The 57,671-nt window shown below is 67.2% G+C and carries 49 protein-coding genes and 1 pseudogene (1 of these 50 running past the window's edge); 30 read left to right on the top strand and 20 right to left on the bottom strand.

Annotated elements, in window-relative coordinates:
• The 4 genes and pseudogenes from CKO31_RS13325 to CKO31_RS13340 all read left to right on the top strand — a co-directional run.
• Positions 1–601: pseudogene (locus tag CKO31_RS13325) on the top strand (hypothetical protein); the annotation flags it as partial.
• Positions 598–1,155 (top strand): putative inorganic carbon transporter subunit DabA, encoded by a 558-nt coding sequence (locus CKO31_RS13330; protein ID WP_322789139.1) that lies wholly within the window; start codon positions 598–600, stop codon positions 1,153–1,155. The pseudogene CKO31_RS13325 and the gene CKO31_RS13330, both read left to right, overlap by 4 nt.
• Positions 1,156–1,190: 35 nt before the next feature.
• Positions 1,191–3,926, top strand: a complete 2,736-nt coding sequence (locus tag CKO31_RS13335; RefSeq protein ID WP_200238242.1) for a DUF2309 domain-containing protein — start codon at positions 1,191–1,193, stop codon at positions 3,924–3,926.
• 38 nt (positions 3,927–3,964) lie between these two features.
• Complete coding sequence (locus tag CKO31_RS13340; RefSeq protein ID WP_200238245.1) at positions 3,965–4,297, top strand: P-II family nitrogen regulator; 333 nt, start codon at positions 3,965–3,967, stop codon at positions 4,295–4,297.
• Positions 4,298–4,376: 79 nt separating this feature from the next.
• On the opposite strand, the gene CKO31_RS13345 is transcribed toward CKO31_RS13340, so the two are convergent.
• The gene (locus CKO31_RS13345) at positions 4,377–4,538 is read right to left on the bottom strand and encodes a hypothetical protein (protein ID WP_200238248.1); all 162 of its coding nucleotides are present in this window, start codon (positions 4,536–4,538) and stop codon (positions 4,377–4,379) included.
• Between the two features lie 130 nt (positions 4,539–4,668).
• On the opposite strand from CKO31_RS13345, the gene CKO31_RS13350 reads away from it, so the two are divergent.
• From CKO31_RS13350 to CKO31_RS27245, 5 genes are all read left to right on the top strand, one after another.
• A complete protein-coding gene (locus CKO31_RS13350; protein ID WP_200238251.1) occupies positions 4,669–5,076 on the top strand; it encodes a helix-turn-helix domain-containing protein in 408 nt (135 codons plus the stop codon).
• A 434-nt stretch (positions 5,077–5,510) separates the two neighbouring features.
• Positions 5,511–7,124, top strand: coding sequence for a hypothetical protein (locus tag CKO31_RS13355; RefSeq protein ID WP_200238254.1), 1,614 nt, complete (start codon positions 5,511–5,513; stop codon positions 7,122–7,124).
• Between the two features lie 311 nt (positions 7,125–7,435).
• Entirely contained in the window at positions 7,436–7,687 is a 252-nt protein-coding gene (locus CKO31_RS13360) for a hypothetical protein (protein WP_200238256.1), read from the top strand.
• Between the two features lie 347 nt (positions 7,688–8,034).
• Entirely contained in the window at positions 8,035–8,241 is a 207-nt protein-coding gene (locus CKO31_RS13365; protein WP_200238259.1) for a type II toxin-antitoxin system HicB family antitoxin, read from the top strand.
• Positions 8,238–8,450, top strand: coding sequence for a type II toxin-antitoxin system HicA family toxin (locus tag CKO31_RS27245; protein ID WP_200238262.1), 213 nt, complete (start codon positions 8,238–8,240; stop codon positions 8,448–8,450). Before CKO31_RS13365 ends, CKO31_RS27245 begins: the two co-directional genes overlap by 4 nt.
• A gap of 183 nt (positions 8,451–8,633) precedes the next feature.
• Here the strand turns inward: CKO31_RS27245 and CKO31_RS13375 are convergent, their stop codons facing one another.
• Positions 8,634–9,323: a DUF4124 domain-containing protein gene (locus CKO31_RS13375; RefSeq protein ID WP_200238265.1), complete on the bottom strand. Its 690-nt coding sequence runs from the start codon at positions 9,321–9,323 to the stop codon at positions 8,634–8,636.
• A 442-nt stretch (positions 9,324–9,765) separates the two neighbouring features.
• On the opposite strand from CKO31_RS13375, the gene CKO31_RS13380 reads away from it, so the two are divergent.
• The 10 genes from CKO31_RS13380 to CKO31_RS13425 all read left to right on the top strand — a co-directional run bounded on the left by CKO31_RS13380 (position 9,766) and on the right by CKO31_RS13425 (position 19,821).
• A complete protein-coding gene (locus CKO31_RS13380) occupies positions 9,766–11,307 on the top strand; it encodes a class I SAM-dependent DNA methyltransferase (RefSeq protein ID WP_274607752.1) in 1,542 nt (513 codons plus the stop codon).
• Positions 11,304–11,591 (top strand): DUF4258 domain-containing protein, encoded by a 288-nt coding sequence (locus CKO31_RS13385; protein WP_322789140.1) that lies wholly within the window; start codon positions 11,304–11,306, stop codon positions 11,589–11,591. Before CKO31_RS13380 ends, CKO31_RS13385 begins: the two co-directional genes overlap by 4 nt.
• Positions 11,588–11,812 (top strand): type II toxin-antitoxin system MqsA family antitoxin, encoded by a 225-nt coding sequence (locus CKO31_RS13390; protein WP_200238271.1) that lies wholly within the window; start codon positions 11,588–11,590, stop codon positions 11,810–11,812. The genes CKO31_RS13385 and CKO31_RS13390 overlap by 4 nt, the downstream gene beginning before the upstream one ends.
• Positions 11,802–12,077, top strand: a complete 276-nt coding sequence (locus CKO31_RS13395) for a hypothetical protein (protein WP_200238273.1) — start codon at positions 11,802–11,804, stop codon at positions 12,075–12,077. The genes CKO31_RS13390 and CKO31_RS13395 overlap by 11 nt, the downstream gene beginning before the upstream one ends.
• The gene (locus CKO31_RS13400) at positions 12,070–13,374 is read left to right on the top strand and encodes a restriction endonuclease subunit S (protein ID WP_200238275.1); all 1,305 of its coding nucleotides are present in this window, start codon (positions 12,070–12,072) and stop codon (positions 13,372–13,374) included. The genes CKO31_RS13395 and CKO31_RS13400 overlap by 8 nt, the downstream gene beginning before the upstream one ends.
• Complete coding sequence (locus tag CKO31_RS13405; RefSeq protein WP_200238278.1) at positions 13,371–14,393, top strand: DUF4268 domain-containing protein; 1,023 nt, start codon at positions 13,371–13,373, stop codon at positions 14,391–14,393. The genes CKO31_RS13400 and CKO31_RS13405 overlap by 4 nt, the downstream gene beginning before the upstream one ends.
• Positions 14,394–14,472: 79 nt before the next feature.
• On the top strand, positions 14,473–15,003 hold the full coding sequence (locus tag CKO31_RS13410) for a DUF4365 domain-containing protein (RefSeq protein ID WP_322789141.1): 531 nt from the start codon (positions 14,473–14,475) through the stop codon (positions 15,001–15,003).
• Positions 15,004–15,009: 6 nt separating this feature from the next.
• Positions 15,010–16,158, top strand: a complete 1,149-nt coding sequence (locus CKO31_RS13415) for a hypothetical protein (RefSeq protein ID WP_200238280.1) — start codon at positions 15,010–15,012, stop codon at positions 16,156–16,158.
• Positions 16,159–16,307: 149 nt separating this feature from the next.
• Positions 16,308–19,448, top strand: coding sequence for a type I restriction endonuclease subunit R (locus CKO31_RS13420; protein WP_200238283.1), 3,141 nt, complete (start codon positions 16,308–16,310; stop codon positions 19,446–19,448).
• A gap of 7 nt (positions 19,449–19,455) precedes the next feature.
• Positions 19,456–19,821: a helicase-related protein gene (locus tag CKO31_RS13425; protein ID WP_242475358.1), complete on the top strand. Its 366-nt coding sequence runs from the start codon at positions 19,456–19,458 to the stop codon at positions 19,819–19,821.
• Here the strand turns inward: CKO31_RS13425 and CKO31_RS13430 are convergent.
• Complete coding sequence (locus CKO31_RS13430) at positions 19,735–19,935, bottom strand: hypothetical protein (protein ID WP_200238382.1); 201 nt, start codon at positions 19,933–19,935, stop codon at positions 19,735–19,737. The two genes, CKO31_RS13425 and CKO31_RS13430, sit on opposite strands and share 87 nt — an antisense overlap.
• 375 nt (positions 19,936–20,310) lie before the next feature.
• On the opposite strand from CKO31_RS13430, the gene CKO31_RS13435 reads away from it, so the two are divergent.
• Positions 20,311–20,556, top strand: coding sequence for a CopG family ribbon-helix-helix protein (locus CKO31_RS13435; protein ID WP_200238289.1), 246 nt, complete (start codon positions 20,311–20,313; stop codon positions 20,554–20,556).
• 180 nt (positions 20,557–20,736) lie between these two features.
• Positions 20,737–20,886: a hypothetical protein gene (locus CKO31_RS13440; RefSeq protein ID WP_200238292.1), complete on the top strand. Its 150-nt coding sequence runs from the start codon at positions 20,737–20,739 to the stop codon at positions 20,884–20,886.
• Between the two features lie 206 nt (positions 20,887–21,092).
• On the opposite strand, the gene CKO31_RS13445 is transcribed toward CKO31_RS13440, so the two are convergent.
• From CKO31_RS13445 to CKO31_RS13455, 3 genes are read right to left on the bottom strand one after another with little or no spacing between them, the layout of a single operon-like run.
• Complete coding sequence (locus CKO31_RS13445) at positions 21,093–23,015, bottom strand: hypothetical protein (RefSeq protein WP_200238295.1); 1,923 nt, start codon at positions 23,013–23,015, stop codon at positions 21,093–21,095.
• Between the two features lie 20 nt (positions 23,016–23,035).
• A complete protein-coding gene (locus CKO31_RS13450; RefSeq protein ID WP_200238370.1) occupies positions 23,036–23,287 on the bottom strand; it encodes an ISAzo13-like element transposase-related protein in 252 nt (83 codons plus the stop codon).
• A 4-nt stretch (positions 23,288–23,291) separates the two neighbouring features.
• Positions 23,292–24,980: a SulP family inorganic anion transporter gene (locus CKO31_RS13455; RefSeq protein ID WP_200238298.1), complete on the bottom strand. Its 1,689-nt coding sequence runs from the start codon at positions 24,978–24,980 to the stop codon at positions 23,292–23,294.
• 521 nt (positions 24,981–25,501) lie between these two features.
• Here CKO31_RS13455 and CKO31_RS13460 point away from each other — a divergent pair.
• On the top strand, positions 25,502–27,172 hold the full coding sequence (locus CKO31_RS13460) for an ABC transporter permease (RefSeq protein WP_438874008.1): 1,671 nt from the start codon (positions 25,502–25,504) through the stop codon (positions 27,170–27,172).
• Positions 27,173–27,414: 242 nt separating this feature from the next.
• On the opposite strand, the gene CKO31_RS13465 is transcribed toward CKO31_RS13460, so the two are convergent.
• From CKO31_RS13465 to CKO31_RS13490, 6 genes are all read right to left on the bottom strand, one after another.
• A complete protein-coding gene (locus CKO31_RS13465; RefSeq protein ID WP_200238303.1) occupies positions 27,415–28,221 on the bottom strand; it encodes a PEP-CTERM sorting domain-containing protein in 807 nt (268 codons plus the stop codon).
• 1,321 nt (positions 28,222–29,542) lie between these two features.
• On the bottom strand, positions 29,543–31,750 hold the full coding sequence (locus CKO31_RS13470) for a xanthine dehydrogenase family protein molybdopterin-binding subunit (protein ID WP_200238305.1): 2,208 nt from the start codon (positions 31,748–31,750) through the stop codon (positions 29,543–29,545).
• Positions 31,747–32,217, bottom strand: coding sequence for a (2Fe-2S)-binding protein (locus CKO31_RS13475; RefSeq protein WP_200238308.1), 471 nt, complete (start codon positions 32,215–32,217; stop codon positions 31,747–31,749). Before CKO31_RS13475 ends, CKO31_RS13470 begins: the two co-directional genes overlap by 4 nt.
• A gap of 214 nt (positions 32,218–32,431) precedes the next feature.
• Entirely contained in the window at positions 32,432–33,454 is a 1,023-nt protein-coding gene (locus CKO31_RS13480; RefSeq protein WP_200238311.1) for a Fe(3+) ABC transporter substrate-binding protein, read from the bottom strand.
• A 250-nt stretch (positions 33,455–33,704) separates the two neighbouring features.
• Positions 33,705–34,784, bottom strand: coding sequence for a CDF family Co(II)/Ni(II) efflux transporter DmeF (gene dmeF / locus CKO31_RS13485; RefSeq protein ID WP_200238314.1), 1,080 nt, complete (start codon positions 34,782–34,784; stop codon positions 33,705–33,707).
• A 63-nt stretch (positions 34,785–34,847) separates the two neighbouring features.
• Positions 34,848–36,086: a PQQ-dependent sugar dehydrogenase gene (locus CKO31_RS13490; protein ID WP_242475360.1), complete on the bottom strand. Its 1,239-nt coding sequence runs from the start codon at positions 36,084–36,086 to the stop codon at positions 34,848–34,850.
• Positions 36,087–36,291: 205 nt separating this feature from the next.
• Between CKO31_RS13490 and CKO31_RS13495 the strand changes: the two genes are divergently transcribed.
• The gene (locus CKO31_RS13495) at positions 36,292–37,923 is read left to right on the top strand and encodes an alpha-amylase (RefSeq protein ID WP_200238317.1); all 1,632 of its coding nucleotides are present in this window, start codon (positions 36,292–36,294) and stop codon (positions 37,921–37,923) included.
• A 105-nt stretch (positions 37,924–38,028) separates the two neighbouring features.
• On the opposite strand, the gene CKO31_RS13500 is transcribed toward CKO31_RS13495, so the two are convergent.
• From CKO31_RS13500 to CKO31_RS13510, 3 genes are read right to left on the bottom strand one after another with little or no spacing between them, the layout of a single operon-like run.
• Positions 38,029–39,282, bottom strand: a complete 1,254-nt coding sequence (locus tag CKO31_RS13500; RefSeq protein WP_200238320.1) for an SAM-dependent methyltransferase — start codon at positions 39,280–39,282, stop codon at positions 38,029–38,031.
• Positions 39,282–40,106: a DUF1365 domain-containing protein gene (locus tag CKO31_RS13505; protein ID WP_200238322.1), complete on the bottom strand. Its 825-nt coding sequence runs from the start codon at positions 40,104–40,106 to the stop codon at positions 39,282–39,284. The genes CKO31_RS13500 and CKO31_RS13505 overlap by 1 nt, the downstream gene beginning before the upstream one ends.
• A 25-nt stretch (positions 40,107–40,131) precedes the next feature.
• Positions 40,132–41,463, bottom strand: coding sequence for an NAD(P)/FAD-dependent oxidoreductase (locus CKO31_RS13510; RefSeq protein ID WP_200238325.1), 1,332 nt, complete (start codon positions 41,461–41,463; stop codon positions 40,132–40,134).
• 141 nt (positions 41,464–41,604) lie between these two features.
• Between CKO31_RS13510 and CKO31_RS13515 the strand changes: the two genes are divergently transcribed.
• From CKO31_RS13515 to CKO31_RS13530, 4 genes are all read left to right on the top strand, one after another.
• Positions 41,605–42,543 (top strand): NAD-dependent protein deacetylase, encoded by a 939-nt coding sequence (locus CKO31_RS13515; RefSeq protein ID WP_200238329.1) that lies wholly within the window; start codon positions 41,605–41,607, stop codon positions 42,541–42,543.
• A gap of 89 nt (positions 42,544–42,632) precedes the next feature.
• Entirely contained in the window at positions 42,633–43,994 is a 1,362-nt protein-coding gene (locus CKO31_RS13520) for a hypothetical protein (RefSeq protein ID WP_200238332.1), read from the top strand.
• Positions 43,995–44,244: 250 nt separating this feature from the next.
• On the top strand, positions 44,245–45,354 hold the full coding sequence (locus tag CKO31_RS13525) for an AAA family ATPase (RefSeq protein WP_242475361.1): 1,110 nt from the start codon (positions 44,245–44,247) through the stop codon (positions 45,352–45,354).
• 154 nt (positions 45,355–45,508) lie between these two features.
• Positions 45,509–46,888, top strand: a complete 1,380-nt coding sequence (locus CKO31_RS13530; RefSeq protein ID WP_200238335.1) for a vWA domain-containing protein — start codon at positions 45,509–45,511, stop codon at positions 46,886–46,888.
• Between the two features lie 369 nt (positions 46,889–47,257).
• Here the strand turns inward: CKO31_RS13530 and CKO31_RS13535 are convergent, their stop codons facing one another.
• The 3 genes from CKO31_RS13535 to glgB all read right to left on the bottom strand — a co-directional run bounded on the left by CKO31_RS13535 (position 47,258) and on the right by glgB (position 53,050).
• Entirely contained in the window at positions 47,258–48,442 is a 1,185-nt protein-coding gene (locus tag CKO31_RS13535) for a penicillin-binding protein activator (protein ID WP_306341739.1), read from the bottom strand.
• Positions 48,443–48,690: 248 nt separating this feature from the next.
• On the bottom strand, positions 48,691–50,451 hold the full coding sequence (locus CKO31_RS13540; protein WP_200238377.1) for a glycogen synthase: 1,761 nt from the start codon (positions 50,449–50,451) through the stop codon (positions 48,691–48,693).
• Positions 50,452–50,809: 358 nt separating this feature from the next.
• Positions 50,810–53,050: a 1,4-alpha-glucan branching protein GlgB gene (glgB, locus tag CKO31_RS13545; RefSeq protein ID WP_200238341.1), complete on the bottom strand. Its 2,241-nt coding sequence runs from the start codon at positions 53,048–53,050 to the stop codon at positions 50,810–50,812.
• Between the two features lie 377 nt (positions 53,051–53,427).
• Between glgB and CKO31_RS13550 the strand changes: the two genes are divergently transcribed.
• From CKO31_RS13550 to CKO31_RS13560, 3 genes are all read left to right on the top strand, one after another.
• Entirely contained in the window at positions 53,428–53,958 is a 531-nt protein-coding gene (locus tag CKO31_RS13550) for a GNAT family N-acetyltransferase (protein ID WP_207148015.1), read from the top strand.
• 400 nt (positions 53,959–54,358) lie between these two features.
• Positions 54,359–54,997 carry an HPF/RaiA family ribosome-associated protein gene (locus tag CKO31_RS13555; protein WP_200238345.1) on the top strand — a complete coding sequence of 213 codons (639 nt, stop codon included), beginning with the start codon at positions 54,359–54,361 and terminating at the stop codon, positions 54,995–54,997.
• Between the two features lie 74 nt (positions 54,998–55,071).
• Positions 55,072–55,320: a hypothetical protein gene (locus CKO31_RS13560; RefSeq protein ID WP_200238348.1), complete on the top strand. Its 249-nt coding sequence runs from the start codon at positions 55,072–55,074 to the stop codon at positions 55,318–55,320.
• Between the two features lie 252 nt (positions 55,321–55,572).
• Here the strand turns inward: CKO31_RS13560 and CKO31_RS13565 are convergent, their stop codons facing one another.
• Entirely contained in the window at positions 55,573–56,097 is a 525-nt protein-coding gene (locus tag CKO31_RS13565) for a type 1 glutamine amidotransferase domain-containing protein (protein WP_200238351.1), read from the bottom strand.
• Between the two features lie 271 nt (positions 56,098–56,368).
• A protein-coding gene (locus CKO31_RS13570) for a UPF0182 family protein (protein WP_200238353.1) crosses the window boundary here: on the bottom strand, positions 56,369–57,671 show its end. It continues 1,358 nt past the right edge of the window; 1,303 of the gene's 2,661 nt are visible here — the last part of the coding sequence; its start codon lies off the right edge, out of view; the stop codon is at positions 56,369–56,371.

Raw genomic sequence — 57,671 nt, forward strand, 5'->3', positions numbered from 1 at the left:
CAGCGGGGGTTGGCTGGTGAGCGCCTTCGCGCTCTGGGGCGGGCTCACCTCGCTGCTCTATGCCTTTCGGCTGCTGAGCGCCCGCGACGGGCAGATCTGGATCGGTCAGCTCTACACCTCCGCCCTGGCGTTGGTGTGGGTAGGCGCCGCCCACGATGTGCCGCCGCTGCTGCCGGCGCTGGGGCTCGGGGCGTCGCTGCTGCCGCTGTGGTTCCTGCTGGATGGGCTGACCCGGCGCTTCGGCATCGCCCGCACCGGGCTCTATCCGGGGCTGGCGCTGCGCATGCCGCGATTCGCGGCGCTGTTCATCGTCGCCGTGCTGGTGGCCGTGGGCGTGCCTTTCTCGCCGGGCTTCTTCGCGATCGCCGATCTCGCATTCGGCGGTATCGGTGCCAACGAGCTGCTCACCCTGCTGCCGGTGAGCCTGGCCTGGCTGTTGTGGACCTGGGCCGGCATCAACCTGCTCGCCGGCATCGTCTTCGGTGAGCCGCGGGCCGACCTGGACTATGTCGACCTGGACAGCCGCGCCGTGCTGCTGCATGGCAGCGGCATGGGGGCTCTGGCGCTGTTCGGTCTGGTGCTGGTGGAGGGGATGCTGTGACGAATGCCGTATTCGATAAGGCCGCGGGCGCTGCTTCGGATGCCCGTGGGCAAGCCGATGCCGACGTGCCCGCGGCGGCTGCGGGGTCGGCGCCGGGGGCGGACGGCAAGCATCGCCCGGCCCTCGGCAAGAAGCTCAAGATCCGCAGCATGGTGAGCGTGGCCGGGGAGGTGCTGCCCTTCTTCTGGCCCATGCGCAACTTCATCCACCACAACCCGCTGCACGGGCTGGAGCATCTGCCCTTCGAGGACGCCGTCGCCGAGGCCACGCGGCTCTTCCATGCCCGCGGCTGGCTGCCGCGCCCGGCGTATCAGCGCATGCTCGCCGACGGCGCCATGCAGCCGGACGATCTCGCCGCGGAGATCGACGCCTTCGTCGCCACCTGGCTCGCCGACCAGGACGACGACGGCGATGCGGCGCATGGCGAGGTCGCGGCGCTGCTGCGCGAGCTCCTGCTCGCCATGATGACCGCCACCAGCCAACCGAGCCCCGGCGACCGCGAGCCCTGCGCCGAGGAAGTCCTCGCCTGCCTGCGCCGCGGCGGGCAGGGCTGAGCCTGCGTCGTGCGCCGTCTGCGGGAGCCCCCACCATGAGCGCCGGTACCGCCCCGCTGGGCACACAGCCACTCGCCGAGCAGCTCGGCCGCGATCTGACCCTGTACGACGCCGCGGACCAGCTCTTCGGCACCCGCATCGGCGAGACGCTGAACGAGCTGCTCATCAAGGGCCTGATGGACTTCTTCGACGAGGGCCAGTCCGTCTGGCGCATGCCCGGGCGCAAACAGGGCCTGTTCCTGGCCTGGGCCAATATCGCCCGGCGTAACCGGCGGCTTCGCATGCGCGGGCTGGACGTCGCCGCCATCCTCGATCAGGCGGACGAGCCGGAGGCCATGATCGATCTGGTCATGAACCGGCTCGGCGTGCCGGAGCACCGCTGGATGAGCTATGTCACCGTGGAGCTCTCCCGGCTGCATGGCTGGGCGGGCTTCGTGCGCTGGCGGGCGCAGGCGGCCCACTACTACTGGCAGCAGCGCAACCCGGCGGACCTGACGGATTACCTGGCCGTGCGCCTGGTGCTGGGGTTGGCGCTGCTGGAAGACGCGGGCCGGCGCCTGCGGCGCGACCTGCGCTGGCCGGCACTGCTGGACTTCGCGGCCGCCCATCCGCGCGAATGCGTGCTGCGCCGAGAGCTCAATGCCGGCACCGTGCTGCCGGACTTCGCGCACCGCATCGAGGTGGCGCTGGACTCGGGCGATCCGGCCCGCATCGACGCCCTGTACCTGGTCTACGAGCGCGAGAAGACCACCCGCGAGGCCTGCACCCGGGCACGGCGGGTGGAGACCATGGCGGCCGCCGCAGGTCTGGACCGGGAGGCCTTGCTCGGGCGCGATGACGACGCGCTGCACCAGATCATCGACGGCATCTACGCGGCCAAGGCCCATGAGGGCATGCTCTGGACCCGCTCGCTGGAGCGCGCGCATCTGCGCTCGCTGCTGGCGCGCATCGATGCGGCGGCGGGGGAGGAGGCCGGCGCGATGCCGACTGCCCCAGCGTCCGGCGAGACGCCGGCGGGGCCGGCCGGCCCGGTGCAGGCACTGTTCTGCATCGACGTGCGCTCCGAGCGCCTGCGCCGCCACCTGGAGGCGGTGGGCGACTACGAGACCTTCGGCATCGCCGGCTTCTTCGGCATCCCCATCGCCTTCGTGGAATTCGGCAAGGGGCACGAGACGGCGCTCTGTCCCGCGGTGGTGACGCCGAAGAATGTCGCCGTGGAGATGCCCCACACCCACGCCAAGCACGCGGACTCGCTGTTCGATCTGGCGCACGAGGTGGTGCACGACCTCAAGAACACCGTGCTCGCGCCCTATGTCACCGTGGAGGCCGTGGGGCTTTTATTCGGCTTCGACATGGTGGGCAAGACCTTCGCGCCGCGGGCCTACAACACCTGGCGCCAGCGCCTGGAGACCCGCAAGCCACCGGCGCGCCTGCTGTTCGACAAGCTCTCCGAGGACGAGGCCCGCGAGCTGGTGGCCAACCTCCAGGACGAGATGGTGGTGCGGGCCGTGGAGCGCCACTTCGCCGTCAAGCGCGAGCACCTCACCAGCCCCATGATCCGGGAGCTGCGGGAGACGGCGCTGGAGCACCGCAAGGGCCAGACCGAGCTCGCCCGGCGCTTCGGGGTGGACCCAGCCGGCGAGGCGGTGTTCATCCGCTCGCTCCAAGTGGAGTATCGGGTCAACCCGGACCAGGCGCGCATCCAGCTGGAGCACCTGGCCAAGATCGGCTTCCGCCCGCAGCGCCAGGCCCAGCTGGTGGGTGCGGCCTTGCGCGGCATCGGACTCACGGCGGGCTTCGGGCGCACCGTGCTGGTGGTGGGCCACGGCAGCACGTCCGAGAACAACCCCTACGAGTCGGCGCTGGACTGCGGCGCCTGCGGCGGCGACCAGGGGCTGGTGAACGCCCGCATCTTCGCGGCCATGGCCAACCGCCGGGAGGTGCGCCAGCTCCTGACCGAGCAGGGCATCGACATTCCCGCCGAGACCCATTTCATCCCGGCGCTGCACGACACCACCACCGACGAGATCCGCCTGGCGGACATCGACGAGCTGCCGCCAACGGCGCTCACCCGCGTCGATCGCATCCGCGAGGACCTCACGGCCGCCGGGCGCCTCACCGCCGCCGAGCGCTGCCGCGAGCTGGGCGAGTCCGGCATCAGCAGTCCCGAGGCCGCCGCCCGCCGAGTCAAGCGCCATGCCCTGGACTGGACCCAGGTCCGCCCGGAATGGGGCCTATCGAAGAACGCGGCCTTCGTCATCGGCCGCCGCGCGCTCACCCGGCGCCTGGACTTGGACGGTCGCAGCTTCCTGCACAGCTACGACTACCGCGTCGACCCCAAGGGGCGGCTGTTGGAGACCATTCTCACCGGGCCGCTCATTGTCGCCCAGTGGATCAACCTGGAGCACTTCTTCTCGGTGGTGGACAACGAGGCCTTCGGCAGCGGCAGCAAGGTGTATCACAACGTCGTCGGGCGCTTCGGCGTGGTGACGGGGAACCTCAGCGATCTGCGCACCGGCCTGCCAGCCCAGACCATGCTCCGCGGCCATGTGCCCTATCACCAGCCCATGCGGCTGGTCACCGTCATCGAGGCGCCGCTGGCGCTGGTGGAAGCGCTGCTCGCCAAGCTCTACAAGCCCCGGGAGCTGGTCCACAACGGTTGGATCCGGCTGGTGGTGCTGGACCCCGAGACCGGCCAAGCGCAGGTCTATGATCCGGAGCACGGCGAGCGCGATGCCTGGCAGCCGCAGCCCATCCGCCTGCCGGCCTGAGCGCCGGCGCCCCCAGTCACCACCCGGAGACCCCGCCCATGCACGAGCTCAAGCACAGCCAGCTGAAGAAGCTGGAGATCATCGTCCAGGGCGAGCAGCAGGACTTCGTGCTCGACCTGCTGGAGCGCGCCGGCGTCAGCGGCTGGACCGTGGTCCACAACCTCTCCGGCAAGGGCAGTCACGGCGCCCACGACGCCCACCTCATGTTCAACGAGGACGACGTGCTGGTGATGATCATCACCGCCGTGCCCGCCGACATCGCCGAGGCCATCCTCGAAGGCCTCACGCCCTTCTTCAACCGCCACATGGGCGTCGTCTTCAGCACCGACATCCAGGTCAGCCGGCTCGCCAAGTTTCAGCCGCCGGGGTAACCACCCGCAAGCGCTTGCAGCGCTGAGCGCCCGGGTGCCCCGGTGGTGTCAGCCCAGGGGTCGCGGGGGCTGCTTCTCCCTAGAAAGAGCAGTTCACCACGAAGCACACGAAGAGCAGGAAGAAGAACACGAAGAAAGACAGGCGCTTGAAGGTGGGCATCCCCGTGATCTCGCTCACCCGTCGGGTGAAGGCGTGAGCATGCGTATGCTCCTGAGCCTCTTCGTGTTCTTCGTGGTTCAAATACCGGATCGAGGTTGAGTCACGCTCCGTCCCCCCCTCGCGCTCGCCGAGGGTGGACCGCTCCAGGCTGTGTACCCGTTGTCGCCTCGGGTAGGATAGATCCCTGCCCATGGCTTGGAGGGAGGAAAGCATGACGGACTCAGAGCACGAGCTGACCCGCGAGATCGGTCAGCGGCTGCGCGCCGCGCGCCATGAGCGGGGCTTGAGCCTCGCCCAGCTGGCGGCGCTCACCAATGGGCTCTACAGCAAGTCGCGGATCAGCAACTACGAGCAGGGCCTCCGCCGGCCGAGCATCGAGGCGGCGCGGACGTTGGCTGACGCCCTCGTCATTGTCAACGCCGCCGAGCTGCTGGGTGTCGAGGGCGGCGAAGACAACGCCCTGTCCGCGGAGGAAATGCGTCTCCTTGACGCCTTTCGCCGAGCCGACGTGGATTGGCGTTGCCGCCTGCTCGACATCGCCGAAGCGGTGCAGCTCGACCCGCCGCCCGGGCAGGGCCGGCGCCGGCGCAAAACCGGCCGCAGCGCCGGGGCGGGATGAGCGTGACCGCCCGCGCGCTGAACCGGGCCATCGGCCGGCGGCTGCGCTGACTGACGACGACCTTGGCGTCTCCGGACTCGCCCAAGCCAAAGCTGGCCGCGCCTCGGCTCGGCGCATCCGGCAGGTGCCCTTGTCAGCCGTTCTTCTGGCTCTCTCCGCCAGCCTACGCCGCGTAGGATTGATCTGACCCCGGGGTGGGAATGCGCCACTGTCAATCCGGCCGGAATCCTACGCCGGTCGTCGCTGACTGCTTTCGGAGTTGGTTGTACGTTTAACCCAGCAGCGCGCTTGGTTGCTGTGGATGGCCGAGGCGCTGCATCCGGGGCGGCAGTGTTGACGAAGCTCCCAGCAGTCCGGGCTTCTGTGCTCGCTCCCGGATCTGAAGCGATCCCTATGGTTTCCAATACGCGACATAGCCCGGGAGGTGTATCTCGATGGCAATCAGAACTCTGACCTCGCTGAGCCTGTTGAGCATTGCGCTGGTGGCATCGCCAGCCAGTGCAGATCGCACCATCTTCCTCGATTTCGACGGTCATCGAGGTTGGTTCGCGAATTATCGAAGCCCGAATCAGACCGATTGGCTGTACCTCGATGTGCCGCCGTTCTGCGGCAGTGCTGCCGATCGTGCCGACATCGCGGAGCGTGTCCGGGAGGATTTCGCACCATTCGACGTAGAGATCACCACTGAGGAGCCCCCGGATCTTGAAGAGGGGGCGGACGTTGGCTTCAGGGTGATCATTGGCGGCGACTACACTGACTGGAACTATTCAAGAGCGGTCTACGGCCTCTCCAGCCACCCCTTGGTGGAGAACGCCGTCCTGGTGGCCGCCTTCGCGCCGGGCTCGGGCCCGGCCTGCGCGGACGTCCGTTCGAATAAGGACATTGCGCAGACGTCCTCCCACGAGCTCGCGCATTCCATTGCCTGGCTCTCCGGGCAATGGCTCAGTCATTACACCGCAACGCATCATCCCGTCGGCGCTCCGGCCCATGTCGGCTTTCCGATCTTGGGCTCCTTTTCGGACCGGCGCGACATCTGGTACGCCGATGAGCAGGTGGAGCGCGGTTACGACCGAAGGACCGGGGAGATCATCATCGGGCCGCAGGACGATATCGATACCCTCGCGGACGGGCTTGGTCTGCGCGCTGACGATCATGGCGACACGCCGCAGTTTGGCAGCTTGTTGCAACGCGCCCCGGATTACGGGGGAGACCGGGTACTGAAGGGGGAAGGTATCGTGGAGATCAACGAGGCGAGCGATCCGTCCGCATGCCCCGAGGGCGAGATCCTGGATTCGCCTGTGCTGCGCGCTGGTCTGCTGTGTCTAGGCCCCCATCCGCGACCGGTTCCTTTGATCGGCGACCATCGGGACTTCTTTCTGTTCGAAGCCGATTGGGGACCCGGGGGCAGTCAGCGGCTCGATATCCGGGTCGACACCATCAACAGGAAGCTGAGCAAGCCGCTCAACGATCCGACGGCCAATCTCGACGCCGAGCTGGAGATCTACCATCGCGCCGCTGGTCCTCTGTCCTGGTGGAGTGGCTGGCAGAAGGTGACAAGCTATGCCGTTGGGCATGGTCAAACGGATCTCTGGGCAAAGGCCACCCTGGTGATCGGCGCTCGGGACAATCCTCCCGGCCACTACGCTGTCGGTGTGCGTAGCGCAGGCGGCTATGGCGATCTCGGGCAGTACCAGGTCACTGTCCGCGCTCCCGCCATCCGGGAGCTCGAGTGGGAGGGCTGGTGGACGCTCGCTTATGCGTCCCTACTGGACGAGCTGTCGGCGCTTGACGAGGGCGCGGGGCTGAAAACGCTCCTTCAGCGACTGGCTGAGCAACAGCTCATTGACCCAGCGGTCTTGGAGCGGCCTGAGGTGCTCGACGTCCTACCGGAGGTGCTTGAGGAACATCGGCCAAGCGAGATCTTTGCGCATCTCTTCGCAGGCGCTGTGTGGGAACAGCTGCCTGCGGACGAGCGCAAGGCGGCGCGGTTTGACTTCGATCATCAGGTGCGTCGGATTCTGTTCGGAGGTGCGGCGGTCCCGCGTTAGCTTGGGTTGCCCCGATTCGGAGCGTGGCCGGGGATCGGTTGGCCCCCGGCTGCGTTCCGGCCAGTGCCCTGTGGATGCTCCTATCGCTCGGGGTCCCTGCTCTTGACGAGGCGCGGCTGCTGGTCGCGTTCCGGGCAACGGATGCCGCGGGTCGGCGCCCAGGGGCTCGGGGTCGCGGTGTCGGGGGCCGGCTGCGGCGCGTCCGGGTCGGGCAGCGACTGAGGCGGCGAACGGCCGCTTGACAGCCAGGAGAGATCTGCTGGCTTGACAGAGCAGGGGAAGCGTGGCGAAAAAAGGGGAGGAGGTGCGCGATGACGATCGACGCTGCGACGCAAGCAGAGATCGACCGCCTGAATGCGGCGGTCGACGAGTTTGCCGGCGAGATGAAGGCGCGGCTGCGCGAGCAGGCGCTGAAGGGCTACCGCGGCTGGGACGACCCGGCGCAGTACGAGCGCATCCTCGAGATGCTGGTTACGCGCGCGCCGGCGGCTGAAGGGGAGGAGGTGGATACCGCGAACCTGGCGATGATCCTGTGGAGCCTGCGGCGGCGCGGCTTAGGTTAGCGAGCGGTGCCCACTGCTCTGGGTCCGGAACTTCCTTCCGGGATCTCCCTGGCGTCCGGCAGTTATGAATTCTACAGCGGACGTTCGAGATGCGTCCCCTGGGAGGCGGGAACCGGCCAGAAGCGGCCCTTGACCCGGGTGCCGTCCGGCGGCACCATTCGGTCAAGGGGCCGACCCAATGCGACTTGTGCTAAGGTCGCATCGAACACAATCACCTTTCGACGGTCCAAGCGATCCTCATCGGTCGGCAGGTGTTCTCGTCCTTCTCGATAACATGCCGTTCAGGGGAGTTATGCGGAATTCGGACAACCACTCGTTGGGCGGAGAACAGACAATCGAGGCGAAATATGCAATTCACTGTAGAAATAGAACAGGAAGTGGACGGGAGATGGATTGCAGAAGTCGCTGAAATTCCGGGCGCGATGAAATACGGAAGCACGAAAGACGAAGCAATCGCGCATGTCGAAGCACTGGCTCTTCGGGTTCTCGCCGAGAGACTTGAAAATGGAGAGCAATTGGCAGAACCGATCCACATCAATTTCGCTGCGGCATGAGCCAGTGGCCAAGTACCAAAGCGAAGCGGGTACTCGCCGCTCTACGCCGCAACGGCTGGGAAATCAAGCGGTCTTCGGGATCTCATCGAACACTCGCCAAGGAAGATTATCCGGATTTCGTTTTCGCTTTTCACGACTCGGAGGAAATCGGGCCACGAATGTTGGCGCGTATTGCAAAGCGCACGGGCTTGCGACCGGAAGACTTATAGCGCCCAACAAGGGGATAAACTCCGAGGCTGGCCAAACAGCGGTCAGCTCGGGTTAGCCGTGACGTTATGTCTCCTATGGGTCGACAACGGCCAACCCCGCCCTGGCTCGTGAGCGTCCGCTACGGCACAGGAAGCGGCTGTCCCGGGCCAGGGATCGATCGGCGGGTTGGGGTGGGCGGGGGCTCAGCGCTGCCAAAGTGCAGAAGGCACCAGCCGGGAATGGCTGGCGGCCGAAACGATATCGAACCGGTTCGTCAGCGTGCTCTTGCCGCTGGCTGCCGGGCCTAGCGGCGGCCGCTGGCGACGATGCTGGATGAGCTGGAAGCGGGTGCCCAATCTATTCGGGATCAAGCGGCGGTGACTGTGGGTGGTCTCCTCGCAGATGCCGGCGTTGGCGCTGACGATCCCGCTGGTGACGTTCACCTGGCGCGAGAGCATGTCCTGGAGCGGGTAGCCGGCGGCGCTGGCAGTCTCGCCGAGGTTCGCCTCGGCGCTGCTGAACACAGCGGGCTGCGTTTTCAGGTCTTCGACGCGCAGGATCGCGAGGTCCGTGCTGGCGCGGGAGTGGGTGAGCCTTGCGTCGTGCCAGCGCTCGCCGTGCTGCACCCGGATGGAGCCGCAGCCGTCCACCACGTGATGGTTGGTGAGTACGTCTGCCAGCTTGCGAACTGCATTGCACGCCGCCGCTCCGGCACTGCGGCCCGCGGTGGGGTCGGGCGCTGTCGCGATCTCCTGCGCCGTGTCGCTGCCCGGACACGCGGTCTGGCGGTAGGTGACGTTACCGCTAGCGTCCACGCATTTGTTCAAGCCGGCGAGGGCGGGGCAGGCGAGGGCGAGCGCTGCGGCGGCCGCGGGGAGGAGGGCTGTGCGCATGGTGTTTCCCTGTCCGTTCGAGCGCTCTGCGACCCGTTATTGACTTGGTGCACGACCAGGGTTTCCCTGAGAGCGCGCTGTGCGTTACGTTTGATGCACACACGCAGTATAGACAAAGGGTCGGACCCCGATGCTAGCCACCAAGACCGAAACCTTGACTGGCCGCATCGCGCCGGAGTTAAAGGCGGCGCTGCGGGGGACGGCCGAGCGCGAGCGCCGCAGCCTGGCGAATATGCTGGAGGTCATGGTGTTGCGGTACACGGCGGGCGAGGTTAGGGCGGTGCCGGCCGACGTATCGCAGGTGCGTGGGAAGGGTCGGGGTTAGCGCGCGGAGAGTAGGCGTGTGGCGAGCGTGTCAGCGCGCTCAGAACCAAACAGGGGGCGTATCGTGGGGACGGACCGGAACGGGAACGGGGGCGGCGACCTCGGTTTCGAGGCGCAGTTGTGGGCAAGCGCAGACAAGCTGCGCAGCAACATGGAGCCCAGCGACTACAAGCATGTCGTCCTGGGGCTGATCTTCCTGAAGTACATCTCCGACGCCTTCGAGGCCAAGCGCGAGCACCTGTTGCGCGACGCCGCGGACCCCGAGAGCTTCTACTACGTCCAGGAAGAAGCCGCCCGCTACGCCATCGCCGAGGACCGCGACGAGTACCTCGCCGAGAACATCTTCTGGGTGCCTGGGGAGGCCCGCTGGTCCCACCTCCAGGCCCACGCCAAGTCCACCGACATCGGCAAGCGCATCGACGACGCGATGATCGCCATCGAGGCCGCCAACCCGCGGCTCAAGGGCGTGCTGCCGAAGGACTACGCCCGCCCGGCGCTCAATAAGGTCATGCTCGGCGAGCTGATCGACCTCATCAGCGGCATCGCGATGCGCGAGGGCGCCGACCGCTCCCGGGACATCCTGGGCCGCGTCTACGAGTACTTCCTCGCGGGCTTCGCCGGCGCCGAGGGCAAGCGCGGCGGCGAGTTCTACACCCCGCGCTCGGTGGTGGGGCTGCTGGTGAAGATGCTGGAGCCCTATAAGGGCCGCGTCTACGATCCCTGCTGTGGCTCCGGCGGCATGTTCGTGCAGTCGGAGAAGTTCGTCGAAGAGCACGGCGGCCGGCGCGGCGACATCGCCATCTACGGCCAGGAGAGCAACTACACCACCTGGCGCCTCGCCAAGATGAACCTGGCGGTGCGCGGCATCGACGCCGACATCCGCTGGAACAATGAGGGCAGCTTCCATCGCGACGCGCTGCCGGACCTGCGCGCCGACTTCGTCCTAGCCAATCCGCCCTTCAACATCTCCGACTGGGGCGGCGAGCGCCTGCGCGAGGACGCCCGCTGGCAGTACGGCGTGCCGCCCGCGGGCAACGCCAACTACGCCTGGCTCCAGCACATCGTCCATCACCTGAGCCCCACCGGCAGCGCCGGCGTCGTCCTCGCCAACGGTTCGATGAACACCCAGCAGTCCGGCGAGGGCGACATCCGCCGCGCCATGCTGGAGGGCGACGTCGTGGACTGCATGGTCGCCCTGCCGCCGCAGCTCTTCTACTCCACGCAGATCCCCGCCTGCCTGTGGTTCCTCGCCCGCGACAAACGCCCGCATCGCAAGGGTGCCCGCGACCGCCGCGGCGAGGTGCTATTCATCGACGCCCGCAAGCTCGGGCACCTGGTGGACCGCACCCGCCGCGAATTCTCCGATGAGGACATCGACCGCATCGCCGGCAGCTACCACGCCTGGCGCGGCGGCGCCGACGCGAGCGGCTACGAGGACGTCCCCGGCTTCTGCAAGGCCGCGAGCCTGGACGAGATCCGCGGCCACGACCACGTGCTGACCCCAGGCCGCTACGTCGGCGCCGCCGCGGTGGAGGACGACGGCACGCCCTTCCCGGAGCGGTTTGCGGAGCTGACCGAGAAGCTGGACGAGCAGTTTGCCCAGGGCGAGGCCTTGTCCGCGCTCATCCAGGCCAAGCTGCGGGCCATCGATGTGCCGTGAGCTGCGCCGCGATCCGCTACGCTCGTCACGCCTTCGAGCGAATGTTCGAGCGATCCCTGTCGCCGGCACTGGTCGAGGCGGTGATTGCCAGCGGTGAGATCATCCAGCAATACCCCCACGACCAGCCCTTCCCGAGTCGGCTCATACTTGGCTGGAGGGATGCAACCCCAGTGCATGTCGTCGTTGCGCAGGACGCTGCCTCGGGCGACTGTATCGTTGTCACCGCCTACATTCCCAACCCGGCGCTCTGGAGCACCGACTTCAAGACGCGGAGAAACCGATGAACTGCATCACCTGCAAGAACGGCCGGATGTTCCCCGGCCAAGTCACCGTCTCCCTGACGCGAGGCGAGACGCTGGTGGTCATCAAACAGGTGCCAGCGCAAGTCTGCGACAACTGCGGCGAGTACACCCTGGACGCGGACATTGCGCAGCGCGTCTACAGCCAGGCCGATACCGCCGCGGCGCACAACGCGGAAGTCGAGATCCTGCGCTATGCCGCTTGATGCCTCGCAAGCTGCCGGTTGCCGCCGCTTGGATGCCGGGGCGTGCCCAGGCATCCAGGCCATGGGCCGCGGGTGTGTCCGCGGCGATGACCACGTGCTCACGCCCGGCCGCTACGTCGGCGCCGCGGCGGTGGAGGACGACGGCACGCCCTTTCCGGAGCGGTTTGCGGCGCTGAAGGCGAGGCTCGATGAGCAGTTGGCCGAGGGGGAGGAGTTGGGGGCTTTGATTCAGGCGAAGTTGGAGGGGAGGGTTGCAAGTGGATAAGCAGATTGCGACGTTCCAACACCTTCGTGAAGCGGGCATCCTTGATTTCGGCGATGGCTACCGAGCCAAGAATGCGGAGCTTGGTGGAGACGGCCCAGTATTCCTTCGATCCGCGTATCTTCAGGACAACGGGTTTGTCTTGAGGGAACCAGATCGGTTCAAAGAAACGACTACGGAGCGCTTTGGCGCGAAGGCTGCATCTGTCGGTGATGTAGTCATCACAACCAAAGGTAATTCGACGGGGCGTATCGGGCTGATACGGGAGACCGAGGCGGGTGCGATCTATTCTCCGCATCTTTCCTACTGGCGCTCGCAGGACGCCACTGTCTTAGACCAGCGCTATCTCTACTTCTGGTCGCTGTCGTACGAGTTCCGGGGGCAACTTCACGGCCTGGCCTATGCGACGGATATGGCCCCATACCTCAGCTTGAAAGATCAAGCGGCGCTGACTATTTCGATTCCGCCACTCCAAGACCAGGTGGAAATCGGGGACCTGCTCGGCGCCCTCGACGACAAAATCGAGCTGAACCGCCAGACCAACGAAACGCTGGAGGTGCTGGCGCGGGCGATCTTCAAGGACTGGTTCGTGGACTTCGGCCCCACGCGGGCCAAGGCCGAGGGCCGCGCGCCCTACCTGGAGCCTGCGCTGTGGGATCTGTTCCCGGATCGGCTGGATGCGGAGAGGAAGCCGGAGGGGTGGGATGCCGGTTCCTTGACGGATGTGGCGGATCTGAATCCGGAATCCTGGACCAAGAGGAATGCCCCGGACGCTGTCGAATACGTGGACCTCTCCAATACCAACTGGGGCACGATCGACAAGACCGAGATGCACTCATGGGCGTCAGCGCCGAGCCGGGCGCGGCGCATACTCAAGCCTGGCGACACCATCGTTGGGACTGTCCGCCCCGGCAATGGCTCTTATGCCTTCATCGCGGAAGATGGCTTAACGGGCAGCACCGGCTTCGCGGTGCTGAGGCCCAAGTCGCCTCGCGATTGCGCGCTCGTTTGGCTCGCGGCTACGGCTCCGGAAAACATCGAGCGGCTTGCCTTCCTGGCAGACGGCGCAGCGTATCCCGCAGTTCGCCCGGATGTTGTCGCCAATACTGAAATAGTCCTTGCGGACCCCGAGGTCATAGACGCCTTTTCCCGTACTTGCGGGAGTCTTCTCGACAGAATCGAGGCTCACAAGGCGGAAAGCCGCACCCTCGCCCAAACCCGCGACCTCCTCCTCCCCAAGCTCATGTCCGGCGAGATCCGCCTGCGCGACGCCGAGCGCATCGTCGGAGAGGCCGCATGAGTGCGGCACCGCTCGGCAGGCTGTCCAAGGTGGACCTGCGCGACGCCTGGCAGTCCGAGGCCGGGGACTTCACGCCCTGGCTCGCGCAGTCCGAGAACATCGCCCTGCTCGGCGAGGCCATTGGCCTGGAACTGGAGGTGGAAGCGCAGGAGAAGGACGTCGGGCCATTCCGCGCGGACATCCTCTGCCGGGACACCGCAGAGGGTCACTGGGTGCTGGTGGAGAACCAACTGGAGCGCACGGACCACATCCACCTGGGCCAACTGCTGACCTATGCCGCCGGGCTCAACGCCGTGACCATCGTCTGGATCGCGGCGCGCTTTACCGAGGAGCACCGCGCCACGCTGGACTGGCTTAACGACATCACCGATGAGCGCTTCAACTTCTTCGGGCTGGAGGTGGAGCTGTGGCGCATCGGCGATTCCGCCGTTGCGCCGAAGTTCAACGTCGTCTCCAAGCCCAACGACTGGACGCGCGTGGTCACGGACGCAGCGAAAGGCATCAGCGAGACCGCGCTCACGGAGACCCAGCGCCTCCAACTGGACTTCTGGACCGGTTTTCGCGAGCACATGCTCGCGCGGGGCTCGGCGGTCCGGCCCACCAGGCCACTGAAGCAAAGCTGGATGTGGATGGCCATCGGGCGCTCCTGGTGCAAGCTGATGGCGACGATCTCGACCTGGAGCAGCGAGACCCAGGCGTGGGGACCCGGCGAAGTGCGCGCGGAGCTGCACCTCACCGATGAAGATGCCAAGACCTACTTCCAGCTCCTGACGCGGCAGAAGGACGCCATCGAGGCCGAGGTGGGCGAGCCGCTGATCTGGTACACACGCGAGGCCGTCAGGAGTTGCCGCATCGGTGTGACGCGCAGTGCCGACCCGCAAGCCGGGGACACTTGGCCTGAGCTCTTCGACTGGCTCCGGGTCAAGCTAGAGGCGCTCAACGCTGCATTCCGGGAGCGCGTGCGCTCGCTGGATGCCGCAGATTGGCAGCCGGACGACGCCGCGGGCGAAGGCGCATGACCAGACGCGTGACAGAGCGCTGCGTAGCCGGCGAGGTTATGCGGCGCCCAGAGTCTGACGGCCCCGAGGTTCGTGGCTCGTGCCGACGCGCGCAAGGCGCCACCCCGAAGCGGCCGGCCACGCCGAGGTGCAGATGCTGATGGATGCCAATACCCGCAAGGAACGGTTCTCTCTCGCCTACATCGCCGCGGTCGCGGCCAAGGCCGGCTTTGACGTGGTCGAGCCCAGCGTGGACGTCGACAGCATCGACGGTGCCCTGATTTCGCACGCAGGGCGACGGCCGAGGATCGAGTTTCAGGCGAAGGCGACGGCCCGCGATGTGCTCGGCGACGATGACATCGGGTTCCCGTTGCCCATCAAGAACTATGACGATCTGCGCGCGGAGGTCATCGTGCCGCGTATCCTCATCCTCGTCGTGCTGCCGCAGGCCGAGGACGCTTGGCTGACCCACAGCGAGGAGGAGCTGGTGCTGCGTCACTGCGGCTATTACCTCTCGCTCGCGGGCCTGCCTGAGCGCGACAATAGCGCCAGCGTCACCGTGCGCATCCCCCGCGAGAACCGTTTCGACCCGAACCGGCTCGCAGCCCTGATGAACCTTGCCGCCCTCTGACTCGTCATGCGAATCGAACTGACCGACGAGGCCGCGCTGAGCAGCTTGCCCTGGGGCGACTTGAAGTCGTACCTCGATGCGCAGGGGTGGACGCTGGTGGACCGCATCGGCGACAAGGCCCTCGTGTACCGGCCTGGGGACGGGTCCCGCGAGGCGGTGGAGATCCTGGTGCCCGCCCGGGACGACCTCGGCGACTATGCGTTGCGCATGGCGGAGGCCGTGCGGATTCTGGCCGACGTGGAGCAGAGATCCGCCCTCGCCGTCTACGGTGATATCACCGTGTCCGGTCTTGATGTCGTGCGCCTGCGTGCGGCCACTGCCGACGCGGACGGCGCCATCGCCATCGAGCAGGGCGTCACCCTGTATCGCGAGGCCGAGAACCTGATGCTGTCCGCGGCCTGTGCAGCGGTAGACCCCAGGCGCAACTACCACCTGCGGAAGGTGACCGAGGCCACGGACTACCTGAAATCCGTGCGGCTCGGTCCGAGCGAGCGCGGCAGCTATGTCCTGACCGTCTTCTCGCCGGTACAGCCGCGGCTCGGCGACCAGCAGCGACTGGAGTTCGGCGACGAGCCCTTCTCCCGCACGGTGACCTTGCGGCTGGCCGACGCGCTCGGCGCCGCCAAGCGGGCGGCCGATCGGGCGGTCTCCGATGGGGCCTTCGCCCCGTTCGACGCCTCCGTTGCCGAAGGTGTCAGCGCGAATCTGTGCGAGGCGGTCGCGCGGCTGGCCGAGGCCGCGCGCGGGATCGACATCGGCTTGTCCTGGGCGCGCACCCGGCCGGCCGGCCGCCGCAATCAGCGGTTCCATTTCAGCCCGGATGTGGCGGACGTCCTGCGGGAAGCGGCCAGCGTCTTTCGCAGGTCCGAGCCCCTCACGGACGAGCGTCTCAGCGGCTTCGTGATCGCCCTGGATCGGCCGGTGGAGCACTTCGACGGCAGCGCGACCTTGCGGGTCCTGCTCGAAGACAAGCCGAAGCGCGTCCGGGTGCGCTTCGAGCAGTCCGTTTACGCGCAGGTGATCCGCGCGTTCCAGGAGAAGCTGGTCCTTTCGCTGCGGGGAGACCTGTATCCGGTCGGCCAGCGGTGGGAGATTCGCAACCCGCGGGAGATCCGGGTCGAGGAAGATCAGGATGCCGACGCCGCCGATGATTGACGGCGTTTGCAGACGCTCAGGGCTCTGCTGAACGGCCGGCATAAGAACGAAGAACCGCCCGCTCGCACGATCAAGCGGTCGTGGGCCGGGGCAGCCCGGCGCCCGGCGGCACCTGCGAGCCGGCAACGCACAGTGACGGGAGAACGAGCATGGCAAAGCTCGCCGAAAGCCATGTCGAAGCCGCCGCCCTGGCCTGGCTGGCGGAACTGGGGTACGCGACAGCCCACGGCCCGGACCTCTCCCCGGAAGGCGCGACACCCGAGCGCGCCAGCTACGCCGACGTGGTGCTAGCGGATCGCCTGCGCGAGGCGCTGGTGCGCATCAACCCGCATCTGCCGGCGGCGACCCTGGAGGAGGTCGCCAAGAAGATCCGCCAGACCGAGCTGCCGGACCTGATCCAGGAGAACCGCCGGCTGCATCGGCTGCTGGTGGAGGGTGTCGACGTCGAGGTCGAGCGCGCCGATGGCAGCATCGGCGGCGATAAGGCCTGGCTGCTCGACTTCTCCGACCCCGCCAACAACGACTGGCTGGCAGTGAGCCAGCTCATGGTCATCGAGCACGGGCACGAGCGTCGCGCCGATGTGGTGGTGTTCATCAACGGCCTGCCGCTGGGTGTTGTGGAGCTGAAGAGCCCCGGCAACGAGCAGGCGACGTTGGCGGGCGCCTACAACCAGCTCCAGACCTACAAGGCGGAGATCCCGAGTCTGTTCCGCACCAACGCCGTCGCGGTGACCTCCGATGGCCTGCAGGCGCGCATCGGCTCGCTGACCGCGAGCCTGGAGCGGTTCATGCCCTGGCGGACCGTGGACGGGCAGACCATCGCATCCAAGGGCGCACCGGAGTTGGAGACGTTGCTGAAGGGCGTCTTCGAGCCACAGCGTTTCCTGGCCCTGGTGCGGGACTTCACCGTGTTCGCGGACAAGGGCGACGGCCTGGTGAAGATCGTCGCCGGCTATCACCAGTTCCACGCCGTGGAGCATGCGGTGACGGCGACGGTGCTGGCGGCGGGGCCGGCGGGCGACCGGCGCATCGGCGTGATCTGGCACACCCAGGGCTCGGGCAAGAGCCTGCTGATGTCCTTCTACGCCGGGCGGATCATCGACGAGTCCGAGCTGGCCAACCCGACCATCGTCGTCATCACCGACCGCAACGACCTGGACGACCAGCTCTTCGGCACCTTCAGCCTGTGCCGGGCGCTGCTGCGCCAAACGCCCCAGCAGGCCGACAGCCGCGAGGACCTGCAACGGCTGCTCGCCCGGCCCTCCGGCGGGGTCGTCTTCACGACCATCCAGAAGTTCGCGCCGGCGAAGGGCGAGCAGGCGTATCCGCTGCTGACGGACCGGCGCAATGTCGTGGTGATCGCCGACGAGGCGCATCGCAGCCAGTACGGCTTCAACGCCCGGGTGGACCAGAAGACGGGCGAGGTGGCCTACGGCTTCGCCAAGTATCTGCGCGATGCGCTGCCGAACGCCTCCTTCATCGGCTTCACCGGCACGCCCATCGAGCAGGACGACGTGAACACACCGGCGGTGTTCGGCGAGTACATCGATGTCTACGACATCAACCGCGCCGTCGAGGACGGGGCGACGGTGCCGATCTACTACGAGAGCCGCCTCGCCCGCGTGGAGCTGGACGACGAAGCCCGCGCCGCGCTGGACGAAGACATCGACGAGATCACCGAGGATGAGGAGGCCAGCGAGCAGGAGCGTCTGAAGCGCAAGTGGTCCAACGTCGAGGCCGTGGTGGGCGCGCCGAGCCGCCTGCGCCAAGTGGCCGAGGACCTGGTGGCGCACTTCGAGGCGCGCACCGCCGCCATGGACGGCAAGGGCATGATCGTCTGCATGAGCCGGCGCATCTGCGTGGCCCTGTACGACGAGCTGGTGCGCCTGCGGCCCGACTGGGACAGCGACGACGACGCGGCAGGTGCCGTGAAGATCGTCATGACGGGCTCCGCGGCGGACCCGGAGGACTGGCAGCGCCACCTGGGGGGCAAGTCACGCCGCGACCTGCTGGCCAAGCGCGCCCGGGACCCGGACGACCCGCTCAAGCTCGTCATCGTCCGCGACATGTGGCTCACGGGCTTCGACGCCCCCTGCATGCACACCATGTACGTGGACAAGCCGATGCACGGCCACGGGCTGATGCAGGCCATCGCCCGGGTCAACCGCGTCTTCCGCGACAAGCCGGCGGGGCTGGTGGTGGACTACATAGGCATCGCCCAACGCCTCAAGAGCGCGCTCAAGGGCTACTCCGACAGCGACCGCCGCCAGGCCGGCATCGACGAGGGCGAGGCCGTCGCGGTGCTGCAGGAGAAGGTCGAGGTGGTGCGGGCCATGTTCCATGGCTTCGACTACGAAGCGGGCGTCACCGGTACGCCAGAACAGCGCCTGCAAGTGCTCGCCGGCGCCATCGATTGGATTCTGACCCGCCAGCAGGAGGCGGCGGCGCGCGAGGAGACGCCCGAAGGCAAGAAGCGGGCGCACCGGCGCTACAGCGACGCGGTGCTGGCGCTCTCCAAGGCCTTCGCGCTCGCCTCCGCCAGCGATCTGGCCCGCGAGATCCGCGACGAGGTGGGGTTCTTTCAGACCGTGCGGGCGGCGATGGTCAAACCGACGCCGCGCAGCGCCCAGAGTGCGAAGGACCGCGATCTGGCGATCCAGCAGATCGTGAGCCGCGCCGTGGTCTCCACCGAGATCGTCGACATCATGCAGGCCGCGGGCTTGCAGTCACCGGACATCTCCGTGCTCTCCGACGAGTTCCTGGCCGAGGTGCAGGGCATGGAGAAGAAGAACCTCGCCGCCGAGGCCCTGCGCAAGCTCTTGAACGGCGAGATCCGCGCCCGGGCCAAGTCCAACGTGGTCCAGACCCGCGCCTTCTCCGAGCGCCTGGAGGAGGCCATCGCCCGCTATCACAACAACGCCATCACCACCGCCGAGGTCATCCAGGAGCTCATCGAGCTGGCCAAGGCCATCCGCGCCGCCCACGAGCAGGGCGCCGAGCAGGGCCTGTCCCCGGACGAGATCGCCTTCTACGACGCCCTGGCCGACAACCAAAGCGCAGTGGAGGTCATGGGCGATGAGAAGCTCCGGATCATCGCCACGGTGCTGCTCAACCAGCTCAAGAAGAACGTGACGATCGACTGGGCCCAGCGCGACTCCGCCCGCGCGCGGATGCGGGTGCTGGTGAAGCGCATCCTGCGCCACTACGGCTATCCGCCGGACTTGCAGGATGCTGCGGTGCAGACGGTGTTGCAGCAGGCGGAGGTGTTGTCGGAGCGGTGGGCGGCTTGAGCGCGTGATGGTGTTGTCACCGAAGGCCGCGGGCGTGGGCTTGACGCTGACTGCGGCGAACCACGTCATCCATCTCTCGCGCTGGTGGAACCCCGCCGTTGAGGATCAGTGCACCGATCGGGTGTACCGCATCGGCCAGCAGCGCGACGTGCATGTGCATATCCCGCTGGCGATGCATCCGACGCACGAGGAGCGCAGTTTTGACGCCAATCTGCACCGGCTGCTCGAGGACAAACGCCGTCTCAGCGTCAGTGTGCTCGCAGCGCCGACAGCGACTTCCAGCGAGTCACTCCCAGGGCATCTGCAGCCAGTCTTCCAGCTCGGTCAGGTCCGCGCCGGCTCTGGCGCTGCCGGGCAGCACCGGCATCATTGAATGCGGCTCCACCAGCCGATACTGCGGCGGCCCGCCGTTGTCCGTTGCGCGTACCAAACGCAGCCCCATGCGGTGCGCGAGGGTGCAGACACGATGCTCATGGACGGCCAACATCACGACTTCCTCAATGCTTTGTATTGGGTAAGCGGATGATGCAACACCCAAAGACCATGAGGCAAGCATGGTTTCACCCAGTGCACAGGTCGGGGATTGGGTCAGCCAGGAGCCGCCAAGCCGTTGTTCGCGTGCGGAATCGGGTCGGGAAACAGGGTCGCAAGCCGGTGCTGAACGACGAGACCTGCGCTTCGATGGCTGCTCTCAGAGCTGCGGACGCGGTTGCTCGCAACCCTTGCTTGGGGCGGCGCACCAGCGGGTTCTCGTGGCTCGAAGGCCGGCGCCGCGTCGATGAAGGCCATGCGCCACACTGGTTGACGCCGACAGCAGCCTGACTACGTTTGCATCTACGTGTACGACATAGGCTTCACAGCGGTGGCAACGCTGACTCTGCGCATCTCCGACGAGGCCAACGCCGCGCTGGACGCCCTCGCGGCAGCTACCAAGCGTTCCAAGTCCTTCCTGGCACTGCGCGCCATCGACGAGTACATCAGGCTGAACGCCTGGCAGGTCGAGGCCATCCAAGCCGGCGTCGACGATGCCGATGCCGGTCGCCTGGTGAGCCACGAGGCCGTCAAGCAGCGCTGGTTGTCGCGGGCGGAGTCCGGCGAAGAACGCTGATCACAGGCGGCCTCGATTGACCGGATCGATGCTCGCGCTGGAGGGGACAGCCGGAGCGAGGATACCTTGGACCCGACGCGCAGACTGCGATTTGGACGCGGTCGACCAGGTCCGGCAGCAGCAGGTCCAGACCGTCGGCGATAAAGCGCCCGTCGATGGACTCTGTTCAACGAGGACGACGTGCTGGTGATGATCATCACCACCGTACCCGCCGACATCGCCGAGGCCATCCTCGAAGGCCTCACGCCCTTCTTCAACCGCCACAAGGGCGTCGTCTTCAGCACCGACATCCAGGTCAGCCGGGTGGCGAAGTTGCAGCCGCCGGGGTGAGCAGCACGGATACGGATACGACGGGTCAGTCTCCGCGCGGCCCGGCCCCGGTTCAAGCCACCGGCCGCCGGCACGTCCTGGATAGGTTGGTCCACCCTGGCCGGCCAGCCGGGCCGGCAGCAACTGGACAATACTCGCTCAGGCCAGTCGCGTTATCGGGCAGGTGAACGCTGGCCCGACCCATCTATGCGCTCTCGCCGCAACAGCTATATCCCCGCGTGGTCCTTGGCATTACCTGACAGATTGCAATGCCTGGCGAACCACATCGCCTCGTTCATGCCGACAATGCCAGTGTCGCGTTTCTCTTCGAGCAGCTGGTGACAACGCTCACCCAGGTCGGCCAGGTACTGCTCGTAGTCCTCGCTCCAGATACTGATCGCAAGTCGGCTTGCGTAGCCGGCGCCGCGCCAGAACACGTCGGTCTGATTGGTTGCGAGGACTTGGAGTCGCAGGTCCCCGTCCTTCCAGGTCAGCAGGCGCCCACCCCGGGCGCTCTCGATCCCGTCGGGTGAGCCGAGGCGTTTATGCAACCACGCCTGGGGTTGTGTGTTCACGAGCATCGCCCTGTAATGCTCGACGTAACGCAGCTGGCCCACCGTCCCGTCGTCCATGACGCCGAGCTGCAACCTGCCGCCGTTGCGCCGCTCCTTCTCGAGTTGCGGATGGAGCGGGCGCGTCGCGACGAAGGCATTGTCGAGACTCATGCCGTCGTCGTATTCGTACTTCCACTGTCGTTTTAGCGTCGAAATCGCCTCTTCCTTCGACATGCCCACAGCGAGGCCGTCGAAGTTCAGTTCTTGCAGGTCCTCGCCATGGAACAGCTGCGTCATGCGCGGCTCCAGGTCCATTGGACGGTTCGTCTCGGCCTCGGCCCTGGCCTTGCGGGCTGCCTGCTGCCGGCGCAGCTCGGCGTGTATCGCGTTTTGCCGCTGCTGCAGCTCTGCGCGCAAGGCCTGAGCCTCCTCCAGCCCGATCCTGGCCAATAGCGGCGAATCGTTCAGCTCCCTCAGGCTGCGCACCCCGGCGAGGGTGGCGGGGGCCGCTGCGATGGCGGCCCGGGCGTCGGCCAGCTGCTTTTCGATGGCACTGCTCTTGGCCAATACTTCGCCCTTGCCCGCGTTGAGTCGTTCGATCAGCTCCTGACGATCCCGTTCGGTCAGGTAGTCGGCATAAGCAGCCAGCTCATTCGCGTCCCCGAACAGGTAACCCAACCTGGGATAGCTGCCCCGTTCCGCCTGCACGAATTCAGTCGGATCCTTGCCCCGAAGGGCCATCTGCGCGGCCTCCACGATCTTCGGCAATGCAGGAGACGCCTGGTGCCCGAGGATCCTCTCCACGTTTTCAGCCGCCTCCTCGCGGAAACGATCGACCCGCCTCATGGCCTGGCCGCCCTTGCCAACCACCTTCGCCGCCTGGTGCAACCGGCTGAAGGCCGCGCTGTCGTCACGTTTTTTGGCCGCGTTACGACAGGCGGTCAGTTCCTGGTACACGCTCATATACTGGTTGCGACTCCAGCGCTCCGCCGGCAGTCCAAACAGAGGTGCCGTCCACTGCGGACGAAGCAGTGAGCTGACCTCCACCTTGGGGGTCACCTGGACCGTCTCGCCACGTTTGAGCCTTCCCGCCCAGCCGTGCAACGCCTCGCAACCCGGCAGGGTGAACGTTCCCGGCTCCACCGGTGGCCGGGGCGCCGGGGCCTCGGGCGTCTTCCGCCTGTTTGGCTGTCGCTGCCCGCCGCTGGATGCGGCTTGCTCCGTCGAACCCGACGCTCGTTCACCTGTTTGTTCCAGCGCCAGTTGAACGCTAGGTAGCTGACGCCGAACCTTATTGATCTGGTTGGCTTTTTGTCGATCCTGTTTGAAAAGCTGTTGCTGGCAGCTCTTCATGTAATTATCGAGCGACCTGAAATCCCGTGCTTCCCATTTGTCGAGCGCTTTGCCGAACATCCCGGCAAAGGCCTCGTCACGGAAAATTGCGGGCACCGATGCGGGCCCGGCGCGGCCTGCGGGGGGTGAAAAGGTATCCGCCCACGACGCCAGGGCGTCACAGCCGGGTTGGGAGATCCCGGCCGTTGCGGGAATGACACAGGTGAATAAGAACAAAGCAAGCGCATGGCGCATGAAAAACATAAGGCGATTTCCGCTTTCTTTCATATCGGGCAAGCGGGCTGAATCAGGATTTCCCACTTGGGCAGTTCTGGGTTGCGCAGCAGCCGCGCTTCGACCTGGTCCATCGCCTTCTTGATGCGGCTGATGCCTTTGGCGTAAATCTCACGTGAAAGCGCCACGACCGGATGACGGCCTTTCCAGGTCATGGTTGCAGCCCAGCCGAGCATCGCGTCCACATCGCGCAATTGGGCGCCGTTCCAGTGTGCTGCGAGAATGCCCCAGCAGCGTTTGATTTGGTTACGCGGACGCCGTCACCTGTCCGGCCCGCTCGGCCACCGCGCGCTTGAGCGCATCCGGGCGGGTGTCGATCCAGTTGTCCGTGGGCACGACGCGCTCCAGGCGCAGGTTCAGCAGGCGTTTGCGCGGCTGCGGCTGCAGGCCGGCGAAATAGACTCGGCAGCCGTGCGCCACGGCATCGCGCACGGCGCCCTCGATGGCCAGCGACGTGGTCACGCCCAGGTGCGGTACCTCGGTCAGATCCACCACCAGGCTCTTGGCCCCGGCGATCTCGTGCTGCTGGCGGGTGATGGCCTTGGCCGCGCCGAAGATGAGCGGGCCGCTCAGGCAGAGCAGGGCGATGCCGTTGCTCGGGTCGTCGAGGATCTTGCGCTCTTCTTCCGTGGACTCGGGGGCTTCCGTGCACCGGGCACCAGGCTCCTGGCCCGGCAGCCCGAGCAGCTTGACGCCCTCCGATTGCAGGTCCGCGAGCCGGCGGATAGTGAGCACGTTGGCGACGAAGAGCCCGACGGCAACCGCCGTGATGAGGTCCACGAACACCGTCATCAGGATGACGCCGTACATGATGAGCGCCCCGCGCAGGGACACCCGCTGTGCGCGCCTGAGGAAGCCCCAGTCGATGATGTCGATGCCGACCTTGATGGCGATGCCCGCGAGCACGGCCTTGGGGATGGGCTCCACCAAGGCGCTGGCGCCGAACACGACCACCGCCAGGATGAGCGCCCGGGTCAGGCCCGACAGCGCCGTGCGCGCGCCGGTTTGGATGTTCACCACCGTGCCCATGGTGGCGCCGGCGCCGGGCAGGCCGCCGAACAGGCCCGAGACCAGGTTGCCGAGACCCTGACCCATGAGCTCCTTGTCGGAGTTGTGCTGGGTGCGGGTCAGGCTGTCGGCGATCACGGAGGTCAGCAGGGCGTCTATGGAGCCGAGCAGCGCCAGCACCACGGCATCGATGATCATGGTCTGCCACTCGGCGGCGCTGAACACGGGCATCTGGATGCTCGGCAAACCGCCGGGCACCTCGCCGATGGCGCGGTAGGCGCCGCTGCCGAGCACGAAGACGGCCAGCAGCGTGCCCACCACCAACGCCAGCAGTTGTGGCGGTACGAAGCGCCGCCAGCCTCGCGGCATCAGGATTAGGATGGCCAGGGCCAGCCCGCCGAGCGCCGCCTCGCCGGCATTGACGTTGGTGACGAGGTCCGGCAGCGCCTGGAGCGAGCCGATGACGCCGCCGCCGGGGGACGCGAAGCCGAGCAGCGGCGGCAGCTGGATGATGATCAGGATGAAGCCGATGCCGGACATGAATCCGGAGATGACCGTGTACGGCATCATGGTCACGTAGCGGCCCAGCTTCAGCAGGCTGAATAGGATCTGGAACAGGCCCGTCAGCATGACCGTGGTGAACGCCATGGCCATACCGTTTTCGGGGTTCGCGGCCACCATGGTGGTGATGACCGCCGTGAAGACGACGGTCATGGGCCCGGTGGGCTCCGAGATCAGCGTCGGCGTGCCGCCGAACAGCGCCGCGAACAGCCCCACCAGCACGGCGCCGTAGAGTCCGGCCTCCGCGCCGGCGCCGGAGGCGACGCCGAAGGCCAGCGCCATGGGTAGCGCGATGATCGCAGCCGTGACGCCGCCGAAGAGGTCGCCCTTGGCGTTGTCGAATCTGATCTGGTTGAAGATCCGCATGCTGGTGTCCTCTCCGAGGATCCGGTTGTCTCCCGCAGGCTGGCGCGGCAGTTTCTAGGCGCCCGCATCCTAAGGGAAATCGATAAACCGAATCGGAAAAATAGAGCTTCGGTTATGCAAAATCGTGTCCGAACGCCTGCTGCGGCGTATGTCCCCTATAGTGCCCTGGATGCACGCCGACGTCGTGGAGTCGGGACGCATCGGCGCGGCCGGGGACCGGGCGAAAACGGACGCGGTGGTCCAGACTCGCGGATTTTAGATGGATCGCGCGGCAAGTTGACCTGGTTGCTTGGGATCGGGGCGCGGCGGGTCGATAATCGGCGCTTGCAGTCACCGAGTGCGAGCGAGCTCCATGGCCGAGCCCACCGACAACAACGCCAACGCCCCGGACCCGATGCAGGTCATCGACCGGCTGGTGGACACCCTGAAGCGGTGAGGCCCGGATGAGCGCCGACACCCAGACCCGCCGCGCCACCGACACCGCGGAGCGGCCCCGCCGTCGCCGCTTCTCGATGGCGTACATCTCCGTGGCCGTGGCCGCGCTGTTCTCCGTGCCCCTGCTGGGCGTGGTGCTGAACGTCTTTCGCGAGGGCCAGGGCAACTGGCCGCACCTGGTCTCCACGGTGCTGCCGGACTATGTCATGAACAGCCTGGCGCTGATGCTGGGCGTCGGGGCTGGTGTGGTCATCGGCGGCACCGGCACCGCCTGGCTGGTGGTGATGTGCCGCTTTCCCGGCCGGCGGCTGTTCGAATGGATGCTGGTGCTGCCGCTGGCCATTCCGGCCTATGTCGTCGCTTATGCCTACACCGATCTGCTCCAGCACGCGGGGCCGGTGCAGACCCTGCTGCGGGATCTGACAGGGCTCGGGCCGCGGGATTACTGGTTCCCGAACATCCGCTCCACCGGCGGGGCCATACTGGTCTTTAGCGCCGTGCTCTATCCCTACGTCTATCTGCTGGCGCGCACGGCTTTTCTGCAGCAGTCCGTCTGCGCGCTGGAGGTGGGTCGGACCCTGGGCCGCACGCCCTGGGGCGCCTTCACCAGCATCGCGCTGCCGCTGGCGCGACCCGCCATCGTCACCGGCATGGCGCTGGCATTGATGGAGACGCTGGCGGACTTCGGCACCGTGGCGCACTTCGGCGTGCCCACCTTCACCACCGGCATCTATCGGACCTGGTATTCCATGGGCGACCGGGTCGCCGCCGCACAGCTCGCGAGCGTGCTGCTGGCCTTCGTGTTCGCGCTGCTGATGCTGGAGCAATGGAGCCGCTTGCGGGCGCGCTTCCACGAGACCTCCGGGCGCTGGCAGGAGATCAAGCCCTATGCGCTGCGCGGCTGGCGCGCCTGGGGGGCGGCCGTTTTCTGCGCCGGGCCGCTGGTGATCGGCTTCATCGCCCCCGTGGCCATGCTGCTGTGGATGGCGGCCATCGGCGGCCATGACCCGCTCACCGGGCGCTATCTGGAGCTCACCGCCAACAGCACGACCCTGGCCGGCATCACGGCGGTGCTGGCCGTGGTGCTGGCGCTGTTTTTGGCCTATGTCGCACGCATCGAGCGCTCACGGCTCGCCGCCGCCGCCAACCGGGTGGCGGCCGTCGGCTATGCGATTCCGGGCTCGGTCATCGCGGTGGGGATCCTGATCCCGGTGGCGACACTGGACAACGCCATCGACAGCTTCTTCCGCAACACCTTCGGCTTCGGCGTCGGCCTGATCTTCACCGGCGGCATTGCGGCGCTGGTGTTCGCCTATCTGGTGCGCTTTCTGGCGGTGTCCTTCAACACCGTGCAGGCGAGCCTCGGCAAGGTCACCACCCACATGGACGATGTCGCCCGCTCCCTGGGCCATGGGCCGCTCAGTACCGCGCTCAAGGTGCACATCCCGGTCATCTCCGGCGGGCTGCTCACCGCCGGGCTGATCGTGTTCGTGGATGTGTTCAAGGAGCTGCCGGCGACGCTGATCATGCGCCCCTTCGACTTCGACACCCTGGCGGTGCAGGCCTACAACCTCGCCAAGGACGAGCGCCTGACGCAGGCCGCCACGCCGTCGCTGATCATCGTCGCCTGCGGCCTGCTGCCGGTGTTTTTGCTGAGCCGGCAGATCATGGCGTCCAGGCCCGGTGCGCGACAGCGGACCAAGGCGCAGGCACAGGCCGCGGACACAGGGGCGCCGGTGTTGCCTGCGGGGAGTTGATGCTGACGCGCGGCCCGGTCGTGAAGTACGACTCCATCCCTTTGGCCCGGCGCAGCGCAAATGCCCTGAAATCGCGCGGCAAACCAAAATGGTGGTGGTAGGGGGCGGCGAGAGCCTGTGCGTCACCCTCCGGCTTCAGACCCCGCGCCGCTCGATGGTGGTCGGCTTAACGCAAGAAGCGGTGGCGCCGCGGCCCGATTTGGAGCAGCGACGCCAGCCGCTTCATGGTGCTCGTTGTTGGCTCAGGTCGTCATGCGGCGGCGCCGACGGATGACGGCTCCACCCGCCAGCCCAATGCCCAGCAACGCCAGGGTCCCGGGCACGGGATTTTCTCCGGCGGGAGGGTTCAAGTCGCCCCCTTCGCTGTCTAGGAACATGATGTGGGAGAGTCCGTTAGTTAGCTCCGTATCCTCTCCCCACTCGCCGGAAGTGATTGGAAGCGCAAGATCGAGCAGTGTTTGGCAGTCGGCCGAGGGGGCCGGGGAACTAGGATTATCAGCGTCCGGACCATCCCAGCCCGAGCATACGTCGAGACCGGGGAAACTCGTGACTGCACTATCTACGTCGAAGAGAATGGAGTAGTTCCTGGCGTACTTTAGGCTGACATACTTGACTGCGGGGTCGGTGAGGTCGTCGCGAGTGTAGCTCCACGAGCCACTTTTCCAATTGTCGCCATTTTCGCTGGCGAGACCGGTGAGGCCAAGTACAGTGCTGCCTCCGTCGTTGCTGAAGTCGAACTCGCTGCCGTCGATCGAGCTGAAAATAGGATTGATCGAAGTTTCACCCGCCGATCCGTCGCCGTTAACCAAATCCTGCTTCAGGATCTGAGGCGAGTCGTTGAACGAGCACTGTGGGTTTGTGCCGAGGACTCCGGAGCAGTCGTTGTTTGCCGAGAAATCCAGTTGCACCGTGATGATCGCTGCGGAGGCAGTGCCGGACATGGCGAGCGCCAAAGCGCTGGTCGTGAGGCCGGTGACGCCGCTGCCGATGACGCGGCGCAATAAGGAGTGCCGAAGGGCGGGAGAGGACTTTGGTTGCATCAGGTTCATTGCGAAGTGCCTTTGTTTGACCCAGCTCCGACCTTCCGGCGGCATCGCCTTGGATATCAGTGCGATGCCGCGGAGACGGGCGATTAGGTTCGCTGAGCGTGCAAACGCAGTGAGGCAGAGTCTGTGCCAGGATGCATTGGGACGCGTCCGAATTAGGCCTGGGGATTTTGCTTATGGCCTTAGGGTATTGAATGTACGGGGTAAAAGATATGTTGCTGCGTCTTGGAGCGCGCTCCACCGCAATTCCTTTTGGCTTGCTCCCCGAAGCTCAGTCCATTGCTGTAATCAAGACTTTACAATTGTAAGCAGACTGGCTGATTCACGAGGATGCATTGCAAGCCTCAGATCAGTCAATTGGCTATTCCTGTACTGGGGGAAACGCTTATCAGTGGGTCATGCGAAAGCTGAGTATGTTGACTGCAAGCGGTTTTTTCTGGCATGGGCGTTGTAAAGAATTCTGACGCAATGAAGGGGCCGCGCGCTCACTGGGTCGACGAGGCGAGCGACACTCGCTTTCCGTCAGGTTTTCACCCACCCGACTGACCATAAAGTGCCGCTGATGCGGGACTTGACTATCTGTTAAGCCGCGGGTTTCGCTGCGGAGCGCCTCTGGGCGCCATCAGGAGCCACTCTTGTAATCACTGGCGCAATGCCTACGCCTAAAAAGACCGGTGGACTCCGAAGCACACGAAGACCACGAAGCAGAGCACGAGGAAAGCCAGACGCTTGGCGCCAGGCTTCTCCGGGGCTCGCTCGGCCTTGATCATAACTCCGACCGCCTTGAGTGCTGACTGGGTAGTCAGGCCATCCTCGCGTGACGAAATCAGGGCTGGCAGCCCTGGCTACGCAGGGTGCGCCCGCGCGGCTTGATCGTTAGCGCGACCAGTAGTGGGTGGACGAGCGACAGCGAAGTCCACCCCGGGAGCGTGGGTAAGCTGGTGGACTGCGCTGCGCTTGTCCACCCTACGCCCCCCACGCCCTACGCCCTACGCCTGCCCGAGTGGTCGGGATTTTGATCGAGGCCGCTCGCTCATTCCCTAGGTGGCGGCGCAAACTGGCGTGTCCTGTTGAGTCTCTTCGCGTTCTGCGTGCGCTTCGTGGTTGAAACACGGGATCTAGGCTAAGGCCAGTCTGGGCCAGTCGCCCGAGATTCGCACCGGCGGCTATTATTGGTGTTGCGGACTTGGGCCTGTCGTTCGTCGTGTCGGCGTCAGCCGCCATGGAGGCTGTGGTAGCGGAGCCTAAGCTCTTCTCGAGAACGAGCTGTATGTCACCTGAAGACCGCATGAGAGCAGCCTTCAGCGCGATCACGCGACGTCTCTCACAGTTCGACGCTCTTCAGCGGCACACGACGAAGCCGCTGTCCGGTGGCGGCAAAAACGGCGTTGAGCACCGCCGGTGCGGCCACGGCGATGGTGGGCTCGCCGATGCCGCCCCAGAAGCCGCCGGAGGGCATGACGATGACCTCCACGTCCGGCATGTCGGCGATCTGCATCGACGGGTAGTCGTGGAAGTTGCTCTGCACGACGGCGCCGTTTTCGATGGTGCATTCGCCCTGGAACAGCGCTGAGAGGCCGTAGACGAAGGAGCCTTCCACCTGGGCCTCGATCTGCTGCGGGTTGACGGCATAGCCCGGGTCGGTGGCGGCGACGATGCGCTGCACCTTGACCTTGCCGTCGCTCACCGAGACCTCGGCGCAGGCGGCGACATAGCTGCCGAAGGTCTTGACCACCGCCAGGCCGCGATGCGCACCATTGGCTGCGGGCTTGCCCCAGCCGGCCTTCTCCGCGACCGTCTCCAGCACGGCCAGGCTCTTGGGATGCTCGGCCATGAGCTTGCGCCGGAATGCCAGCGGGTCCTTGCCCGCGGCATGGGCCAGCTCGTCGATGAAGCACTCGAGATAGATGGCGTTCTGATTGATGTTGACGCCGCGCCAGAAGCCCGGCGGCACCGGCGGGTTGCGCATGGCGTGCTCCACCAGCAGGTTCGCCACGCCGTAGCTGATGGCGTGGTCGCCGTCGGCATGGAAGCCTTGGAAGGTGACGGGGTCGGAGCCGTCCTCGGCCATCCACTCGGGCCGGACGGAGGCGAGAATGGATTGGCCGGAAATACGCACCTTCAGCGCCGTCAGGTCGCCGCTCTCATCGAGGCCGCCGACCAGCTTGCACTTGGTGATGGGGTGGTAATGGCCGTGCGCCATGTCCTCTTCGCGGGTCCACAGCAGCTTCACCGGGGTGTCCGGCAGCTGCTTGGCGATGAGCACGGCTTGCGTGACGAAGTCGTGGAAGGCGCCGCGCCGACCGAAGCCGCCGCCCAGGTGGATCTTGTGGACGTCGCACTGCTCGATGGGAAGCCCCGCCGCTTCGGCCGCGGCCTCTAGGGCGGCCATGCCGTCCTGGGTGGGACACCAGACCTCGCAGCGCTCCGGTGTCCACACCGCGGTGGCGTTCATGGTCTCCATGGTGGCGTGATTCTGGTACGGGTAGGCGTAGACGGCCTCGATGGTCTTGGCCGCGCCTGCGAGCCCCTGCTCGGCATCGCCACTGGCGTTGCCCACGAACACCTGCTCGCCGGAGGTCAGGCCCTCGTCGAGCATCTCGTCGATGGCGGCGCTGCTGAGGTCCGCGTGCGGGCCCTTGTTCCAGGTGACGGGCAGGGCATCCAGCGCGGTCTTGGCCTGCCACCAGGTGTCGGCCACCACGGCGACGGCGTTGTCGCCGACGGCGAGGACGGCGCGCACGCCCGGCTTGTCGCGCACCTTCGAGTCGTCGAAGGAGTCGAGCTTGCCGGTGAAGACCGGGCAGGCCTTGACGGCGGCGTTGAGCATGCCCGGCAGCGTCAGGTCCGCGCCGAAGATCTGCTTGCCGTTCAGCTTGTCCAGGGTGTCCAGGCGTTTGACCGGCTTGCCGATGAGCTCCCAGTCCTCGGGGTCCTTGAGCTCCACGTGCTCCGGCGGCCAGAGCTTCGCGGCGGCCTTGGCGACCTGGCCGTAGGTGGTGGTGCGCCCCGAGGGGCCGTGGGTGACGACGCTGGCCTCGGCGCTGCACTCGGCCTTTGGCACGTCCCAGGCCTCGGCCGCGGCCTGGATGAGCATCTCCCGGGCCACGGCGCCACCCTTGCGCACATAGGCATGGCTGTCGCGAATGCCGCGGCTGCCGCCGGTGGAGAAGCTGCCCCAGACCCGGTCGCGGCGCAGGTTCTCACCAGGCGTCGGATACTCGGTGGTCACCTTGGACCAGTCGCACTCCAGCTCTTCCGCCACCAGCTGCGCCAGGCCGGTGAGCGTGCCCTGGCCCATCTCCGAGCGTGCGATGCGGATGACCACGGTGTCGTCCGGCTGTATGACGACCCAGGCGTTGATTTCCGGGCCTTCGGGGTCCGCGGCCCAGTCTGTGCCGCCCGTGCCCTCGGCGGTGAGGGCGGTCCGGGGCAGGCCGGGCAGCGTCAGCCCCAGTGCGAAGCCGGCGCCGGCGGTAGTGCTGCGGATGATGAACTCCCGGCGCGACACTGCGATGCGTGCTTTGCTCATGACGCACCCCCGTTCTTTTTGATCTCGGCGGCGAGGTGGATGCCGCGGCGCACGCGGTTGAAGGTGCCGCAGCGGCAAATGTTGGTCACCGCGGCGTCGATGTCGGTGTCCGCCGGCTCGGCGTTTTCGGTCAGCAGTGCCGCCGCTGCCATGATCATGCCCGGCTGGCAGTAGCCGCACTGGGGCACGTCCAGCTCCGCCCAGGCCTGTTGCACGGGGTGGTCGTTGTTCGCCGACAGCCCCTCGATGGTGAGGATCTCCTGGCCCTCGGCGAGCTCGGAGACCGGCAGGGTGCAGGAGCGCACCGCCGCGCCGTCGACATGGACCGTGCAGGAGCCGCAGATGCCGATGCCGCAGCTGTATTTGGTGCCGGTGAGGCCGAGCTGCTCCCGCACGACCCAGAGGAGCGGCGTGGACGCGTCGACATCGACGTCGACGCGCTCGCCGTTGATCTTCAGTGTTGCCATTGACGGACCTCGTTGCGAGGGTCGAGTTAGGTGATTCAGTGGCTCGCGAGCCAGGCGTATCGGGACGGCAGGATAGACCCTTCCTTGCTCTAATGCATGAGCGCCGGCACCGGTCAGGCACAAAAAAGCCCCGGTGCGCAGTGCGCGCCGGGGCCGGCCCCACGAGCGGCCAACACCCAAGGGCGCCGGCTCGCCCGGCGCCCTTGGGTGTGGCTTACTCGAAGCCCACGCGGTCGTAGATCCGCTGGGCCTCGGCCTGATTCTCGCCGAGGATGTTCAGGTTGATGGTGTCCTCCTTGAAGGTGCCGAGCTGGGCGACGCTGTCCGACAGTGGTGTGCCGGGGACGGCGGGGTATTCGTCATTACCGGCGGAGAAGTACTCCTGGGCCTGCTCGCTGCTGAGGTACTCCAGGAACTTCACGGCGTTCTCGCGGTTCGGCGCGTGCTTGGCGACGCCGGCGCCGGAGATGTTCACATGGGCGCCGAAGCTCTCCTGGTTCGGAAAGACCCAGCCGATCCCTTCAAGCGCCTCTTCGTCCAGGCCCGGATCGCCCTTGCGCAGCGCGCGGGCGAAGTAGTAGGTATTCGCCAGCACGACGCCGCACTCGCCGGACGCGATGGCCTTGAGCTGGTCGGTATCGCCGCCCTCGGGGTCGCGCGCGCGGTTGTTCCAGACGCCCTCGGCCCATTTTTCGGCTTCTTCCTTGCCGAGGTGCTCGATCAGCGCCGCCATCAGCGACAGCATGTAGATGTTGCTGGAGCTGCGGGTGCAGACCATGCCCTCGAGCTTGGGGTCGGCGAGGTCCTGGTAGGTCTGGATGTCCTGCGGGTCCACGCGGTCCTTGTCGTAGAAGATGATGCGCGCGCGCTTGGAGAAGCCCCACCAGTGGCCGTCCGGGTGGTGCAGCCACTCGGGGATGCGCGACTCCAGGACTTCGGATTCCACCGGCTGGAACAAGCCGGCTTGGTCGGCGCGCCAGAGGCGGCCGGCGTCGACAGTGATCAGAATGTCGGCCGGGCTGTTGCGGCCCTCGGCCTTCATGCGCTCGATGAGCTCGTCGCCCTTGCCTTCGATGCGGTTGATCTCGATGCCGGTCTGCTCTTCGAAGTTGGTGTACAGGCGCTCGTCCGTGTCGTAGTGCCGGGACGAATACAGGTTCAGCTCGCCCTCGGCCTGGGCGGTGCCGGCGACGAGGCACAGCAGGGTCGCTGCGCCGATGCAGGTCTTGTTCAGCATCTGGTCTCCTCGGTGATGGGTTGCGAAGATCAAGCCGCTAGCGTATCAGTATCGCGAATTGTTCGCATTAATTTTTGCGTTCGTCAGTCTAAGCGAGATCGGCACCAATATCGGCGCCCGAGCGGGGCGGTCGTTGCGGCGCGTGCCGGGAGGCGGGCCCTGCCCCGGCGGTTGCGCCTGCTCCTCGCTGCGCGCCAGGGCCGGCGTAGGGCGGTCAACAATGGCCCGCCGCCTGAGCGGCCGGGGGCCCTCAGCAAGGATGGGCCTGCGCCTCGGGCTGCTGAGCCGGGACAGCCTCCTTGCCGCAGGCTGCCGAGCGGCACTGTTGCACCTCCACGGTGAGGTGATCCAGACCCGGGATAGGCCCGATGAGTGCCTTGTAGTGCTCCACGGGCTTCGGGTCGTGGGTGACCAGAGACAGGATGCAGGCATGGCTCGCCGAGCCGATCCGCCACAGGTGAAGATCGCTTACCGCCACGTCGTCCTCGGCCTCTAGAGTGCGGCGAATCTTGGCAGCGGTGTCGCTGCGGTCCTCGACATCGAGGAGGGTCGAGCCACTGTCGCGGGCGAGCCCCCAAGCCCAACGGGCGATGAGCAGGCCGCCGGCGATGCCCATGAGCGGGTCGAGAAAGCCCCAGCCGAACAGCAGGCCGGCGTTGAGGGCGGCGATGGCGAGCAGGGATGTCAGTGCATCGGCGATGACATGCAGGTAGGCCGCGCGCAGATTGTGATCCGCGTGGCCGTGGGGTGCCGGGGGGTGTGCCGGGGGAGCTGCCGAAGGGTGTGCCGAGGCGGGCGCCGAGCTATGCGCGCCAGCGGCGTGCCCATGCGCGTCGGTGGTGTGGTGTGCATGCCCGTGGTGATGGTGGTGATGGGCACCTCCCAGCAGCCAGGCGCTCACGAGGTTCACCACCAGGCCCAGTGCGGCGACGACAATGGCTTCGCCATAGTGAATCTGCACCGGATTCAGTAGGCGCACGCCGGATTCCAGCAGCAGCCATAGGGCGCCGGCGCCCAGCAGCAGCGCACTGGTGTAGCCGGCCAGCGGGGAGACCTTGCCGGTGCCGAAGCTGAAGCGACTGTCTTGCGCGTGCCGGCGGGCGAAGCGGTAAGCAAAGACGCTCAAGCCTAAGGCGGCCGCGTGGCTCCCCATATGCCAGCCGTCCGCCAGCAGCGCCATGGAGCCCGTCAGCCAGCCCGCTGCCAGCTCCACCACCATGGTCGCCAGGGTCAGATAGACGACCCAGCGCGTACGCTGCTCGGCGGCGTGCTCGGCGCTGGTGGTGAAGTCGTGGCTGTGCTGCCATGCGGCGATGTCGTGCGTGTGCATCGGAACCCCCGTTTACTCGCAACACCATGCCCGCCAGCCTATAAGGCCGCGGCGAGCAGTGCACTAGTTGGCGGTGGCTGGCTGGGGAACGATCCGCAACAGCGCACCATTGGCGGCGTCGGTGAGCACATAGAGCTCGCCGTCGGGACCCATGCGCAAATCCCGCACGCGCTCGCCGATGGGGAGCTTGCGCTCATCCACGATCTTGCCGTTCTCCAGATCGAGCCAGCGGATCTCTCTGAACTTGAGCGCGCCGGAGAAGAGGTCACCCTGCCAGTCCGGGAAACGCTCGCCGGTGTAGACGGTGAGCCCGCTCGGCGCCTTGGAGGGCGTCCAGACTACCAAGGGGTCGGTCACGTCCGGACGCTGGGCGACATCGGAGATCGGCGGGCCCCAGTATTCGTTGCTATAGGTGACCTCGGGCCAGCCGTAGTTATTGCCGGCTTGGATCAGGTTCAATTCGTCGCCGCCGCGGGAGCCGTGCTCGTTGGCGTAGACCCGGCCGGAGTCCGGATGGCGCACGATGCCCTGGATGTTGCGGTGGCCGTAGCTGTAGAGCTCGGGCTTGGCGTCCGGGTCGTCGACGAAGGGGTGGTCCGGCGCTGCCTTGCCCGTGTCGGTGAGCCGCACCAGCGAGCCGAAGTGGGTGCCCTTGTTCTGCGCCTGTTTGCGGATGTTGTCGCCGGCGAAGGACACCGGGGGATTGCCGCCGTCACCGATACTCATCAACAGCGTGCCGTCCGGCAGCCAGACCAGGCGGGAGCCGAAGTGCTGGCCGCCGGATTTCCAGTCGGCATTGTGGAAGATCACCGCCGTGTCCGTGAGCCGGGTCTTGTCGGCATTCAATCGGCCGCGGCCGAGGGCGGTGCGGTTGCGCTCTTCATCGCCTTGAGCAAAGGTGAAGTACACGAGCCGGTTCTGCGCGAAGTCCGGGTGCAGGGACACATCCAGCAGCCCGCCCTGGCCGCAGCTGCCGCAGATGGCGGGCAGGCCGCCGATGGGCTGCGGTACCAGGGTGCCGTCGGCGGCCAGCAGCCGCAGGCGCCCGGGGCGCTCGGTGATGAGTGCATCGCCGTCGGGCAGCCAAGCGATGGCCCAGGGGTGCTCCAAGCCGCGGACGACTTCCTCGGCGCGCCAACCGCTGGCCTCCGGCACGTCCTTGCCGCTCGGCTCGATGGAGCCGACGGGCGCCGAGCAGCCCAAAAGTAGGGTAGCGACGGTGGCCGCGACGACGGTGGATAGGGCGCGCGGTCGGCTCTTGGCGCCGCCCATGGCCGGCTGGTGTTCTCGGTGGTGGTGCATGGCCGCCGTCTCCTGAGGGGTTGGCTCGCTGGTGTGCATGGGTAGCGGGATCGGCTCGCGGGCGGGCGAGACGGGCGGGAAAGACGGGATGGGGCTGACATCCAGCGCGCTGGTGCCGGCCTTGGCACCCCGAGACCGCCCCAAGGCTGCCTCGCCGTGCGAGCATTAGCATCGGTCCTTCGCCCGTCTTAGGCAACGCCAGCCGATGCAGTTTCTCGCCGACCTGCTGAGCGCACTGCTCAACGCCACCATCATCGCCGTGGCCGTCGTGATCTTGGTTATGGCCGCGCAGGAGGCGGAGCAAGGCAGGTCGCCGGGCGATGTCCAGGGACCGCTGACACCAGCCGTGGTGGTGGCCGCCGGCGAGACCCCAAAGCGCGTCATCGTGCATCTGCTCGAATGGCGCTGGGACGATGTCGCCGCGGAATGCGAGGCCGTGCTCGGGCCTGCAGGCTTTGCCGCCGTGCAGGTGTCACCCCCCAATGAGCACCGCGTCGTGGCAGGTGGGCCTTGGTGGCAGCGCTACGAGCCGGTCAGCTACGCGCTGCAAAGCCGCAGCGGCGGCGCCGAGGCCTTCGCCGACATGGTGCGGCGCTGCGCAGCGGCGGGTGTAGCGGTCTATGCCGACGCCGTGGTCAATCATATGACCGGCCCGCCCTTGGCGGATGACCCGAGCTGGGGCGTCGGCAGCGCCGGCAGCCGCTACGACTACTACGACTATCCCGACACGTTGCCCGGGGACTTCCACACACCGCGCTGCGCGCTGGACAGACGCTACGACGACCGCTTTGCCCTTCAGCAATGCAACGTGGGCGGCCGCGCGGACCTCGACACGGACGCGGACCGCCTCCAGAACCGCGTCGGGGACTATCTCAACGGCCTGCTGGATCTCGGCGTCGCAGGGCTGCGCATCGATGCCGCTCGGCACATGGCCCCGGCGGATATTGCCGGCATCCTGGCGCGGGTGCGGGGCCTGCCTTTCGTCTACCAGGCCTTCGCGGATGCGCCGGGCGCCGCTGTGCGCGTGCAGGCGTATCTCGGCAATGGCGCGGTCACGGAGCTGGACTACGGGCGTCGGCTCGCAGCGGCCTTCCGCGGCGACAGTATCGCCGAGCTGCGCAGTCTGCGGCGCGAAGGCGGTGCCGACGATTTGGTGCCGAGTCGGCGTGCTGTGGTGTTCGTCGACAGCCACGAGACTCGCGTGGAATCGGCCGCCGGCGAGCACACCGCATTTTTGGGGCCGGCCGACGGCGCCCGCTACCATCTGGCCCACGTCTTCATGCTTGCCTGGCCCTATGGCACGCCGCGCCTCCTGTCGGGCTTCGCCGCCACCGACCCCGATGCTGGGCCACCGAGCGGCGACGCCGGCACGACGCTGCCGGTGCACGGCCCGGACGGGCTGGGCTGCGGCGAGGCGTGGCTCTGCGAGCACCGCCACCCGGCCGTGCTCGGCATGGTCGGCTTCGGCAGCGCCGCCGCCGGCGCCGATGTCGCCCACTGGTGGGACGACGGCGGCGGGCGCATCGCCTTCGCCCGCGACGGGCGCGGCTTCGTCGTCATCAACAACACGGACGCAGCGATGCGCCAGCGGCTGCGCACCGGGCTGGCGGCGGGGCGCTACTGCAACGCGGTTGCGGGTCGGCTGTTGGACGGGGCCTGCGTCGGGCTTGCGGCGCAGGCCGATGCGGCTGCTGGTGCGACAGCGGAAGGCGCGCAGCCCGATACGCAGGCGATGCTCCAGATCGCCGTGGACGAGGACGGGCGCGCAACCTTCGCGGTGCCGCCGCGCTCGGCCGTGGCCATCCATGTCGGGATGGCCACGGCCGCGGGGCCGTAACGGGGCCGGCGGGGCTTTGCGTCAGAGCAACGCAACACCCAGACCCCGCAACGGGACCACGACGTGCAGGAAAACGGGAATGCCCTCAGCGAGCTGGGCCAACGCCTAGACCGTCAGCGCAACCTGCATCACGTCGATGCGCTCGTCGCGGAAGCCCGCCTCGCAGTAGCTGAGGTAGTAGCGCCACATGCGGATGAAGCGCTCGTCGTAGCCCAGCGCCCGCACCGCCGGCAGCTGGGCCTCGAAGCGCTCCCGCCAAGCCGCCAGCGTACGGGCATAGTCCAGGCCGTGGAAGCTGCGCTCCACCACCCGCAGCCCCGCATCCGCCGCCGCGGCATCGAAGCGGCCCACCGTCGGCAGCATGCCGCCGGGGAAGATGTAGTGCTGGATGAAATCCGGGCTCGCCTTGTAGCCGTCGAACTCGCTGTCGGCGATGGTGATGACCTGCAGCGCGGCGCGCCCGCCCGGTGTCAGGCAACGCTTGAGCATGGCCATGTAGGCCGGCCAGTATGCCTCGCCGACGGCCTCGAACATCTCGATGGAGACGATGTGGTCGAAGCGCTCGGTCACATCGCGGTAATCCTGTAGCCGGAAGGCCATGCGGTCCGGATCGGGCGTCTTGGCCGCTGCCGCCTCGGCCCAGGCGAGCTGCTCCCGTGACAGGGTGATGCCGGTGACCTCGAGCCCGGCCGCCGCCGCCTGGCGCGCGAAGCCGCCCCAGCCGCAGCCCACCTCCAGCACTCGCTGGCCGGGCTCGGCGTCCAGCAGCGCCAGCAGGCGTTGGTATTTACAAGTCTGGACTTGGGCCAGGGCGGCCTCGGGCGTGTCCGCGTCGTGCTCGAACACCGCCGCGGAGTAGGTCATGCTCTCGTCCAGCCAGAGCCGGTAGAAGTCGTTGCCCAGGTCGTAGTGCGCTTCGATGTTGCGCTTGCTGCCGGCCTTGGTGTTGGCGCGGCGGCGATGGTGCAGCAGGGAGCCGATGCGGTTCAGCCAGCTGCCCTCGAACACCTCCACCAGCGCGTGCTGGTTGGCGGCGAAGCAGTGCAGCAGGGCGGTGACGTCCGGGCTGTCCCAGTCGCCGGCCATGTAGGCCTCGCCGAGCCCCACATGGCCGCGGGTGGCGATGCGCCGCGCGAAGGTTAGCGGGCGCACCAGGCGGATCTCGCCGCTCGGGCCCGCCTCGCTGCCGTGCATCTCGTGGCAGTGCTCACCGACGCGGATGCGCAGATGCCCGCGCAGGATGCGGTCGAAGAGGTGGCGGAAGGGCTTCAGCGCCACCCGGGTGGCGATGCGGCCGGCACTGCTGCGGGGCAGGGCGGCTTCGGCGTGTCCGGTGTCTGAGCCAAGGTGGTCGGACATCAGGTCACCTCCTGCTTGGGGGCCTCGGGTTTGGGGAAGAAGCGCGCGCCGCGCAGCCAGATTTTGAGCGCCTGCCAGTGGATGGCGAGCACGACCTTGTAGGTCATCACGGGCATGCGGCGGAAGGCGCGCCACAGGGCAGCATCCGTCAGCGGCTCACCAGGGCCGCTCTGGCTCGCCACCAGCTTGAGCCGGCCGTGCGCGTCGAATTGGCGGATCAGCACGGCCAGGCGGTCATCGGGCTCGGACAATCGGAATCGGTAACCGCCGTCCATGTCCATCAGCGGCGAGACATAGAAGCACTTGAGCTTCTCCGCCCGCAGCGGCCAGGCGATGGGCCGCCCACCGTCGTGCAGCAGGTAGCTGTGGTGCTGCCCGAAGGTGTTGCTGACCTCGGCGATGACGGCGCGCAGACGCCCGTCGGCGTGCTCGCAGTACCAGAGGCTCAGGGGATTGAAGCCAAAGCCGAGGAGCCGCGGGAAGCAGAGCAGGCGGATGCGCCCGCCGGCGAGGTCGATGCCCTGCGCCGCCAGCATCCGCTCCGCCCAGGGCCTGAGCGCCGAGCCGTCGCGGGGGCCGCGATCGGCGGGGTCGAAGCGAAACAACGCCGGCCGCAGCAGCCCGCCGGGCAGGCGCCGGCGGGGGCCGACGGCGAGACGCTGCGGCACCTGGTCCAGCCGGTCGAGATCCAGCAACAGACTGAACACCCGGTATTCGAAGCGGTACTGCACCGGGAACAGTCGCCGGTGCATGACGCGGGTGAAGTAGATCCGGTGCGGTGATTCCTGCCCCGCGGCACCTGCGTCGTGCGCCCGTGTCGGCATTGGGTCCGGTATCGGTTTGCGCATATCAAGCGGGCGCGCCCGCCGGCACGGGGACCGGGGCCTCCGCTGCAGGCGCCGCGGCGGTGCCGGTGATCCAGTCCGTGTCCACGCCCAGCCGCCCGGCCACGTCCACGGCGGCCCGTAAAGCGTCCTCATGGAAGCCGTAGCCATGGTAGCTGCCGCAGTAGTAGACGCCGGCGGCCCCCTGCAGACGGTGCAGCTCGCGCTGGGCGTCCATGGCTGCCTGGTCGAAGACCGGGTGGTCGTAGGTCATGGTGGCGATGACTTGCGCCGGGTCCGGCTCCTGGAGCGGGTTCAGCGACACCAGATAATCGCGGCGCGTCTGTAAGCCCTGGAGCTTGTTCATCCAGTAGGTCACGGACACCGCGGCGGTGCCGGCCGCGTCTTCGGCGGCGAGGTAGTTCCAGGCGGACCAGACGCTGCGCCGCCGGGGCATGAGCCGCGTGTCCGTGTGCAGGAAGGTGCGGTTCGGCTGATAGCGGAAGCAGCCGAGCAGTCGCCGCTCGTCCGCCGTCGGCTGCTCCAGCAGCGCCAGCGCCTGGTCGGCATGGGTCGCGAGCACCACGCGGTCGACGGCCAGGCGGCGACCGGAGGCGAGGCGCACGCACAAGCCGTCGCCGTCGCGTTGCACCCCGACGGCGCCATCGGCGAGCATGCGCTGCGGCCCGAGCGCGTTGCGGATGCGCTTGACGTAAGTGTGGCTGCCGCCGGCGACACTGCGCCACAGCGGGCGCTCCAGCGGGCTCAGCAGCCGATGATTGTCGAAGAAGCGCGCCAGGCTCTCTGCCGGGAAGTCCAGCATGGCGGCCGTCGGGCAGGACCAGATGGCGGCGGCCATGGGCAGCAGGTAGTGATCGCGGAAGGCATCGCCGAGGCCCTCGTCCGCCAGGAACTCACCGAGGCTGCGGCCGTCGAAGGTCGAATGTACCAGGCAGTGCCGGCAGCGGGCGCCGAAGCGAAAAATATCCACGAGCATCCGCAGAAAACGCGGGCTTAAGGCATTGCGCCGCTGTGCAAAGATCGTGTTGAGATTGTCGCCGGCGTATTCCAGGCGCCCGGGCCCGATGGAGGCCGCGAAGGACATATCCGATTCCTGCGTCGGCACGCCGAGGCGCTCGAACAGCCGCACCAGCATCGGGTAGTTGCTGGTGTTGTAGACGATGAAGCCGGTGTCCACGGGCACGCGCTCGCCGTCTTCGTCCACCATGACGGTGTTGGTGTGGCCGCCGAAATAATCGTTCTTCTCCACCAGGGTGACTTGGTGGCGGTGGGACAGTAGCCAGGCGGACGCCAGGCCCGCGATGCCACTGCCGACGACACAGATGCGCTCACTCATGCAGATACTTTGTTCAGGTTTCGTCCGGGCTAGTCATGGGAAGGTCTGGACAAACACCGCCGGTATCAACGTCGGCGTTGGACTCGCGCTCGCGCCATCGGCCCTGTTGCCGCCGATCCCGGCGCCCGATGGAGGCCGCCGATGAGCCTGGCAGCCGCGCCAGCGCAGGCCCGGCCCGCCGACACCGAGGCGTCTTTGGACGGCGAGCCTAGCACGGCGCCGCTGGCCGTGGCGCAGGCGCTCGCAGGCTTCATCCGCGCCCACGCCCCGCTGTGCGTGCTCACCGGGGCCGGCTGCAGCACGGACTCCGGCATCCCGGACTATCGCGACCGGGCCGGCAACTGGAAGCGCGCCGAGCCCATCCGCTACCAGCGCTTCGTGCGCGATCCGGCGGCGCGCCGGCGCTACTGGGCCCGCAGCTACGTGGGCTGGCCACGGGTGGCCGCCGCAAGGCCCAACTCGACCCACCGTGCACTGGCGGCGCTGGAGGCCCGCGGGCTGGTGACGCAGATCATTACCCAGAACGTCGACGGTCTGCATCAGCGCGCCGGCGCCCGGCGGGTGCTGGACTTGCACGGGCGCCTGGATGTCGTGGACTGTCTGAACTGCGGGCTGCGCCAGCCGCGCGAGCGCGTGCAGGCGTTGCTGGCCGCGCACAACCCGGGCTGTGTGCCCGTGGCCGCCGAGCTGTCCGCGCCGGACGGGGACGTACTGCTCGCTGATGCCATGCAGGCCGGCTTCCAGGTGCCCGAGTGTCCGCGCTGCGCGGGCCTGCTCAAGCCCGCCGTGGTCTTCTTCGGCGAGAACGTGCCGAAGCCGCGCGTCGCGCATGCCATGGACCAGCTCGCCCGCGCCGGCGGCCTGCTGGTGGTGGGCTCCTCGCTGACGGTGTTTTCCGGCTACCGCTTCTGCCGGCAGGCGGCGCAGGCGAGCCAGCCCATGGCGCTGCTGAACCGCGGGCGCACGCGCGCCGACGACCTCGGCGGGCTCAAGCTCGACGCCGACTGCGGGGCGACCTTGACCGCCGCGCTGCGGCTGCTGAGCGACGACGCACAGCCGCCGGCGCCGGCGGCGATCTGAATCACGGCGCCCGTGCCGACCATTCCGGCACTCGACGGCCGCCGTCCACTCGGGAACAATCCACCGCTAACCAACCGGGGGAGACCGCCATGCAACAAGTCCGGATCGTCAGCAAGGGCCCGCGGCTGATGCCGAAGCCCAAGCCGCGGCCGCTGCGTCCGACGCAGCCCCTGCGCCCGCTCACGCACCACGACATCCTGGCCCTGATGGCGCCCTTCACTCGGCGCGGCCTGCATGCGGACATGGCCGCCAGCCGGCGCGAGGACCGGGTGCTCGCGTTCAAGCCAGAAGATATCCCGGCGGATGCGCACTGCCCCCTGGACCTCACGGCCCAGCTGACGCTGGAGGCCGCCCAGGTGGGCAAGCATCGTCTGGTGCGCCGGGTCCGGGACGGGAGCGGACTGACCGCCACGCTCACCGCCGACGGTGCCGATCTGGATGCCCTGCTGGAGCAGCTGGAGCAGGTGCCGGTGCGCCGCCACTTCGCGGTCTACGACGGTGTTCCGGTGGCCCGCAGCTACATGCTGGAGCCGGCCTCGCAGGCCTTGGCCCAGCGTGCCGGTGCCGGCGCGCGCTGGGCCGCACAGACCGTCGGCGGTCGGCTCTGGCAGGCCGCCAGGGGCGGCGCGGAGCGTGTGCTCGGCTCGCGGCTGCCCTTCCTGCGGCGCAAGGGCTCGGCGTCGCTTGCGCCAGCCGCGGAGCGGGCTGCGTCCGAGCCGGGCGGGGCGGCGCCGGATGACGCACTCGTCGAGGATGCCGACGGCCCGCTGCGCGCCGTGATCACCGAGGCCAACACCCGTGTCGGCCCGGTGCACCTGAACCTGAAGGCCGACCGCTTCAACGGCATGCCGGTGGAGCTCAAGCTCACCACCGACGCCGGCGTGAAGCTCAAGGTGCCCGAAGACCTGCTCGCCGTCGTCGGCTGGCCCTACCGGCCGCTGCGCCAGATCGTCAGCTATTGGCGCGGGTCCATCCGCGTGGCGACCCACGAGCCCGAGCGCACGGCGGACATCGAGGCCAAGCTCGGCGAGGTGGTCGAGCACCTGTCGGCGACCCTGGCCGCTCCGCCCAAGGAGTTCCACCGCCGCCACCTGGGGGCGCGCTGGCGGGTCACTTACCAGCGTGCGGTGCCGATGCTGTTTTTGTTGGGGATCATGGCCGCCACCCCCGGCATCCAGTGGCTGGACATGGCGGACAACTCTATTCTGCGCATGCTCATCTTCCATGCACCGCCGTTCATGCTGGTGGGCTTCTTCCTGATGCGCGAGATGCCGCGCTTCGAGATCCCGCCGCTGCCGCGCGCGCTGGTGCAGCGGGATTGGGTGGAGCGGGTGACGGACAAGAAGGCTGCGCCAACGGAGGCCGCGCCGGCCGAGCCCGCGGCGGCCGCCAATGCGGAGCGCTTCGACGGCGGCCTCGCGCGCCCGGCGGCCGCGGAAGCCGAGGGCTGACTGCGGCCCGCCCGAGCTTGCCCCACGCCGCCGCGTGCCGAGCCGCCCTCCGGCCGTGAGTCGGGCTGCGGCACGGTAGGTCGGGCTGAGCGACAGCGAAGCCCGACACCAGCGCAGGCGACCGCCACATGTCGGGCCTCCTTGCGTCGGCCCGACCTAAGCTTGCGATGGGGCGCCACGGCCGAAGGTGGAGCTGAACAACAGCGAAGCCCGACACCAGCACTGAGCCCACAACCCGGGAGGCAGATTCTTGCAAGGCAACCCGATGAACATCCCGCCCGTGTCCATCGCGGCGGTGAAGGACGCGCTCATCGAGCAATTTTCGGACCCGGTGCTGCGCCAGCGGGCGTCCATGCTCTGGGGCACCCGGGGCGTGGGCAAGTCGTCGGTGGTGCGCCAGGTGGCGGATCATTTCGACGTGCCGCTGGTGGATCTGCGGCTCACCACCATCGAGCCCGTGGATATTCGCGGTGCCATCTACGCCGACGACCGCCAGTCCAAGACCGTCTGGTTCCCGCCGGAGTTCCTGCCCGGCAGCGAGCAGCCGGACGGCATCCTGTTCCTGGACGAGCTGACGGCGGCGGATCAGCGCCTGCAGATCTCCGCCTACTCGCTGATCCTGGACCGCCGTGTCGGCAACTACCGGCTGCCGGACGGCTGGCAGGTGGTCGCCGCCGGCAACGCCGCCTTCCACGGGGCCGTGAGCCACGACATGGGCACGGCGCTGGCGGATCGAATGTTCCACTTCAACGTGCAGTCGGTCATCGATGCCTTCCTGGACTATGCGCTGGCGAGGGACTTCGCTCCCGAAGTGATGGCCTACCTCAAGGTGCGCCCGGACAAGCTGGACGACACCCACAGCCAGCTCGCCAACGATCACCTGGTGGGTGCCAGCCCCCGCGGCTGGGAGGACATCTCCAGCGTGCTCAAGTCGGCGCTGTCGGACATCGGCAAGCGCACCTTCGTGCAGGGCCGCATCGGTGCCGCCAACGCCGCGGAATTCTTCGGCGTGCTGAAGGAGATCCAGGCGGGCACGGACGTGCTGGCGCTGCTGGAGGCCGAGCCTGGCGACGCCACTGCGGCGCTGCTACCCACGACGCTGGACGGACTCTACGGCATGGTCTACGCCCTGCTGGCGGCGGCCACCGACGAGGCGCGCATGGCCCGGGCGCTGGCCATCATCGACCAGCTGCCGGACCTGCAAAGCGAAGAGCCGCTGCCCATCCGCGAGGTGCAGACGCTGGGCATGGAGCTCCTGTTCCAGACGGCGTTGGAGCGCGGACTGGAAGGCGCCGTGCTATCCAGTGCGGCGTACCGCCGCTACACCGAGGCCCGCGAGGCCGCACAGCAGGCGGCCTGAGCGATCGCTGACACGGATATGACACGTAGGGTGGACAAGCGAAGCGCAGTCCGCCCCGGACCTTGGTGGATTTCGCTGCGCTCATGCACCCTACGGGTGCCCGACGAGCTGCAGCCGACGTGCACAGCATCCCAAAACATCTGCGCAAATCCGCATGGCCGAAGCTCCCAGCAATCGCCGCTCCGCCGTCTACGAGCACCGCGGCACCCGTGCCGTGCAGCGCATGGTGGAGTATGCCCCCTCCACCGGCGGGCTCGCGCTGTGGATTCGCCACGTCGACGCGCAGCCCGACCAGGCAGGCGGGCTGGTCGCCGCCAACGACGGTGTGTCCATCTACTACGGAGCGGACTTCGATGAGCTGTCGCTGCCGGTGCAGACGGGCTTGGTCGCCCACCAGGTGCTGCACGTGGCCCTGCGCCATCCCCAGCGCTTCGAGGAGCTGCAACGCCTCACCGGCGATGTCGACCGCGGGCTCTACAACATCTGCGCCGACGCCATCGTCAACAGCACGCTCGCCCACCTGAACTGGCTGGAGCTGCCGTCCGGCTCCGTGCTGCTGGAGGACCTGCTCACCGCCTCGCTGCTGCGCCAGGAAACCCCGGACAAGGCCCTGCTGGAGTGGGACGTGGAGCGGCTCTACCGCGCCGTCGACGACCGCCAAACGGGCAGCGGCGGCCAAGGCGGGCGCCGCGGCGGCCGCGGTCAGCGCCAGGACGATGCCGGCGCGAGCCGCGGCAGCAACGATGCCGAGACGGGCAGCACGGCACCGAAGCAGGATGGCCCCCGTGCGTCCCGTGCCCGGCACTTCGCCGGCGCCATCCTCCGCGATCTGCTGCCGGCGGCGGACAGCGAGCACCCGGAGGGCGAGGCGGAGCAGGCCCGCGAGTGGCGCGAGCGACTCACCCGCGCCCATGCCGGCGACGGCGTGCACTCCATGCTGCGGGCGCTCATGGCCGACCTCCCCAAGGTGCGCACGCCCTGGGAGCAGCTGCTGCGCACCCAGCTCGCCCGCGGGCTGTCGATGCAGCCGGAGCTGTCCTGGTCCCGGCCGTCGCGCTCCTACATCGCCAACCGCGGCCGTGTCGGCGCTGCTGCGGGCGGCGGCAGCATGCGCATGCCCTGGGAGCCCGGCCGGGCCTCGTCGCGGGCTGTCGCCCGGCTCGCGGTGCTAGTGGACATCTCGGGCTCCGTGGAGAGCCCGCTGATGCACCGCTTCGCGGCGGAGCTTGCGGCCATCAGCCGCCGGCTGGAGGCACGGGTGCTCGTGGTCATCGGCGACGACAAGGTGCGCGACGTGCGGTTCTTTGAGCCCGGGCGCTCCAACCTGCGCGACATCGAGCTCGAAGGCGGCGGCGGCACCGACTTCACGCCCCTGCTCGCCGAGGCCCAGCGCCACGGCCCCGACATGGCCGTGTTCCTGACTGACCTGGACGGTCGCGTCGACTACTGCCCGCCCTTCCCGGTGCTCTGGGCCGTGCCGGCGAGCGCCGAACACATGCAGGCGCCCTTCGGCCGCAAGCTGGTGTTGGAGTAGGTGGGGCGGGCCTAGGGGCTAGGAGCTCGCTGTGCGGGCTCCTTCAGCTCCGGGTTGGCGCGGTCGATGTAGATCGGGCCGACGTCAGGAGACTCCACGCTGCGCCGCGCTCGTTTCCGCGTCGGGCTCCGCTTCGCTCAGCACCGACCTACCGTGCATTCTTGTCCCTAGGAGTGTGCAGGAGTAGCTGCCCCAAGACCATCTGGCGCGGTTCGTGATCGAGATCGTCGATCAGTGAGAAACGGGGCAAAATCGCGCGTTTTCGTGAAAAAATAGCGGCAATTGCGGGGTTTCAGTCCGACTCGCCGGTCGCATTTTTGCCAAGCTCGGCTATCAGCGCCGAGTCTGCAACCTAACTCGGACAGCCTCCTAGATCTCCTCCGTTTCCGAGCTCGCTTGCGCTGCGCCACTGGCCGCTGCTTGGGCGGCGATCTCCTGCGCAGCTGCCGGGCCGGGGACGCCGCCTTCGCCAATGCGGCCCAGGGAGAGCCTGCGGCTTCTTAGGCGGCCGGTGGTCGTGAAGCTGAGCTCGCCGGTCATGCCCGCGGGCAGTGACAGCGGCATGCTGCCGGCGCCATTGGCGTTGGCGACAAGGCCGCCGAGGTAGTAGGCATCGATACCCATGGCATAGAGCCGGCCCAGCTCGCCCTTGGTGTGGTCCGCGTCGGGCTTGTTCGGACCCCGAGCGATGTACTCCCGCGCCATGTCCTTATCCACGAGCCAAGGCACGTCGACATAGAAGAGCCCCGCCATATCCGCGGCATCGGCTTTATTGTCGGCCGCGTGGGAGGTCGCGATGACCGGCATGCCGGCGCTGCTGCCGCCGAGCCCAGCGTAGACCAAGGCGGCATCATCGGGCCTGGCGACCATGAAGACGATGTCCGCTTCGGCCACTTCGTCGGTCAGAGCGCCAATGCGGTTTCCTGCGTAGGCGACCTCTGCCACGGGCGTTTCGTCCAGCGCCGAGACGAACGCCGTGCGCATGCGCTCGCCCCAGGGGTCGTTACGCGGATAGACGATGGCCGTACTGAGGGCGCCCGACTGCGTCTCGGCCAGATTATTGATGATTTGCGCGGCGGTCTTTGCCTCGTCTTCCGGCGCCAGTGCGAATTGGTACATGCCCTCGCGCGACTGATTGGCCTCGTTGAGCGCCAGCATCGCCGGCTGTGGCTCGGATCGCGACGCCGCGATCGCATTGACGTTCTTTTTTAGCAGCGGCCCGATGATCACCGGCGGCGGTGATGCCGCGGCGGCGGTCTCGTAGGCGGCGAGGGCGTCGCGGCTCGTATCTTCGGTCGAAGGTTTGCGCGCATCTCCGGGATCGCGCGCGAGCGCGGCAGCATAACCGGCCTCGATGGCATCGACCGCCGTGCTCAAGGGCCCTTCAGCGCCGGTTGGCAGGAGCAGTACGATCGCCTGACCCTTGGGATACGCGGCCGTCGTCGGGAGCTCGGGCTCATCCTGCACGCCGAGGTTTGCGCAGCCACTGATCGCGAGCGCCAACGCGCTGACTGTGAGAGCGCGCGCCGGTCGTCGTAACAATTGCATGCTCATCTGTAAGACAACTCCTGGTCATATTGGGGGAATGCGCGCCGGCTGCACCTCAGCGGGAATGGTCAGCTTGGATGGCGTGATGGGGATACATCAGTCAGATGCGGCTGGGCGTCCGAGGCCGGCAGGTGGGAGGCAAGGCGACCGGGCCTGCGGACGGCGTGGGGCAGCACCGCTGCCGAGCGCGCCTGCGGACAGTGTACCGATGAAGGGCCTTCGCGGCACAGCCAAGGATGTCCTCCTTTTGACCCTCAGCGGTCGCGGATAAAGTCATAAATGTTCAGATAGTCCTGTCCGGGCCAGTTCCAGGAATAGTCCGCACGCATGGCGTTCTTCATCAGCTCGCGGAAGTGCTCCGGGAACTGGTAGTAGCAGTCGATGGCGCGGCCGAGCGCCGATTCCAGGCCCGGGGCGTCATAGTTGTCGAAGCGGTACCCGTTGCGCTCGTGCAGCGGGCGGTCCGAATAGTCCTTGTCGAACACCGTGTCCGCCAGACCGCCGACGGTGCGCACCACCGGGATGGTGCCGTAGTGCAGGGCGATGAGCTGCGTCAGACCGCAGGGCTCGAACTGGCTCGGTACCAGCATGATGTCTGCGCCGGCATAGATCAGGTGGGCCAGCTCGTCGTCGAAGCCGATCTCCAGGTGACAATCGGGGCTCTCGTTGAGCATGTGCTTGAGGCCCCAGAAGTCGTTGTTGATGTCCTGATAGGGGCTGGAGCCCAGCAGCACGAACTGGGCGCCGCGCTCCAGGGCATAGAAGATCGCATGTCGGACCAGCTCGAGGCCCTTCTGCGGGTCGAGCCGACCCACGAAGGCGACGATGGGCTTTTCGTTGTCGGCCAGCATCAGCCGATGGCGCAGGGCGCGCTTGTTGTCGTATTTGGCATCGATGTCGTCGACGCCGTAGCGGGCCGCTAAATGGTGGTCGATCTCCGGGTTCCAGACATCGTAGTCGATGCCGTTGACGACACCGCCGTACTTCATGTGATGGGTGTGCAGGGTGGGCTCTAGGCCGAAGCCCTGACCGCCGTCCTTGGTCTCGAAGGCATAGCGCGGTGACACCGTGGTCACGAAATTGGAATAGACCACGCCGGCCTTGAGCAGATTCAGCGCATCCTTGTGCCGGTTGTCGCCCATACGGTGCAGGTCGAAGAACCGCTGCGGCTGGTGCAGCCCGGTGGCATGCAACAGCTCGGCACCAGTGACGCCCTGGTGCTTGAAGTTGTGAATGGTCAAGCAGGCGCGCGGATGACTCATACCCAGCTGCTGGTAGATTTCGTAGAGAAACAACGGCACCAAGGCGGTCTGCCAGTCGTGACAGTGGAGGATGTCCGGATGCTTGCCGGCCTTCCACAGGAACTCCAGTGCAGCGCGTGAGAAGAATGCATAGCGGAGCACGTCGTCGGCGAAGCCATAGATGCTGCCGCGGTTGAAGAAATTGTCTTGGGAATGGGGCTCGATGAAGAAGCACTTGCGGCTATGCACGAAGCCGAAGAACACCGTGCAATGGATGGCCCCCTCGTACCAGGGCACCCAAAGGTCCCGGTAGACCTCGTGCAGCTCGAAGATATGATCGTAGCGCAGGGTGGCGTATTTGGGCAGGATGATCTCGACGTGATTGCCCCGGATGGCCAGCTCCCGGCTCAGGCCGAAAACCACGTCGGCGAGACCGCCGACCTTGGCCACCGGGGCCATCTCCGGCGTGATATGGACGATGAACAGGCTCGGGCGCTGCCGATGCTCGGCTGGCGGTGGCGGGGGCTGTTGCTGCGGCTGGGGGTGAGGCTGTGGCTCGGGCTCGTAGCCGGAGTCGGCAAGGGGCTCGGGGGTCGGCGCCGGCTCGCTCACCGGGGGCACCGCCGGCGGCGGCCCCAGTGGCGGCCCCAGTGGCGGCCCCGGCGGCTCTGGGCTTTGCGGTGCCGGCTGTGGCGCGGGCTGCGGTTGGCGTTGAGCCGTCGGCTGCGGCGGTGCGGCGGCGGCAGCGGGCGCAAATGCGTGGACCTGCGGCATGGGACGCAGGGCAGCGGTCTCCTGGCCTGCGGAGATACTATGCAGGCGTGGCTCGGCGGGCTGCCGTGGCTGCGGCGCCGCCTTGGAAGGCGCTGCGGCGGTAAAAGGCTCGGCTCGGGTGTCGGGCCGGCTGGTGGACTGGGGCTGGGGCCGGGGCTCGGACTGAGACGGGGGCTGGGATTGGGACGCAGCGATCTTCCGGCTGGCCGCGCCCGCGCGCTTGGTTGTGGTCTTGGTCGTCTTGCCCGCGGTCTTCTCCTCGACCGCGGCTTTTTTAGAGGTCGGCTTCTTTGCCATATCGAACCGCCTGCAGCGTCAGTGAGGTCATTGAGATTGCGTACTGAGCGCGATCTCCGTGTCAGTGGCCTGCTCGCACGGCCTTATTCGGGTCTGCCTGGAGCGGTTTGGGCGTCGGCTCCGGCTTCAATACGATGCCGGCGAGCGGCGGCAGGGTCAGTACCAGCGACTGGGGATGGCTCATCCAGTTGACCGTCTCGGTCGTGATCGGCTCGCTGCCGTTGCCCATTCCGCTGCCGCCGAGCTCGGGCGCATCCGAGTTGAAGATCTCGCGGTATGGACCAGCCGCGGGCGTGCCAATGCGGTAGCCTTCGCGCGGCACTGGGGTGAAGTTGAGCGCTACCACCAAGTGCTGGTCGTCGCCGACGCCTGCGGACGTGGCGGGCGCTCGTCGTTGGTAGACCAGGACGGAATTGTGCGCATCGTGACAGTCGATCCACTCGAATCCCTGCGGCTCGAAGTCCACTGCATGCAGGGGTGCTTCGGTGCGGTGCAGGCCGTTCAGCGTTCGGACCAGCTGCTGTATGCCTTGATGGAAGGGATACTGCACTATGTACCAATCCAGCACTGCGGTGCTGTTCCATTCCTCCCCTTGCCCGAATTCGTTGCCCATGAACAAGAGCTTCTTGCCGGGATGGGTATACATGTAGCTATACAGCAGCCGCAGGTTGGCAAAGCGCTGCCATTCGTCACCCGGCATCCGATACAGCAGCGAGCGCTTGCCGTGGGTGACCTCGTCGTGGGAGAAGGGCAGCAGGAAATTCTCCGTGAATGCATAGATCATGCTGAAGGTCAGCTCGTCCTGATGATACTGGCGGTGGATGGGGTCCTCCTTGAAATACTCCAGCGTGTCGTTCATCCAGCCCATGTTCCACTTCAAGTCGAAGCCGAGCCCGCCGACATAGGTGGGTCGGCTCACCTGGGACCAGGAGGTGGACTCCTCGGCCATCATCAGTGCCCCGGGCACCTGATCGTGCACGATCTCGTTCAGCTCGCGCAGGAAGTCGATGGCCTCCAGGTTCTCGCGCCCGCCGTAGCGGTTCGGCACCCAGTCGGTGCGAGAATAGTCGAGGTACAGCATCGAGGCCACGGCATCCACGCGCAGACCGTCGATGTGGTACTCCTCCAGCCAGTAGAGCGCGCTGGAGATGAGGAAGTTCTTTACTTCGTTGCGGCCGAAGTTGAAGATCAGCGTCGACCAGTCCAAGTGCTCGCCGAGGCGCGGATCCGCGTGCTCGAACAGCGCCGTGCCGTCGAAGCGGGCGAGGCCGTGGGCATCTTTCGGGAAGTGGGCGGGCACCCAGTCCAGAATGACGCCGATGCCATTGGCATGACAGTGATCCACCAGCCAGCGGAAGTCGTCCGGGCTGCCAAAGCGGCTGGTGGGGGCATAGTAGCCGGTGGTCTGGTAGCCCCAGGACAGATCGAAGGGATGCTCGGTGATCGGCATCAGCTCGATGTGGGTGAAGCCGAGATCGCGCACATGCTCCACCAGGCGCTCGGCGAGGTCGCGGTAGTTGAGCATCTCGCCCTCGGGTCCGCGCTGCCAGGAGCCCGGATGGACCTCGTAGATGGCCATCGGGCTGTGCAGCCAGTCATGCTCGCCGCGGGCCTGGAGCCAGGGCGCGTCGCGCCACTGGAAGCTGCTCGGCGGCTCGACGATGGAGGCCGTGCTCGGTCGCACCTCGAAGCGGCGGCCGTAGGGATCGGACTTGAGCAGGATGGCGCCGTCGCGGGAGCGGATCTCGAGCTTGTAGAGCACGCCGGGCGACAGGTCCGGGATGAAGAGCTCCCAGATGCCGTTGCCGTGGACGCGCATCGGCTGGGGGCGCCCGTCCCAGCCATTGAAGTCGCCGACGACGCTGACGCGAGCTGCATTGGGGGCCCAGACCGAGAACAAGATACCGGCGACGCCGTCGGTCTCGTGGACGCGGGCACCGAGCAGCCGATACGCGTGCCAGTGCCGGCCCTCGCCGAACAGGTGCATGTCGAAATCCGGCAGCTGCGGCGGGAAGCAGTAGGGGTCGTGGGCGATGTGCTCACGGTGCTCGTTGTCGCGCCAGATCAGCCGATAGCGCTCCGGCACGGCGGCGGACGGGCCGCGCCATTCGAAGATATCGGTGCCGTGGAGTCGGCCCATGACGTGATTGCCGTCGGCGATGGTTACGGTGTCGGCGCCGGGCAGCATGACCCTGACACAGACGCCGTCACCTTCCGGGTGGCGTCCCAAGACCGCGAAGGGATCGCCATGGCGGGCCTCCGCGATCTGCTGCAGGTCGTTGTCGAGCGGACTCTGGCTCATCCTCAGTACCTCTTGGGATGTCGGGCGGATTCGGCCGCAATCACGGCGACCGCGGCGCCGTTGTGCGACATATCATCACACGTTATCAGGGATTTCGGCCTTCGGTCGCAGGTGCGTCCAACTTTCCGGCAGCACGCGGCGATCACCACCGGTATGGTACAGGACGCGGTCATCGCCACTGCTCGTCCGGAACACGACAGCGCATCCAGACACAGCCAGCATCGCCGACGTCGGCCCGCGACGCATCGCCTGTGCCGCGACCTCGTCCTGGTCGATGCGGCCTTACTGTATTCTTCCCCTCGGCCTACAGGGGCGCCGATGACGGGGCGCTCTCTTGAGCCTCGACAGCTGCACGGTTTGGGAACATCGTGGACATCTTGACAGGACACGCAGGGCGAGCCGCGGAGATCATTGACCTTTTCACCGCGACCTTCACCGCGTCCGCCGGCGCGGAAGAAGGCGCGCAGATCGGGGAGCTGGTGCGCAACCTGCTGGCCGGGCGGGCAGAGCAGGATCGCTTCGTCTTCATCGCCGAGCAGGACGGCAGGATCATCGGCGCCATCATCTTTTCGCGGCTGACCTATGAGCAGGATGAGCGGACGGTCTTCGTCCTCGGCCCCGTCGCGGTGATCCCCGATCAGCAAGGCAAGGCCGTGGGACAGCGGCTGCTGACGCACGGCTTGGCCACACTAGCCAGCGCTGGCGTGGACATCGCCGTGACCTATGGTGATCCGAGCTACTACCGCAAGGTCGGCTTCATGCCCATCAGCGAGGCGGATGCCCCCGCGCCCTTCCCGCTGAATCAGCCCCAAGGTTGGCTGGCGCAGCCGTTGACCGGCCGGTCGATAACGCCCCTGAAGGGTCCGTGCCACTGTGTCGAGCCACTGAATGATCCCGTGTTCTGGTAGCGGCCATCCACAAGAGCCCTCCGACGTCGCCGCCCAGCCGTATCGCAGCGCAAACACCAGCTCGGCCAGTGGCAATTTGGCGGCAATTTGGCGGCACCCGAAGCCTCAGGCGCCGAGCTTCGCAGCAGAAGGACGCCGCACCCTTAGCGACCCGGGGCGCAGCGGGTGGGGGGCCGGAGGCTGGTCATCGGCCGCCGCGGGCGGTTTCGGCGCATTTCCCCCTCTCTGCGGGGCATTGCGCCCGCCGCGAGCGCTTGGGGCAACGCCGGCCGCCGGTTGACCACTCAAGGCGAGCGCACTGATGCGTCTTGTGAGTCGGTGGTTGGGTGTAGCCGGCTGATTGGCCTGCGACTTGCCCGTCTCATAGCGGATTCCAACACAGCTGTGAGAGGCGCATAAAATGCAGCAGCCGCTGGAGATCAATTTTCACGATGTGTCGCGCTCGGATTGGAGCGTGGATCTGATTCGCGAGCGGGCGGCGCGGCTCGAGCGCTACAACGACCAGATCGTCTCTGGGCAGGTCATTGTGTCACGCCCGCACCACAGCCAGCATAAAGGCATGCCTTACCGGGTCACCATCGAGCTGCGCCTGCCGCCGCAGCAGACGCTGGCGGTAACGGAAGAGCCTGACGAGGTGCCGCGTGGCGAGGCCGACCTGCGTCCGGTGATCAACGGCGCCTTCGACACCATGGAGCGGCGCCTGAAGAGCTTGCACCGCTCCACCCAGCGCGAAGCCCTGGCGCCGGCGCCGGACGAGACCCGGGGTCTGGTGGTACGACTGTTTTCTGAGGACGGCTATGGCTTCCTGCGCACGCCCGATGGGCGGGAGCTCTACTTCCACCAAAATGCCGTGCTCCATGACGACTTCCCGCGGCTGGCGGTGGGTACCGAGGTCCGCTGCGAGCCCGAGATGGGCGAGGCCGGACCCCAGGCCAGCACGGTGCAGATCGTCAACAAGCCCGGTGAGCGCGAGAGCGAGGACACCCGCCAGCGCGCGGACGTCACCGCCGGCTGGCGCAATACCGACGCGCTCGACTGAGCCCGGCAGCCGCAGACGCCCGATCGCTCGGACAGCGCTGCCATGCCCGGCCGGAGCTCTGCCGCTGCTCCGCGGTGGATGCCTCGGCGCCCGCGACCGCCCGAGGCCGAGCGGCGGTCACCGCCGGGATCGCGGATCGCCGGCGGGCCATCGGGCTGTTCCTGAGTCTGGAAGCCGGCGCGTGCGTGCGCCTTGGCGCGCTTGACTGGTCTGGGGAGGACCCGGCCACTTTGGCCATTGCCGAGGCGCCAAGCATCGTTGCCGAGGACGCCGCGCTGCTGAATGCCATCACACAGACCCTCGCCGCTGCACCGGATGCTTGAGCCATCCATGGCGGCTTGTGCTGGCTCCCGCTCCTCGAACGCGGCAGCGATGCGATCGCCCACGTCCGGGTCGATCTTGCGCCAGTAATCGAAAGCGGGCTCCAGCACCAAGGCATAGACGGGGTCCTCGGACTTCTGCACCCGCATCGCGCCCTCCTTTGGCGGGCCTCCGTCAGTGGTGTTCGCGGCGAATGTTTCCGGGGCGCGCGCGGCCCGCGGAGTGGACCAGCCCGTCGGCTACAACTGCACCGACTAGCGAGCCAGAGCGGCGATGAGCGTCCGGCAGAAGGCCGGCAGGTCGCCGGGATGGCGGCTGGAGATCAGCGGTCCGTCCTGAACCACCTCGCTGTCCTCCCATTCGGCGCCGGCGTTGACGAGGTCGTCGCGGATGGACGGCGCCGAGGTGACCCGACGCCCGCGCACGATGCCCGCGGAGATGGGCACCCAGCCCGCATGGCAGATGAAGGCCACCGGCCGGCCCTGCTCGGCCATGTCGCGCACCAGCGCGAGCAGGCTCTCGTCGCCGCGCATGCGATCCGGAGCATAGCCGCCAGGGATGATGAGTGCGTCCATGTCCATGGCGATAGCCGAGCTCACCGGTCCGTCCGGCAACGCCGACAGACCGTGCTTACCGTGGTAGATGGTGGCGCCGGTGCCGAGCAGGGCGACGCGGGCGCCGGCCTCGCGCATGCGAATCACCGGGTACCAAAGCTCCAGGTCCTCGAATTGGTCCTCGACGAGCACGCCGATGCTGCGGTTTGCTAGCTCCTGGGCCATGTGTTGCCTCCGTTTGAGCGGGTGAATGGACGGTTGCGGGCAGGCCGATGCGCAGCTGCCAGCACGTGCGATGCCAATTGCCCAGCCCTCGGCCGAGCATGCCCCGAGAGCCGGCAGGTAGAGCGCGGCGATCGGTCTCGCGAGCGTCGGAGGGGTGGATTTACCGCTGCAAAGGTGGATTTCCCCCGGGAGTCACGACCTCGCCGTGTTGGATGTGATCCACGTCTTCTGCGAATGTGCGCTATTCGCTCGCGGCTTCGACGCGACGACCTCAGCGCTGGTCCGCGTCTGCGGCATCTGTCGCGTCGCCCGCGACTTCGGGTGGCTCATCCGGTGCCGGCAGCTCCTGTACCGGATCTTCTTCCTGCTGGCGAAGCACCAGCTCGTGCAGGTCCCGGAAGCCCTCTTCCAGCGACGATGCCATGGTCACCAGCCGACCCTGACTGACGATGATCCGCGCCAGCTGCGGCATGGGCGAGGTGGCGGTCGCCTCCAGGAAGATGCCTTGGATATAGGTCACCACGCCCTCGACGGGCGCGACGACCATGCGCCCGCGTCTGGCCTTGGAGCCCTGTTGTCGCCAAAGGGTCAGCTCCTGACTGATGTGCGGATCCTGCCGGATGAAGGAGTTCACCTGCGCTGGGCCGTACACCAATGTCCCTTTGGGGAAGTTGTAGACGACGATGCGCCCGTAATTGTCGCCGTCGTTGCCGATCACCGCCAATGCGCGCATGTTGTTCTGGCCGAGCGGCGTCATGGGCAGGATGAGGTTGTATTCGAAACGGTCCTCGTCGATGAGGTTCAGCGTCACGTAATAAGCGGTGACCCGGTCCACGTCGTCGCGCCATTGCACGCTGGGCAGCTCCCAGGCGTCCTCTTGATTGTAGAAGGTCTGGGGATCGGTCTGGTGGTAGCGGGCATAGACGTCCATTTGTACGTCGAACAGGCTCTTGGGATAGCGCAAATGCGTCTTGATGGCGTCCGGCATTGCCGACATCGGCTGATACAGACCCGGATAGATACGCGAATAGGCGACAGCGATGGGGTCCTTGGGGTCCGCTACATAATAGCTGACATCGCCATTATAGGCGTCGACGACGATCTTGACGGCATCGCGGAGGTAGTTGAACGGGCGGTCGATATAGTCGAAGGCGCCGTCATAGGGCTTGGCGTAGGGATACCAAGCGGACGCTGTTGCCGCGTTCTGAATCCAATACAGCCTGCCGTCGGCCACGGCGATATAGGGGTTCGGATCGAGGATCAGCTCGGGCGTCAGCTTGCGGATGCGCTCGCGGATGTCGCGGCGGAAGAGCAGGCGGCTGGCGTCTGTGGTCTGGGTCGTATAGAAGATGTTCGGCTCGCCAAAATAGAGGGCAAATACCAGCTTACGGAACAGACTACCCAAAGCGACACCGCCGTCGCCGGCATAGTCCGTCAGCGCCGTGGTGTCGCCGGAGGCAAAGTCGAATTCGCGGCTGGCATTGGGTGCGATGACAGGCGCATAGGTGCCGACGCCATAGTAGATGGCGGGCTCGTCGACGCTAAGACCCGCGACTGACTCCGGCGGAATCCCC

The sequence above is a fragment of the Thiohalocapsa halophila genome (assembly GCF_016583825.1).
Taxonomy (GTDB): Bacteria; Pseudomonadota; Gammaproteobacteria; order Chromatiales; family Chromatiaceae; genus Thiohalocapsa; species Thiohalocapsa halophila.

Coding starts and splice junctions, on each gene's coding strand:
- CKO31_RS13335 (WP_200238242.1), top strand. CDS start 1,191: ATGAGCGCCGGTACCGCCCCGCTGGGCACACAGCCACTCGCCGAGCAG.
- CKO31_RS13340 (WP_200238245.1), top strand. CDS start 3,965: ATGCACGAGCTCAAGCACAGCCAGCTGAAGAAGCTGGAGATCATCGTC.
- CKO31_RS13350 (WP_200238251.1), top strand. CDS start 4,669: ATGACGGACTCAGAGCACGAGCTGACCCGCGAGATCGGTCAGCGGCTG.
- CKO31_RS13355 (WP_200238254.1), top strand. CDS start 5,511: ATGGCAATCAGAACTCTGACCTCGCTGAGCCTGTTGAGCATTGCGCTG.
- CKO31_RS13360 (WP_200238256.1), top strand. CDS start 7,436: ATGACGATCGACGCTGCGACGCAAGCAGAGATCGACCGCCTGAATGCG.
- CKO31_RS13365 (WP_200238259.1), top strand. CDS start 8,035: ATGCAATTCACTGTAGAAATAGAACAGGAAGTGGACGGGAGATGGATT.
- CKO31_RS27245 (WP_200238262.1), top strand. CDS start 8,238: ATGAGCCAGTGGCCAAGTACCAAAGCGAAGCGGGTACTCGCCGCTCTA.
- CKO31_RS13375 (WP_200238265.1), bottom strand. CDS start 9,323: ATGCGCACAGCCCTCCTCCCCGCGGCCGCCGCAGCGCTCGCCCTCGCC.
- CKO31_RS13390 (WP_200238271.1), top strand. CDS start 11,588: ATGAACTGCATCACCTGCAAGAACGGCCGGATGTTCCCCGGCCAAGTC.
- CKO31_RS13395 (WP_200238273.1), top strand. CDS start 11,802: ATGCCGCTTGATGCCTCGCAAGCTGCCGGTTGCCGCCGCTTGGATGCC.
- CKO31_RS13405 (WP_200238278.1), top strand. CDS start 13,371: ATGAGTGCGGCACCGCTCGGCAGGCTGTCCAAGGTGGACCTGCGCGAC.
- CKO31_RS13415 (WP_200238280.1), top strand. CDS start 15,010: ATGCGAATCGAACTGACCGACGAGGCCGCGCTGAGCAGCTTGCCCTGG.
- CKO31_RS13420 (WP_200238283.1), top strand. CDS start 16,308: ATGGCAAAGCTCGCCGAAAGCCATGTCGAAGCCGCCGCCCTGGCCTGG.
- CKO31_RS13425 (WP_242475358.1), top strand. CDS start 19,456: ATGGTGTTGTCACCGAAGGCCGCGGGCGTGGGCTTGACGCTGACTGCG.
- CKO31_RS13430 (WP_200238382.1), bottom strand. CDS start 19,935: ATGTTGGCCGTCCATGAGCATCGTGTCTGCACCCTCGCGCACCGCATG.
- CKO31_RS13445 (WP_200238295.1), bottom strand. CDS start 23,015: ATGTTTTTCATGCGCCATGCGCTTGCTTTGTTCTTATTCACCTGTGTC.
- CKO31_RS13455 (WP_200238298.1), bottom strand. CDS start 24,980: ATGCGGATCTTCAACCAGATCAGATTCGACAACGCCAAGGGCGACCTC.
- CKO31_RS13465 (WP_200238303.1), bottom strand. CDS start 28,221: ATGAACCTGATGCAACCAAAGTCCTCTCCCGCCCTTCGGCACTCCTTA.
- CKO31_RS13470 (WP_200238305.1), bottom strand. CDS start 31,750: ATGAGCAAAGCACGCATCGCAGTGTCGCGCCGGGAGTTCATCATCCGC.
- CKO31_RS13475 (WP_200238308.1), bottom strand. CDS start 32,217: ATGGCAACACTGAAGATCAACGGCGAGCGCGTCGACGTCGATGTCGAC.
- CKO31_RS13480 (WP_200238311.1), bottom strand. CDS start 33,454: ATGCTGAACAAGACCTGCATCGGCGCAGCGACCCTGCTGTGCCTCGTC.
- dmeF (WP_200238314.1), bottom strand. CDS start 34,784: ATGCACACGCACGACATCGCCGCATGGCAGCACAGCCACGACTTCACC.
- CKO31_RS13490 (WP_242475360.1), bottom strand. CDS start 36,086: ATGCACCACCACCGAGAACACCAGCCGGCCATGGGCGGCGCCAAGAGC.
- CKO31_RS13495 (WP_200238317.1), top strand. CDS start 36,292: ATGCAGTTTCTCGCCGACCTGCTGAGCGCACTGCTCAACGCCACCATC.
- CKO31_RS13500 (WP_200238320.1), bottom strand. CDS start 39,282: ATGTCCGACCACCTTGGCTCAGACACCGGACACGCCGAAGCCGCCCTG.
- CKO31_RS13505 (WP_200238322.1), bottom strand. CDS start 40,106: ATGCCGACACGGGCGCACGACGCAGGTGCCGCGGGGCAGGAATCACCG.
- CKO31_RS13510 (WP_200238325.1), bottom strand. CDS start 41,463: ATGAGTGAGCGCATCTGTGTCGTCGGCAGTGGCATCGCGGGCCTGGCG.
- CKO31_RS13515 (WP_200238329.1), top strand. CDS start 41,605: ATGAGCCTGGCAGCCGCGCCAGCGCAGGCCCGGCCCGCCGACACCGAG.
- CKO31_RS13520 (WP_200238332.1), top strand. CDS start 42,633: ATGCAACAAGTCCGGATCGTCAGCAAGGGCCCGCGGCTGATGCCGAAG.
- CKO31_RS13530 (WP_200238335.1), top strand. CDS start 45,509: ATGGCCGAAGCTCCCAGCAATCGCCGCTCCGCCGTCTACGAGCACCGC.
- CKO31_RS13535 (WP_306341739.1), bottom strand. CDS start 48,442: ATGAGCATGCAATTGTTACGACGACCGGCGCGCGCTCTCACAGTCAGC.
- CKO31_RS13540 (WP_200238377.1), bottom strand. CDS start 50,451: ATGCCGCAGGTCCACGCATTTGCGCCCGCTGCCGCCGCCGCACCGCCG.
- glgB (WP_200238341.1), bottom strand. CDS start 53,050: ATGAGCCAGAGTCCGCTCGACAACGACCTGCAGCAGATCGCGGAGGCC.
- CKO31_RS13555 (WP_200238345.1), top strand. CDS start 54,359: ATGCAGCAGCCGCTGGAGATCAATTTTCACGATGTGTCGCGCTCGGAT.
- CKO31_RS13565 (WP_200238351.1), bottom strand. CDS start 56,097: ATGGCCCAGGAGCTAGCAAACCGCAGCATCGGCGTGCTCGTCGAGGAC.